Origin of the sequence: Methylobacterium sp. J-048, from assembly GCF_022829515.1 — a bacterium.
Lineage (GTDB): Bacteria > Pseudomonadota > Alphaproteobacteria > Rhizobiales > Beijerinckiaceae > Methylobacterium.
Genome location: NZ_JAKSYL010000026.1, coordinates 1 through 44422, shown reverse-complemented (window position 1 = coordinate 44422; position 44422 = coordinate 1). Strand labels below are relative to the sequence as shown.

The window sequence follows — 44422 nt, the reverse complement described above, 5'->3', positions numbered from 1 at the left end:
CACGCCGCCGGTCAGTTGCCCGACCGCTTCGAGCTTCTGCGATTGCCGCAGGTCCTGCTCCATGTGCTCGCGCTCGACCGCCTCGGCGAGGAGCCGGGCGTTCGCCTGGGCGAGTTCGACGGTGCGGGCTGCAACCTGGCTTTCGAGCAGGGCCCCGGCTTCGCGCAAGAGAGCGGCTTGAGATTCGAGCTCGGCGTGAAGCGCCACGACGCCCCGGTTGGTTTCGGAGAGTTCCCGGTTCAGGCGTTGGGTTTCCTCCTCGCGTTCGGCGAGTTCGGCCAGACTGCGCAGGAGCTCGCGGTTCTGCTCACGCAGGGCGGTGGCCGGCTCGTCCGTCCTGGCTCGGGCGACGTCATCGGCCAGAATTGTCAACCGACGCCCCGAGAAGGTCTCGGAGCCGACCGGCAGCCGCATTCCGAACGTCACCACGGTGCCCCGGCCGACCACGGACTCGATCTCGAAACGGTTCATCAAGCGGCGTGAACCGGTGATGCCGATGCCCAGGCCGGTGGTGGAGCGGTAGCGCCCCTCCAGGATCTCATCCAGATGGGGGATGCCGGGTCCCTCGTCGCGGATGCGGACCACCAGGACCTGGCGGTCATCCACTTCATCGAGGCCGTACTCGACCCGTCCGCCACCGGCGTAGCCATGAGCATTGCGCGCGATCTCGGACACCGCCGTGGCGATCCGGGTCTGGTCCTGGACACCGAAGCCGAGGCGGTCCGCCAGCCCGCGCACACGTTGGCGGACCACGATGATGTCGTCCTCGTGTTCGACCCGGCTCGCGAGCAGCGGCCACTTCATGTCACGCCCTCCCGCACGACGAGCACGGTGGCGTCGTCGCGGGCGCGGGCGAAGTCGCGGAAGATCACCCCGGCCACCAACGCGGGATGTGCCGCGGCGAGGCCCGGAAAGGCGTCGATGGACCATCCGGTGGCGATACCGTCGGAGCACAGCACGAACAGGTCCTGCGCCTGCATCGGGTACTGGAATTCCTGAATGCGCCGGGCCGCATGGCCGGCCGTCCCCGCCAGGCTGACCGTTCGCTTGATCGCCGTGCCGGAGACGACTGCCCCGGCGACGTTGCCGATGCCCGCGAGCGCGAGCGTGGCGCGATCCCTGCCGTAGCGCGCGACCGAGACGGCGGCGCCCCGGGTGTGGGACAGGCCTGCGTGGACGGCGGCTAAGATCGTGGCCGGCGGATCGTCGCGATGGCGCCGGAACACCCGAAGGGCTTCCTCGGACGCCTTGGCGGCATCCGGTCCGTGGCCGAGGCCATCCACCACGATGGCGGTCCAGCCGTCGGCCCGCTCACGCACGGCGTAGGCGTCGCCATTGGCGACCTCGCCCTTCAAGGGCACCATCACCGCTCCGTACAACGGGACGCCGTCCGATGTGGCCGGCCTGGGATTCGACAGACGCGCCAGCACCACCGTGCCGAGACCGGGCCGCGACACGATGTCGAAGGCGTCGGACAGCCGACGCACCGCGCCAAGGCCCTCGCCGGCGCTCCCGCCGGTGGAATGGCCGTCGCGCAGGGCCAAGCCGAGGTCCGGGAAGCCGTTGCCCTTGTCGAGCACGAGGATCTCGACGCCCGAACCCGTGCCGTCCTCGTAGATACCAACGAGAACCTCGCCCGGCACGCCGTACTTGACCACGTTGGTGGCGAGTTCCGTGACGACCAGGGCGACGCGTCCGGCCGCGGTCTCGTCGAAGCCGATGGTCTGCGCGATGGCCACGGCCCGCCGTCGTGCCTCGGCCACCTGGCTCGCTTCCGTGACGGTGATCCGGTGCATGCTCACTTCCACCGCGCGATGGTCACGCGCGTGCCTGCCCCGGGCGTCGATGCGATGTGGAACTCATTCGAGAGCCGCTTCGCTCCACCCAGGCCGAGACCGAGGCCTCCGCCGGAGGTGTAGTGGTCGGTCATCGCCTGCTCGATATCGGCGATGCCCGGACCCTGGTCCTCGAAGATCAAGCGCAGGCCCTTCCGCGTCCCGGCCTGGACGATCTCCGCACGGACGTCGCCGCCGCCGCCGTAATCGAGGGTGTTGCGAGCGAGCTCGCTCGCGGCGGTGACAATCTTGGTCTGGTCGACGAGTCCGAGGCCGATCTCGATGGCGAGCGCGCGTACGCGCTGCCGCACGCGAACGACGTCGTCGCCGGAGCGAATGGGGATGGTCTCAGTCTTCGAGACCGTCACGGTCGCTCCCGCGTCCCTCGCCATCCTCGGTCAGCTGCGCCCGCAGCAGGGCCATGCCGCGCTCGACGTTGAGCACGGTCCTGATGCCGGTGAGCTCCAGGCCGAGCTCCACCAGCGTGATGGCAACCGCAGGGCGCATCCCCGCCACGACCGTCTCCGCGTCGAGGACGCGCGAGACGGCTGCGATGCTCACCAGCATGCGACCGATAAAGGAATCGACGATTTCCAGGGCGGAGATCTCGATCAGGACGCCGCGTGCGCTGGTGCGCACGATCATCGCCGTCAGATCCTCTTCCAAGGCCAAAGCGAGGCGGTCGTGCATGTCGACCTGGATGGTGACGATCAGCACGCCGCCGAGTTTGAGGATCGGGATGCGGTCCATGGTCTCAGCGGCTCTCCTCGGCCGCCGCCTGCTGGCGCACCACTTTGCGCCCGGTCCGCCTGAGGGCGACCGCGAACGCGTCGGCCAAGGTCGCCTTCGAGACGACATTCAGCTCGACGCCGAGGTGGACCATGGTCTGCGCGATCTGCGGCCGTATGCCGGAGACGATGCAGTCGGCGCCCATGAGGCGCGCGGCCGCGACCGTCTTGAGCAGGTGCTGGGCCACGAGGGTATCGACGGTCGGCACGCCGGTGATGTCGATGATGGCGATCTCGGCCTCCTCGTCGACGATCGCTTGAAGCAGGTTCTCCATCACGACGCCGGTTCGGGCGCTGTCGAGGGTGCCGATGAGCGGCAGGGCCAGAATGCCGTTCCAGAGCCGGACCACCGGCGTGGAGAGTTCGGCGATCTCCTGTCCCTGACGCCCGATGATCTCCTCGCGGCTCGCGAGGAAGACCTCCATGGTCTGAAGGCCGAGACGATCCAGCACCTTGCTCGCGGCCGACATCCCCGCCGCCAGTTCCGCCGCGTCCGCCCCATGGGCATTCTTGAGCGCCGCGAAGACCGGTTCTTTGAGCGAGAACACGAAGTTGGCGGTGTCGGTCGGCGTGAACCCCTGGATCGCCCGCGAGCGCGAGATGTCGGCGAGGGTCTCGCGCAACGCGGCGAAGGCTTCCGCGTCTGCGTCGATCCCGCCTGGAGTAAGTGCCTCCCGAAGCTGACCAAACACGGCCTGCGCCTGAGTCCTGAGCTCGGCTTCGCGGATGCGACCGCTCTGCAGAGAGGTCCCCTCGCGGAGGGACGCATTCCAGGCGTCGAGAATGGCGGCCTCGTAGTCCGTGAGCGTCCTCTTGAGAACTTCGGCGCCATCACCGGTCATCAGGTCTTCCTCGTCATTATCATACAGCGTCTACATTGACATTCGGCCTTTCGATAGGCGGCATTATTGCATCGAGTTATGCAATTTTAGGTTGCGGTGAAATCTGGGCTTTCAGCCGTCCGCATTCCAACGATCTGCTGTGCGGTGGCATCGATGCATGCTGCCGCATTTTCTAAATTCGGCCGATTGCACCACCAGTGATTGCATGCATGCGTTTGTCCGGAATAGGACAGAGGGGACGCCCTGGCGATCGGTAGAGATGGTCGAGGTACGCCAAGCTTGCCTTGGGGTGGCGCTTGCGCCGGCCTGTGGGACTGCGCTGGGTCCGTAGTCGAATGTCCACGTTGCCGCTCCAGCACCTCCAAACCGGACCGGCAGCTTGCGGCCAGACCACGCCATGCCGAATAGTCAATGCGCGCAAAACCGGTCGTTCACCTTTGCGCCAAGAGCGGAACTCGGCGGTCCGCCCGGAAGCGGACATTCCGCACCCAACCCATGTCAGACGCCCGAACCGCCGTTGGCGCTTCCCCAAAGCGGCCGCTCGTCGTCAGTCCGGCAGCTTCGGCTCGGAGTCGGAGGCGGACTTCAATGACCCGTACAGAAGGTGCCGGCCGGCCTACGCGAGAGGGGGATGATGCGTAGACCGGCCGTCCATCATGCGGTCGACGACGATCGGACCGCATGATCCATTTGAGCCGTGGGGTCAGTGGGCCTCGATGGGGCCCGCCGTCCGCGGCGGCTTCTTCAGGATGGCGACCACGGCGAGGCTCAGCACGAGGCTGACGCCGACGAGGTAGAAGCCATCGGCATAGGCCATGACGTAGGCCTCGCGGCGGACCTGGGCCGCCAGCATGCCGAGGGCGGCTCCCTTAGCGGCGGCCTGGTCGGCGATGTGCCCGTGCAGGCCGGCAGCCAGGGCGGCAATCCGATCCTGGGTGCGCGTGGCGTTCACGGTGATCGCCTCGGCCAGCACCGAGAAGTGCATGTGCTCGCGCCGGTCGATCATCGTCGACAGCATCGCGATGCCAATCGAGCCGCCGAGGTTGCGCATCATGTTCGACAGGGCCGAAGCGTCGGCGGTGTCGCGTGGGCTCAGGCCGACGGTGGAGAGCTGCGAGAGCGGGATCGTGAACAGCGGCTGGCCGATGGCGCGCAGGAGCTGCGGCAGGATCAGCTGATCTGCCCCAACGTCGTGGGTCAAGCCGACGTTGATCCAGCAACTCGCGATGAAGAATAGCGTGCCCGCGACGACGAGCAGCCTCGCGTCGAGGGTCCGCATCAGCAGGGGCATCATCGGGAACAGGACGAGCTGCGGCAGGCCCGACCACATCACCACGTAGCCGATCTGCTGGGCGTTGTAGCCCTGGATCTGCGCGCAGTAGACTGGGATGATGTAGATCGATCCAAACGAGACCGCGCCAAGCACCGTCATCAGCACACAGGCCCCGCCGACCGAGCGGTTTGCCAGCACTCGCAGGTTGATGAATGGGCGCTCGGCCATCAGCTCTCGCACGATGAAGCCGGTGATGCCGGCGGCGGCCAGGAGGCTGACCTGGACGATGACGGGGGACCCGAACCAGTCCTTCCGCTGACCCTCCTCCAGCACGTAGGTCAGGGCCGGCAGGCCGGTGGCCATCAGGCCGATGCCGATCCAGTCGCCCTTCAGGAGCTCAGCCCAGCGTGCCGGGACGTTGTCGAAGGCCCCGAGCTGGATCCCGGCGGCGAGCGGACCGAAGATCAGGTTCAGGTAGAAAATGTAGTGCCAGGACAGGTTGTCGGTGAGCCAGCCGCCCACCGTCGGGCCGATAGCTGGCGCGAAGGTCGCGGTTAGCCCGAACAACGCGATGCCGATCGGCTGCTGGCTCTTCGACAGGCGGGTGCGCACGATGACGATGGCGGTCGGGATCAGCACGCCGCCGGTGAAGCCCTGGCCGGCGCGAAACAGGATCATCTGCGAGAGCGAGGTCGAGAGCGCGCAGGCGAGCGAGAAGGCGGTGAACAGCATCGTGTTCACGGACAGGTAGCGGCGCAGGCCGATCACCGACGAGAGCCAGCCGGTGAGCGGGATCACGATGATCTCGGCCATCAGGTAGGCGGTCGAGATCCAGCTGCCTTCCTCGGTCGAGGCGCCCAGCGCCCCCTGAATGTCGGCGAGCGATGCGTTGGTGATCTGAATGTCGAGGATGGCGGTGAACGCGCCGAGGATCGCGCCAAACACCGCGAGCCAGTCGCGTGCGCTCGCCTTGACCTCGGGCGTGCCCGCGGCCGGCACGACGCTCATCGGGGGAGAGCCTCGCTGACGAGGGCATGGGCGGGTCGATGACTGCGGGGCTTCACCGGCTCGACGGCGTCATGGATATGAACGGTGGCTTCGACCGAAAGACCCGGGCGCAGGCGGCCGAGCATCGGATCGGCCCCGTCGAGGGCGACCCGCACGGGCACGCGCTGCACGACCTTGGTGAAGTTGCCGGTGGCGTTCTCGGGCGGCAGCAGGGCGAACTGCGCGCCGGTGCCGGGTGAGAAACTCTCGATCCGCCCCTCGAACTCGTGGTCGCCCAGCGCGTCGACGGTGAAGGTCGCGCGCTGGCCCTCCACCATCTGCCCGGTCTGGGTCTCCTTGAAATTCGCAACGAGGTAGATGTCGCGACCCATCGGCACCACGGTGAGCAGGCCGGTACCGGCCGATACGAACTGGCCGACGCGCAGCGAGCGGTCGCCGACCGTGCCGTCGATGGGTGCGACGATGGTTGTGTAGCTGAGGTTGAGCTGGGCCTGCTCCACTTTTGCCTGCGCGGCCTCGAGGCTCGCGCGGGCACTGCCCTCCAGTGCCCTCAGGCTGTCGACCTGCTTCCTGGCCGCCTCAAGGGAGGCGACGGACTTGTCGTGCGCCGCCCGCTTCTGGCGCAGGTCGGAGTCCGCCTGCTGCTGGCGCTGTGCCGTGCCCGAGCCGGTCTGCAGCAGGTTCTGGTAGCGGGTATATTCCTTGCCGGCGAAGTCGAGCGCCGCATCGGTGTTCTCGACCTCCGCCTGGGCCGAGGCGACCTGCGCCTGCTGCTGCAGGATGGCGGCGGCGGTCCCCAGCAGCTGGGCACGGTTCTTCCCGACCTCGGCCTCGGCCTGCTTGAGCATCACCCGGTACTCGCGGTCGTCGAGGCGCGCGATCACGTCGCCGGCCTTCACGGGCTGGTTGTCACCGACCAGCACTTCGGCGACGTGGCCGGCGATGCGCGGTGCGACCGTCACCTTGTCGGCCTGTAGGTAGGCGTCCTCGGTGGTCTCCAGGAAACGGCCGACGGTCCACCAGTGCCAGCCGTAGGTCCCGCCCCCACCCAGGGCGGCCAGGAGTAGGACCGGGACGATCACGCGCGCCTTTCGACGCTTGGGCGCCGGCACGGCGGTCCGGATCCCCGGGGAGGCCGGCGCGGGACCGCCAGCGGCGATTGTGGTAGCGGTCGAGGTTCCGGGCTGGGGAAGGTCGCTGGGTCGAGCGTCCATGATGGTGGCCAACATCAATACGATACGGTAAGGTATCGATATATGACGGCATGAGGCGTGACAAGGAGCAAGACGATGGCAGCGACCGCCGAGCCCGAGTCGACGGCGAAGCGTGGTACAGGCGGTCGACCGACGCGCGAGGAGGCCGCTCGGCGCGAGGCACGCATCGTGGAGGTCGCCACCCGGCTGTTCATCGAGCGCGGCTTCGACGGCACCTCTATCGACGCGGTGGCGGAAGCCGCCGGCGTCAGCAAGCCGACTCTTTATTCCCGCTATCATGACAAGCGTGCCCTGTTCGAAGCGGTCCTGCAGGACCGGATCCGCGAATGGCTCGCTCCCCTCTCTGCGGCGGCCGAGATGCAGGCGCTTCGCGCCGCCCCGAGGGACGCCGCAACGGTTCTGGACGAGTTGAGCCGTAACCTCCTCGCCCGGTCCCACGCACCGGGGGCTGCTGCGCTGACACGCTGCATTGCCGCCCAGGCCATACAGTTCCCCAACCTCGCCAGGCTCGCGTACGAGGAGGGCTGGCTCCGCGGCGTCAGGGCTGTCGGTCGCCTCCTCGTGGTCATGGCCGAGCAGGGACAAATCGCGATCGACGACCCGGAGATCACCGCCGACCTGTTCCTGAACCTCGTTATGGGACGCAGTTCGAAACAGGCGCTGTACGGCATCGAGGTGGATGTGGAGGTCCAGGAGAAGCGCCGCCGCGCGGCCGTCGCCCTCTTCCTTGCCGGCGTCCATCCCAGTCCTGCTTGAAGAGCGCGACCGCTATCTTGTTTTAGGCGGCGGATCGCCGTCCTACCCCATCGAGCCGCCTGCAACCGGCCATTCCCGGCTTCTGCACAGGGTCGGAGCCAGACAGTACGTTCGTTACCGCACGCGCTCCGGGGCCCGATTCGGGATCGCTACGGTCCACGGTATCCTGACCAACCGCGTGTATGTCGGCGAGTGGGTGTTCAACCGGCGCTGCTCGCGGACGCTGATGGAGAAACCGAAGGCGGAGCAGATCCCGATCACTGTGCCGGCGATCATCGCCCTGTCCGAGTTCGAGGCGGTGCAGGCGACGCTGAAGGCGCACAACCCGCGCACCACACCGGCCCGGGTCGTGACTGGCCCGATCCTGCTCACCGGGTTGGCGACCTGCACGACCGGCAACGGCCCGATGACGCTCCGCACCGGCACGTCGAAGTCCGGCCAGGTCCACCGCTACGACAGCGGCTCGACCCACGGCCGGCGAGGCAAGACCGGCTGCACCGGCCGATCGATCCGGATGGACACCCTCGACACGTTGGTCACCGACCGCCTCGTGGCGGAGCTGTTGCAGCCCGACCGGCTGCGGGCGACGCTCGCCTCGCTGTGGTCGGTGAGGGCGGAGAAGGCGATCCAGGTCGACGGGCGGGTGGCGGCGCTGCGCCGCGAGGTCGCCGGGGCGGAGGAGAAGCTGAAGCGCCTGTCCCGAATGATCGAGGACGGGATGACCGATCTCGACGACATCCTGAGGGGCCGTCTTGCGGCGCTGAAACGGGAGCGGGACCGCGCCAAAGCGGCGCTCGACCGGATCCACCTCAACGCGCGTCCGCCGGTGGAAATCGCTCCGGAGCTCATCGAACGATTCGGCCGTCTGATGCGCGAGACCGTGACGACGGGAGCGATCCCGTTCCGGAAGGCGTGGCTTCAGGCGATCGTCGACCGGGTCGAGGTCGGGGCGGATGTCATCCGCATCGTTGGCGGGAAAAAAGCCCTGGAAACGGCCATCCTTGATGCCGGCTCAACCGCGCCCGGTGTTCGCAGTTCTGTACGGAAGTGGCGCGCCCGAAAGGATTCGAACCTCTGACCCCCAGATTCGTAGTCATGTAATTCCAGTGATCATGGGCGATCGTAAGCAATCGTAAGCACCTAAATCACTGGCGAGCACCAGATTTTTATTGTCAGGGGCTATCATGCGCTGGCACAAGCTGCTTACGAACGCTTACGGATTGACTCATGACTCGCCTCAATCGGGCTGTGGTGGAAACCTTTAAGGTGCCGCACGGCAAAGACTCTGTGATCGCCTGGGACAGCGCCCAGCCGGGCTTCGGCGTGCGTATCAATGCCGGGGGAACTCGAAGCTTCGTCGCGCAGTACCGCAACGCGAGCGGGGCTACGAAGCGGCTCAGCCTCGGTCGCTACGAGGCGATGTCGATAGACGACGCCCGCAGGCTCGCGCGTTCGACGCTAGCGAAGGCAACGACCGGCAGTGACCCGGCGGAGGAACAGGCGAAGGCGAAGGCCCGAGCTTCGATCACGGTCGGTAGCGTCGCCGATGCCTATCTGCGCGCGGCAGAGAGCCGCCTGAAGCCTCGCTCGCATCAGGAGGTCACTCGGCACCTGACGAAGCATTGGGAGCCGCTACGGCCCTCCCCTGTGCATCTGGTGAAGCGGGCCGACGTGGCAACCACCCTGCGCGACATTGCCGGCAGCCGCGGGGAGATCGCCGCGAACCGGGCGCGGGCTTCCCTGTCGGCCATGTTCACGTGGGGCATGGGCGAAGGAATGGTGGAGAGCAATCCGACCATCGGTACCAACAAGGCCGCAGACGAGCGCTCGCGAGACCACGTGCTCACGGATGCGGAACTGAGGTCGGTATTACGTGCATGCGGGGACGATCACCACGGTCGAATCGTCCGGCTGCTCATTCTCACCGGGCAACGCCGGGACGAAGTCGGAGGCATGGCATTATCTGAGATCAATGGCGCCCTGTGGTCCCTGCCCGGTGCGCGTACGAAAAACCGTCTTCCTCACGATGTAGCGCTCTCCCCGGTGGCGCTTGAGGTGATTCGCCTAGGGCCGCTTCGTGTCGGCCGAGATCTGATTTTTGGCACCCGAGAAAACGGCTTCTCGGGATGGTCGAAAGCGAAGTCGGAGCTGGATGCGCGGATATTATCAAACGGCGACGAAGTGCGTCCGTGGAGGCTCCACGATCTCCGGCGGACCGCAGCTACCGGCATGGCAGCGCTCGGCACCTTGCCTCACGTCGTCGAGGCGGTTCTAAACCACATTAGCGGCCATCGGGCCGGCGTAGCCGGGATTTATAATCGGCACGCCTATGCCGCCGAGAAGCGAGCAGCACTCGACGAATGGTCGAACCACGTTGCCAAGATCAGCACCGCAGCATGACGAACGCCTTCATCCCGGCTGGCACGATCTCATTCGGGGCCGCGCTCGCCCGTACAGCTGAAGCCTCGTTCTCGGGAGCATGGGCTTCTTCCAAGCCCGGCGAGCGTGCCTTCCTGATCGAGGGCGCAGGGTCTAACAGCTTCGTCGCTCATCTCGCCACCAGCGAGGGGACGCTTGCAGGATTGGCCTACGGGATGCTCAGGCCGCTTCTAGCGGATGGATCATTGCCGTCATTGCTCCGCGTGCCGACTGGCAGTCCCCAATCGATCGACCCCGCCTCTTGGCAGGCCAGCCGCGCAGATCGCCTCAACGATGTCCTTCGCGGCACAGTGGCGTTCGCGACGGTCGGTGGAGCGCCGGCCGTCGGGCACGTCTTGATACGCAATGACGACCTCGACGCCGTCCTGAGCGGAAAGCAGGCGCCAGGAGCTAATGCACTGCCGAATCCCCATCTTCCCAACCCAATCGCCCAGATCGGGCCGGCGGTGGGCAAGGGTGGCAATCGGCCGAACCCCGAAGCGGATCGGTTCTGGATTGAGATCTGCCGGATCATCAAAGAAGGCGACATCCAGGGCGGACAAGCCGGGCTCACCGTGCGCATGGCCCAGTGGGCTACCAACAATATGAGCAGGCCTTACGACGCCGAGACCGTTCGGAAGAAAGTCGGCAACTTATTTAGGTCGATTGGGTGGGAGTGAGCGGCGCGTAGCCGGCATTGATCCCATTGATCCCATTGCGTCGGGCGCTCACGACCACTCTTGCTTACCCATGATCCCAACGCCGCATGCTGCGGCTTGGGAGAGAGATGATGCAGACCAACGCCGCCGCCAAGTCGGTGATTCTTCCGCCCGACCTGAGCCGTGATCGCGTCCTCGATAGCGGACAGACCGCCGCATTGCTCGGCTTCAGCCTCCCTCATTTCCGTCGCCTCTATCGCGCCGGGCAAGTGCCACAGCCCATTCGTCTCAGCACCCGCAAGCTCGGGTGGAAGGCCGGAACCCTATCGGACTGGCTCGCCGCTAAAGAACGGGGATAGGCGCGGCTAATCACCTAGCCGCCTTGAGCTTTGATGGGGATGCAAACGAGATCGCGAGCACGGTCCGGCGCGAGATGCGTTCGATCCTCGCGCAGTACGAGTCCGCGCAAAACGGTTCACTGAACGACTGATCATGACGGATATCAGCCGTTAGCGACGGATATCCGTCGAACCATTTGTTAAACTCACGCATGGACGATCTTAGTCTCTGAAGGCTGAGATTACTCATGTGTGAAACAAGCCGGCGCGACTCGGCGCCTCCTGCTTTGTCTCCGATAAGCGCCGCCGTCCCGCCGCGGCTGCTCTCGAAAGCGCAAGCCGCTCAATACCTCGGCCTCACGCCTCGCGGTTTTGACCGCTGGCGGAAGGACGGCCGGATTCCCAACGCCCTGCCGGGCACGTCCCGATGGGACCGGACCGCGATCGACGCCTCGATCGACGCGCTCTCGCAACTCGGCGGCATGCGCGCCGCACCCATGCCCCCACAGCCCGAAGTCGACCCGCTCGAAGAGTGGAGAAAGAAACGCGATGAGCGACGCAATCGAAGGGGTTAAGCCGGTCCGGCGAAAGCTGTCCGGCGGCGAGACCCGCGTCTATTACTACCACCGGGCGACCGGCCACCGGCTGCCGGACGATCCGACGACGCCGGCATTCAAGCTCGCTCTTGAGCAGTGCAACCGGGAGGCCGAGGCCGAGGCCAAGCCGCCCGAGACCGGTAGCACGATCGGGACGCTCATTCAGAAATACCAGTCGTCCGCGGACTGGACGGGGCTTGCCGAGAAGACGCGCGAGACCGAGCAATTCAACATTAACGCGATCTTCCGCGAATGGGGGGACATGCCGCTCGCGACCGTCGAGCGGAAGGGCTCGCGGACGCTCTTCCTCGAATGGCGCGACGATCTGGCCGAGCAGCATCCCCGCGCGGCCGACGCGAAGCTCGCCCGGCTCGCCCGTATCCTGAAGTTCGCGCACGACCGGGAGATGATCGACCGGCATCCCCTGGCGACGTTCAAGCGGGTCTATAAGGTCGACCGCTCGGAAAACATTTGGCTGCCGGAGCATTTCGCCGCCCTGAACTCCACGGCGCGGGCCGAGATCAAATTGATTGCCTTCGTCGCTCTTCACACCGGCCAGCGGCGCGGGGACCTGATCGCCCTCCGATGGGCGCAGTATGACGGCGCCGCGATCAAGCTCACGCAGTCCAAGACGAAGGCGCGGGTCTACATCCCATGCACGAAGGCGCTGAAGGCCATCCTCGACGACCTGAAGGCCATTGCGGAGGCGCGAGCCGCGGGGTTCGATCGCCGCCCCGGCCACAACGGCGGGCCGCCGATCGACAAGGTCGACATTGGCGCGTTGCATATCCTCAACTCGACGGGGGCGACCGCCTGGACGATCGAGGCATTCAAACAGGCGTGGCGCTACGCCTTCCTGAAGAGCGAGATCGGCGACGACCTCCACTTTCACGACATTCGCGGGACGGCCGTCACCATGCTCGCCGAGGCGGGATGCACGGTGCCGGAGATCGCGACGATCACGGGGCACTCGCTCGCGAGCGTCAACCGGATCTTAGAACGCTACCTGAACCGGACGAAGGCACTCGCCGAGTCCGCTATCGCGAAGCTCGAATTGAGGATGGCCGGCTAATTCCCTGGCGCCAGCATGGAGCGGTGAGGCCCTTCGACAGCAAGCCTCTCACGACGGCCGAGCGCCGGGCCGTCTCGCACGCCGCCCGCAAATGCGCCTGTGGAAACGATGCCAGCTACGATCAGGAGGGCTGAGGGCTGTGCAGGGACGCGCGACAGGAAGCCGAGCGCCAGGCCGAGGGGCGTCGGTTGGCCGCCTGGAATGCCCGGCTCGTTGAAGCCGAGGCCGTCCGGCAGGCCGACCGGCCCGAACTCGATCCGATCAAGCACCGCTACAATTGAATTACGTCTCCGAAGTATCCTTGGTAAGCCTGTAAATATCGCCCAAACTGGCATATTAGCTTGCTGCGGTCTCGCGGCGCTTTTCTTCTACAATGTGGTGCAACGCTTCTAGCAGCTGAGCTTGGCTCGCTGGCTCACCACTAGACCACCCTCTTCGCGTCGGCGTTGCCTTAGACAACGCTTGTTGTAAATCGTCCTCGTCGATCAAGCTCCTCGCTGGAGAACGAGCAGCACGCCTCACCACATCATCTTCTTCGGAGCGCACCTTTTCATAATCGATATAAACGTTAGCGAAATCTTGCGCCTCTTCGAATGATAGGATCGATTTAAGCTCTTCTCTATTTTCACTTTCAAAACCCAGCCTCTGATACAGCGGAAAATTATAATCCCGCAAACTAGCAGCGCCGCGTTGCGTAGAGGCAGAAATGATGGTGAGCGAATAACCGAGTTCCGGCTTTACGGACTCGTCGAACAGATATCGAAGATCTTGAAGAAACGTCTGCACCTTTGCGGTCGCAATGCCGCTCGAAAAAACTGACTCAATCTCATCCAGACATAACAGCACGCCGCCGATGGCTTCAATGGATTGGGCCAGCGCAAAAAGCTCTGACATAACGCGGATCATTATCGGCGCGGTTGCTAGCCGGCCAGACACATCTAGTTGTCCTCGCTCAGTCGCGGTGAGGGTATTGCCAGCTAACCACCGCTTCATAACTTCGCGCAAATGCTCGTATGTAAATACTTTATTTTTGTCGCGAGGCTCGAAATCGGGAGAGGATGCCTCAAGCAGCGTAAGAAGCGACTTCCTTAAGTCATCCATACGCACATTTCTGACGTGAGACGAGTTTAGGCCAGCATTGATCAACCCATTTATGAGGTCGAATTCGCCATCCTTTGCACATCTATCGTCTGCACGACGCAGCATTTCTCGAACCAGACTCACAGACGAGCCGGTTCCAGCCTGATACTCCACTTCGACGTAGCGGCCGCAGTCCTCCTCGTCAGTATAAGACTTAAACAAGTACTGACAATGACGAAGGAAATGGGTCTTACCTGCGCCCGTGCCGCCGACTACGGCAACCGATCTCCTAGATATATCCATGGGATCAAGGATTGCATCCACGGCGTCGGCGAATTTTTTTAAAGCAGCGCTCTGGTTATACATTACCTCAGGCAAAATCGTTCGAGATGGCGGGAACGGATTGCGGGAAAGCCCGTAGCGCCGCAGAAAGCGATCACGCTCACGCGGTTCCGTTGATCGACGCGGGCCGAGCAGGTCTCTAAGAGTGTTCACTGGGTCGTCCCGCTAATCGTAAATATCGGCCGGTCACCTATAAGTATTCTGTCCATTGGAATCGGAGTGAGTTCAAAACTTTCTAAAGTACCACTCAACACCGGGTCGCTTACCACCGGCCTAGCCCCGGCGGCAGGTTGGAAAATTAAAGAAGGAAATCCCCCTTCCGAAATTATCCTTTTTAGTTGGCGCTGCGCAGCCCATGGCGATACACGGCCCCTAATGCAAAATTGTGTCAGGACATCAAGCACTGAAGCCAAGCCGTCTTTGCACGACTCGGAGAACACCTCAAGAAACATTGAAATTGCCTGGCGATCCGAAAGCCGTTGGGACCCGTCCCTGATGCTATCACCAAAGGTCCACGCCTGTCCCAAACAGCTATGATATCGCAAAACCCTGAGACTTGACTCTTTGCCAACCACCCCGAGCCGATCACTCAGAAGTGGCTCAACCTCAGTTCGAAGCATCGAGCCGCGTTCGACCAACGCGTCAAGAATGATTTCGTACGGGAGGAACCGTTTGAATATACCACTGATGCCGTCCAGGTCGCCGATGTCAAGATAATGTTTCAACCTTCTCAAAGAGGATCCCGCATAAATAAGACCTCCCTCGTACCGAATCAGCTCCGTTCTTCTCATGACCTCAAGAGCACGACGCGCAACACCATCAGTAGGTCTATCGTCCACAAGATTACGGATCACTTCTGAAACAGCGAGGGGTTTGTTTAAATCATAAACGACAGCCGACAACCGCAATATCTGCGGCACTGATGCCTGTGGTAATTGCGCAGATGAAATTGCGATTTCTTGAGGGTTTTGTGGAGCCGGCAGAACCTCTACACCTTCCCCCATATGTGGCCGTTCTAATGTTTCAGGTCGATCAATTGGCCTTGGCAAGGCCGGGACAAGATCCTGCTGTGCGAGCGGCCCTTTGGTGGCGGACAACGGCTCTAATCCGGGATCAGATGTCGGCGTCGCCTGAACGCCTTCCACTATAGGAACGGCAATGGTTTCGTTGCTCTCTTGTATGTAAAGTTTTTCTAGATGCCAATCATGGGGCATTTTATTGGGCCAGTATGCAGACGCTGTAAACTGGTGAGCACCTTCTGAAGTTACTCGGATTGTACTAAAAGCGTGCGCGAGGTCCCATATTAAGTCCGCCAGTGGCGCACCACGAAAATCTTTGACAAGAGGGTCATACCGCAAGCACGATACTTTCTGTGCATCGAGCCTCGGCGGCGGAATATATAAAGTTGGCACCCCTTCAGTACGCAGTATCCGAGCCAGCAAAATATCAGAGGTCACAACCCGCTGTGAGGCTCGAGTACGTGTCGAACGTAAGACCGCATGTATGCCCTCCACGAACAATCTATCTTCAAGAACATCTCCCTGATCGTGATCGACTGTTCCTTTGCCCGACGGCCTCATATACCTGAGCAGAGAAGGGTCTAACTCTAAAACTTGGTATTTACCTTTGTTTCTTTCGAGAAGCCCGAGAGAAGCGTTGACAAGCGCACGTGAGCGTAGCGCCTGTGCCAAGTTTGTTTCTTTTCGCTTTCCCACCATTGACTTAAGCCCAGCATCGCGTTGCTGAATTTGAGTGAGAGACATAACGAATGGAAGCAGCCACACGACCGGCCTCCTAAGCGTATCAATCAGCCAATGAATTGTACCATTATATAACGAATTCGTGTCGGCTATTAAAATTACACCGCTTTCAGAATTAAGGCTGTCTATTTCTTGATATAATTCTTCCGACAGCGTCGGAGCGATCAAGCCAACTCTTGCAAGCGACAAAGATAAGGTGTCCGAGAGGATAGAAGCATCTGCGTCTTTGGTTCCCACGGAGATGGTTCTTTGTAGGCTATAAAACGCCTCGGAATCTTCGTCTAACTGTATATTAGGTCTTTTAATATCTACAGAAAGAAGGGGCTCAAATCGCCCCGCAGCATGATGTGTACTATCATGATATTCGACAGAAAGCTCGCCGGCGGGCAGCTCTTTGTAACAACGTTTCGCTCGGAACTCTGCTGCCGATAAGTACATCCTACTCAAACCTTATCCAAATTTTTCGGCCCTTAGAAAGCGAACTGCCGTGGCTTGCTATTCCACTGCACAAAGTGCGTATCGCAAACTCTTGCTCAACCTCGATTGAGGCTTTCCAAGCTCCATTTACCCCGCTCTGACTAACGTCAACTGTAGTCCATATTGGGTGCTCGTTCGGAGCGATCGGAGCCGATATGTATTGAAGATAAACATCGAATGGATACCATGTGCCGACCTCAAGTTCGGGGAACACTCCGACAAGGGCAGCAGCAGACAGCGCACGCTCATCACTGCCGATATGCCCTCCTTGCCATAGTTCGCGAACCTCCTCGGCCTCGCTTGGCTGGGTTGGCCCCTCTACGATTCGGACTAGCATGCTGCCTGGAGTTCCTCGCCGAAGTCCGAGCTTGACGGCTTATTCTCAATATGCGTCCGCATGGTAAAGGAATGCTAACCACCAGCAAGCGCTGGTTCGAGCCCGACCATCCGTAAGACGCTCAATAAACGATTGATTCTGAGATGAAATTTCAAATTTCTTGCAAGGCGTCCGGTGCCGACGCATGCTAGCTCGAAAGGTGGTGGTATCGAAGTTGAGCACGGCGATCCAGGAGCGGCCTGCATCGCTGTCGAGCTACCGACGGAATCGCGGGATGCCCTCCTTAGCTCGGCGCTGACCCGAAACCGAGCAGGTAGGGCGGTCCTGTCTAACAACGATGGTGCGCCTGGCAATCGGCGTCCCCCAGGATTCCCTAGGTAGTCGCCTGCGGCCCACGCAGATCCCGCTACTGATAGCTGAGCCGGCGAGCCGCGCACGCATATCCCTGCTTCGCCTAGAATGCGCGAAAACGCAGAGGCTCGATTACAACCGCTTACTTTTTGTAAAATCCCGTAAGCACCGGCCGCCTGATATAGCAGCTAAGTGCTTGAAATTTTTGGCGCGCCCGAAAGGATTCGAACCTCTGACCCCCAGATTCGTAGTCTGGTGCTCTATCCAGCTGAGCTACGGGCGCCTGACACGGCGGCGGGGGCTTGGCCCGCCGGTGTGAAGGGGCTTCTAGAGGCTCGGATCGGGCTTGGCAAGACTGATTGTGCCACGCTTGAAACGGCCCGGCGCTACGGGGCCCGGGCGCTCGCCCGCACCCGCTCCTCGGCGGCGCGGATCGCGTCCGGGGTGCCGACGTGGAGCCATTGGCCGTCGAGGCGCATGCCCGACAGCCGGCCATTGGCGATCGCCCGGTCGAACAACAGGTTGAGCGAGAAGGCGCCCTCCGGCGTGTCGGCGAACAGGCTCGGCGTCAGGATCGCCACGCCCGCGTAGATGAACGGGGCGACCTCGCGCTCGCCGCGGCGCTCCAGGCGGCCGTCCGCGTCCATGACGAAATCCCCGGCGCCGTCGTAGCCGAGGCTGGTGGCGGTGGGGGCGACCAGCAGCAGGGCGTCCATGCGCTCCGGATCCCAGGCGGCGATCAGGCGGCGGAGATTGGGGGCCGGGCCTTCGAGCCAGAACGAATCCGAGTTCAGCACCACGAACGGCGCGTCGCCGAGCAGCGGCAGCGCCTTGCGGATGCCGCCGCCGGTCTCCAGCAGCGCGGCGCGCTCGTCCGAGACCTGGATGGCGGGTCCGTCCGTCCGGCGGGCGAGGTGTCCCTCGATGAGGTCGGGCAGGTAGTGGACGTTGACGATCGCGGTCTCGATCCCGGCCTCGGCAGCCCGGTCGAGGGCGTGGTCGAGGAGCGCCTTGCCGGCCACCTCCACCAGGGGTTTTGGCACCGTGGCGGTCACCGGCCGCATGCGCTTGCCCAGGCCCGCGGCCAGCACGAACGCACGGGTGACGGCGGAGGCAGGCTCGCTCATGCGGAGATCCGGATCAGGCATTGAAAGTCATGGTTTCAAAAGGTCTTCGACCTTTTGCGGGTGCAGGGCGGAGCTCTGCGGCGCTTAAGCCTCCTCCGCAGGGGCGACGAGGCCCGGCAGGTGCGCCGCGTGCCAGGCCCGCAGCTCGGCCAGCGCCGGATGGGCGAGGTTGCGGGCGAGATAGCCCTCGATCCGCGGCAGGTGGGCGAGGTAGCCGGGCTTGCCGTCGCGCCGCTCGAGCCGGGCGAAGATGCCTAAGATCTTGGTGGCGCGCTGGGCGGCCAGCAGCGCATAGGCGGTGGCGAAGGCCGTGACATCGAAGGCCGGGTCCCGGCTGCGGCGCTCGCGGGCGTAGAGGCCGAGCAGCCGCAGCTCGAACTCGGCGCTGGTATCGACCCGGGCATCCTGCAGCAGCGAGGCGACGTCGTAGGCCGGGTGGCCCATCACGGCGTCCTGGAAATCGATCAGCCCGACCCGCTCCAGCCCGTCGCGCTCGGGCAGCCAGATCAGGTTCGGCGAGTGGTAGTCGCGCAGGGTCCAGGTGGCGCGGTCGGGCACCGCGTTCTGCAGGGCCGTGCGCCACAGGGCCACGAACTCGGCCCGGGCGGCCTCGGGGAGCGCGACCTTCCGGATCGCCGGGGCGTACCATTCGGGCATCAGCTCCGCCTCGAACAGCAGCGCCGCCTCGTCGTAGGTCGGCAGGACGTGCTCGATGCCGTCGCCCACCGGCAGCACCGCGGGCAGCGGGGTCGCGTGGAGCTTGGCGAGCAGGCGCACGGCCTCGGTGTAGCGCTCGGGCCGGGGCGCGCCGCCCTCGACCACGGGCTCGCTGCCCAGATCCTCCAGGATCAGCAGGCCCTCGGCCAGGTCCTCGCCGTAGATCCTGGGCGCCGAGAAGCCGAGCGCCCGCAGGCCGCGGTCGAGGGCCACGAAGGCGTGGACGCTCTCGGCCAGGTGCACGATGGCACTGTAGGGTTTGCCGTCGCGGACCGGCGGACCGTCGGGCCGGGGCGGCGCGATCATCAGCACGGCGCTGGTGCCGTCGGGCTTGGTCAGGCGCTCGTAGGCCCGGGACGAGGCGTCGCCCTGCATCAGGGTGCGCTCGGCCAAGTCCCAGCCGCTGCGGTCGAGCAGGCGGCGCACCGCCCGGGCCCGGTCGAGCCGGGCGCGCATGCCGCCGGTGCCGTCGATCCGGGCGAGACGGGCCTCGGGGCCGAACTCGGCGCGCAGCGACAGGTCGATGGTCAGCACCGGGCCGTCGCGGGGAGGCATCCGATCGGGCCACTCGACCAGGGTGATGGCGTCCTCGGCCATCTCCTCGAAGCCGAGCTCCACCAGTTCGTCGGGGTCGCGCAGGCGGTAGAGGTCGGCGTGGACGATGGCCCGGCCGTCCCGGGCCGTGTAGGGCTGGATCAGCGTGAAGGTCGGGCTCGGCACCTCCAGGCGCGGATCGCCGGCGAGCTCGCGGATCACCGCCCGCGCCAGGGTGGTCTTGCCGCCGCCCAGCCCGCCCGAGAGCGCAACCACGTCGCCGGGGATCAGGAACTCGGACAGGAACAGGCCGAGATCCTCCGTGGCCGACTCCTCCGGCAGCACGAATTCCCAGGGGGCCGGCGGCGCCGATGCGCCCGCACGCTGTTGGTCCTGATCGTCCCCGTCCAATGCCCGCCTCCGCGACCCGAGGGCGCATGGTCCGAAAACCGGCCGCGGATGCAAGCGTTTCCGGCTCGGGGGACGCGCTTCCCGCCGGGCCGGTGCATCGAAACCACGCTTCGCGGGGTCTTCGAAGGATTAAATTTCGGTTCGCCGCGAATTGCTGTTCCCGCGAAGAATTGGCTGGCGCATCCTTTGCTACTTCGCGGTCTCCGCACGTGCCGGTCCAGCCGGGACGTGCGGGCCGCGTTCCGCGCCCGGTGCCGACCGATGCCCCCCCGTCGGCCCCGGTCCGGGTGCGCACCCCGCCCGGGGTGGGGTGAGGCCGCTCACCCCTCGCGGCCTCACCCGGACCAGCCTGACCCACCCGTACGGAGCCCAGAATGAAGCGCGCCGACCTGACCGAAAAGCTCCTCGACATCAAACGCGAGAAGGGCTGGAGCTGGGCCCATATCCACGAGCAGATCGGCGGCCTGTCGCCGTTCCTGATCACCGCGGCCTGCATGGGCCAGATGAAGTTGCCCAAGGCTCAGGCTCAGCGGGCGGCCGAGCTGTTCGGCCTGACCATCGCCGAGGAGCGCATGCTCAACGAGGCGCCCTATCGCGGCTCGATCCCGGCGATGCCGCCGACCGACCCGCTGATCTACCGGTTCTACGAGCTGGTGATGGTCTACGGCACGACCTTCAAGGAATTGATCCAGGAGGAGTTCGGCGACGGCATCATGTCGGCGATCGACTTCAACATGGAGATGGCCCGGGAGGCCAACAACAAGGGCGACCGGGTGAAGCTGACCATGTCGGGCAAGTTCCTGCCGTACAAGTATTACGGCAACGACGACGACACGCCGGAATACGGGTTCAAGGAGGGGTGAGCGGTTGAGCGAGGCTTCCCCTCCCGCCTCTGCGGGGGAGGGAGCCGCGGCGGACGCCGGGGTGCCTCACGCCGCCGCCGCTTCCGCCTCCAGGTAATCCTGCACCGGCTGCGCCGGCCCGCTCCGCAGCAGCACGTAGAGGAACGGCACCAGCAGCAGGGTCGCCGGGGTGGCGAAGGCGATGCCGCCCATCACGGCGCGGGCGAGCGCGGCGTTCTGCTCGCCGCCCTCGCCGGTGCCGAGCGCCATCGGGATCAGGCCGAAGAACATCGCCGAGGCGGTCATCAGCACCGGCCGCAGCCGGGTCTCGCCCGCGGTGATCGCCGCCTCCACGGCGCTGCAGCCGGTGGCCTCCCGGTGCTCCTTGGCGAAGGTGACGAGCAGGATCGAGTTCGCCGAGGCGATGCCCACCGACATGATCGCCCCGAAGATCGACGGGATCGAGAAGGCGGTCCCGGTGATGAACAGCGCGAAGGTGATGCCGCAGAACGCCATCGGCAGGGCCGCGATCACCACGAACGGGTCGCCCCAGCTCTGGTAGTTCACCGCCATCAGCAGGTAGACCGCGATCAGCGCGATGCCGAGCCCGATCTCCAGGCGCAAGAACGCGCTGCGCATGTTCTCGATCTGGCCGCGCACCGCGATCGTGTCGGGCGCCTCCAGGTTCTTCTGCTCGTCCTGCACGATCGCGTCGATGTCGCGGGCGACCGAGCCGAGGTCGCGGTCCTGGACCGAGGCGAAGACGTCGAAGGTCGGCTGGATGTTGACGTGGTTGATCACCGTCTGGGTCGGCACCCGGCGCAATTCGGCGAGGCTCGAGAGCAGGGTCAGCACGCCGGGGCCGGTGCCGGAGGTCGCGGCCGCGCGCACGAACATCGGCGTGTTGCGCAGGTCGGCGAGCGAGGCGTTGCGGTATTCCGGCGTCTGCACCCAGAGCTGGTAGGGGATGCCGGTCTTGGGGTCGGGCCAGAAGTTCGGCGTGACCTGATAGCTGCCCGACAGCGAGATGTTCATGTTCTGCGCCACCTGCTGCTCGGTGAGCCCCTGCTCGGAGGCCAGGCGCCGGTCGACGTCGACGTAGAATTGCGGCTCGTTGACGATCTGCTGCAGGTGGACGTCGACCAGGCCCTTGGTGTGCTTGAGCCGCTGGACGATCCGCTGGGCGACCTCCAGGTCCTTCTCCTTGTGCCGGCCGGAGACCTGCACGTCGATCGGCGTGATGACGCCGAAATTCAGGATCTGGGTGATCATGTCGGCGGGCTGGAAATAGACGATCATGTCCGGGAAGCGCTTCATCAGCACCTCGCGTAGGCGCTTCATGTAGCCGGCGACAGAACCGTGGCCCTCCTTGAGGCTGATCAGCATCTGCCCGTCGTTGTAGGAGACGAACGAGCCGTCCGAGAAGGCGAAGTTGTAGTTGATCGAGGGCAGGCCGATATTATCGAGGATCTGCTCGATCTCGCCCGGCGGGACCACCTCCCGGACCGTGTCCTCGACGTCGGCGAAGACCTGCTGGGTGGTCTCGATGCGCATGCCCGTGCGGGTGCGCAAGTGCATGGTCATCTGGCTCGACTCGATCTGCGGGAAGTAATCCTCGCCGACGAAGACGAACAGCAATCCGGTCATCGCGACGACGAATCCGACGACGCCCAGGGTGACGATCCGGTGGCCCAGCACCGCGTGGAGCAGGCCGACATAGCCCCGGTGGAACCGGGTGAAGCCGCGCTCGAACGCGCCGTGGGCACGCCCGGCGAGGCGGAACAGCGGCGCGGAGGCGAGGCCGAAGGCCCGGGCGATGCGGCCCTGGCGGGGCGGGGGGCGCGCGGCCCGGTCCTCGCCCTGCGTCTCTCCCCGTTCCTCTCCGTGGTCCTTGGCGTGCTTCTGCCGGTATTCCGGCGCCACGATCACGTCGATCATGAGCGGCACCAGGGTGCGCGACAGCAGGTAGGAGGTCAGCATCGCGAACACGACCGCGAGCGCCTGCGGGGTGAACAGGTACTTTGGCGTGTCGGTGAGCGCGAACACCGCCGTGAACGCCGCGCAGATCGACAGCGTCGAGATCAAAGCCGGCTTGGCGATGCCGGCGGCGCCGTGGACCACGCTCTCGCGGAACTCCTCGCCCTCCTCGAACAGCCGGTAGGTGTTCTCGATCGCCACCGTGGCGTCGTCCACCAGGATGCCGACCGCGAGCGCCAAGCCGCCGAGCGTCATCACGTTGATGGTCTCGCCGAGCGCGGCCAACACCGCGAGCGAGGTCATCACGCAGAGCGGGATCGAGATCAGCACGATCAGCGTCGAGCGCCACGAGCCCAGGAACAGCAGGATCGCGAGGCCCGTGAGCGCCGCCGCGATGGCGGCCTCGTGCAGCACGCCCTCGATGGCGTTCGAGACGAACACCGACTGGTCGAACAGCGGCTTGATCGCCATCCCCTCCGGGGCGGCGGCCCGGATCGTCGGCATCGCCGCCTTGACGTTGTTGACGACGTTGAGCGTCGAGGCGTTGCCGTTCTTGATCACCTGCATCAGCACGGCTTGGCCGCCTTCGGCCCGGACCACGTTGATCTGCGGCGGGCCGCCGTCCCGGACATAGGCGACGTCCCGGACCAGCACCGGCTGGCCGGCCACCACCTTGATCGGTGCGAGGTTGAGGGTCTCGATCGAGGGCGGCGTGGCGTTGAGCTGGACCGGGTATTGCTGCTCGCCGATCTTGGTGAGGCCGGACGGCACCGTGAGGTTCTGGGCCGTCATGGCGTTGGTGACGTCCAGCGGCGTCAGGCCGAGCGCCTGGAGGGCGTTGAGGTCGAGATCGACCATGATCTGCCGGGGCGCGCCGCCGAAGGGGGCCGGCAGGGTCGAGCCCGGCACCTGCGCCAGGGTCTGCCGGATCCGGTACTGGGCGTAGTCGTAGACCTGGTTCAGGCTGTCCTTGGCCGAGGTCAGCGCCAGCTGGATCACCGGGACCGAGGAGGCGGAATACCGCACGATGATCGGCGGCTGGGTGCCGGTCGGCATCACCGCGCGGATCGAGTTGGTCGAGGACACGACCTGGGCGATGGCCAGATCGATGCTGACCGTCGGGTCGAAGTAGATCCGCTGCACCGCCGTGCCCTGGAGGGTGGTCGACTCCATGCGGCGGATGTTGTTGACGTTGTTGGAGATGCCGTACTCGGCATAGGTGGTGATGCGCTGTTCCATCTCCGGCGTGGACAGGCCGGTATAGGTCCAGACCACGACGACCACCGGGATGTCGACGACCGGCAGCACGTCCTTGGGCGTGACGATCAGCGCGCCGACGCCGCCGAGCATCATCAGCACGGCGAGCACGTAAGTCGTGATCCGGAACTTGAGAGCGTAGAGGACGAGGCCCATGCGGTCTCCGCCGGCCGGCGCACGGCCAGCCTGTTCGCATCGCGTGCCGGCGCACTTGGCACTGCGCCTGTTTCGCTAACATGTCCGGACAGGCAAGGGGCGGGCCGCGACGCCGCAGGGGCCGGGACCCGATCCCAGCCCCTCAGCTCCAGGCGTGCCGCGGCGGTGCGATACCGTTCAGCGCGTGGTTGCCGACGTGGAAAGACTTCCAGCGCACGGGATCGTGCAGCGTGTGCGTGCGGGCGTTGCGCCAATGCCGGTCGAGGTTGTCGGCCGCCAGCACCGAGCGCGTGCCGGACAGTTCGTGGAGCTTGTCGGCGGCGAGCAGCGCGATCTCCGTGGTCAGCACCTTGGCCTCGGCCACCGCCACGGCGGTCTCCGTGACCGCGGCGTCGGTCGGCGCGTCCAGGATGGCGTCGATCGCGCGGCCGGCCCGGGCCAGCATGGCTTCGGCCGCCCGCAGCTTCACGGTGAGGTCGCCGACCTGGTGGATCGTCAGGACATCCTCCGTCGCCTGCGCGCGGCCGCTGTCGATCCACGGCCGGGCGCGCGTCCGGACGAAGCGGATCGTCTCGTCGCGGGCGCCGCGGGCGATCCCGAGATCGACCGCCGCCTGGATGAACTGCGAGACCGCCCCGTTCGACGACGGCGCCTCGCCGCCCCGCCAGGCCGGGATCACCGCCTCGGGGGCCACGCGCACGCCGCGCAGGGTGACGTCGCCGCTCGCCGTGGTGCGCTGGCCGAACCCGGACCAGCTGTCGGTGATCGTCAGGCCCGGCGCGTCGCGGTCCGCGATGGCGAAGTGGACCCGGCCCTCCGGGTCGACCGCGCCGATGTGGATGAAATGGGCGAACAGCGCGCCGGTGGCGTAGAACTTGTCGCCCTCGACCACGAAGTGCTCGCCGTCGCGGCGCAGGGTCGTCTCGAAGGCGCCGACATGGCGGCTGTTGCGCTCCGAGAAGGCGTTGCCCAGCCGATAGCCGCGCAGCGCCCGGCCGAACCAGAGCCGCTTCTGTTCCTCGGAGGCCGTGACCCGGATCACGTCGAGCGCCGCCAGATGGTTCTGCGGAATCTGGCCCAGCGACGGATCGGCGGCCGAGACGAGGGCGATCACCTCCCCCACCGTGACGAAGCTCGCGCCCAGGCCGCCATAGGCCGCGGGCACCGTGATGCCCCACAGGCCGGAGCCCGAGAACCGGTCGAGCTCCGGCACCGGCAGGCGCCGGTCGCGGTCCCGCTCGGCGGCGCCGGCGGCGAACTCAGTTGCCAGATCGCGCGCGATCCGCACCGCCTCGGCCTCGGAGGCGATGCGGATCGCCTGCGGATGAAGCGCGAAGGGCGGTGTCGGCGCGGCGATCGGCATGGTGGGTCCTCGGGACGGAATCCGGCTGTCGCCGGGGGCGTTCATTCCGAGGCGATCCGCGCGACGCGGTGCAAGCGAGCGGAAACGTCCGTGCAAGTCAAGAGATAGTCGGCATCCCTTGCTTCGCGTGGAAGATGTTATTTCCGAATGCCCGACAATCTGATCCCGATGCGAAGTATTTTTGTTTCGTGTCCGCGAAAATATGGAGAGTTTTATTCCAAATCCAGGGGAATAAAGCCGATTGATTATCCTGACGATTCGGAACGATCTTGAGACGTCACGATCTCCCGATGCGCAGGCGCGTCCAGCTGCAATGCGCGGCGGAGGATGCGCCGCGGCGGCGGCGGGGCTCCGCGCGTGTTGCCGTTTCCCGAACCCAACGAAGCCTCATGACCCGCCAGATCCGCTTCAACGCCTTCGACATGAACTGCGTCGGCCACCAGTCGCCGGGGCTGTGGGCGCATCCGCGCGACCGCTCCTGGCAGTACAAGGACCTCGAATACTGGCAGGACCTGGCCCGGACCCTCGAACGGGGCATCTTCGACGGGATCTTCATCGCCGACGTCGTCGGCTATTACGACGTCTACAAGGGCTCGAACTGGCACGCCCTGCATCAGGCGGCGCAGATCCCGGTCAACGATCCGCTCCAGCTCGCCGCCCCGATCGCGCTGGCGACCGAGCATCTCGGCATCGGCATCACCGCCTCGACCTCGTTCGAGCATCCCTACACCTTCGCGCGCCGGCTCTCGACGGCCGACCATCACACCAAGGGGCGGGTCGGCTGGAACATCGTCACCTCGTATCTCGAGAGCGGCGCGAAGAATGTCGGCCAGGACGGCCTGAAGCGCCACGACAACCGCTACGAGGTCGCGGCCGAATACGTCGAGGTGCTCTACAAGCTGTTCGAGGGCAGCTGGGAAGAGGGCGCGGTCCTGCGGGACCGGGAGCGGCGGATCTTCACCGACCCGGCCAAGGTCCACGAGATCGGGCATCGCGGCCGCCACTTCACCGTGCCGGGCTACCATCTCTGCGAGCCCTCGCCGCAGCGCACGCCGGTGCTCTACCAGGCCGGCGCCTCGGGGCCCGGCAAGGCGTTCGCGGGGCATCACGCCGAGTGCGTGTTCGTGGCCGCACCCCTGAAGCCGATGCTGAAGGCCTATGTCGCCGATGTGCGCGCGCAGGCCCGGGCCGCCGGGCGCTCGCCCCGCGACGTGCTGATCTACAACCTCACCACCGTGATCGTCGCCGAGACCGACGAAGCCGCGCAGAAGAAATTCGAGGACTACCGGTCCCACGCCTCGCACGACGGCGCTCTGGTGCTCCTGTCGGGCTGGAGCGGCATCGATTTCGGCCAATACGCGCCGACCGACCTCGTCAAGAAGGTCGAGACCAACGCTATCGTGTCGATGGTCGAGCATTTCTCGTCCGCGGAGAACCCCTGGTCGATCGCGGAACTGGCCCGGTGGGGCGGGATCGGCGGCCTCGGCCCGGTCTTCGTCGGCTCGCCCGCCACCGTCGCCGACATCCTGCAGGACTGGGCCGAGGAGACCGATGTCGACGGCTTCAACCTGGCCTACGCGGTAACGCCTGAGAGCTTCGAGGACGCGGTCGACCTGCTGGTACCCGAACTCCAGCGGCGCGGCGCCTATCCGAAGGCCTACCGCCCCGGGACCCTGCGCGAAAAGCTGTTCGGCCGGGGGCCGTACCTGCCGGAGACCCATCCGGCCCACGGGTTCCGCGACATTGAGGCGGTGAAGGCGCGGGAGGCGGCGCTTCGCCCCGCCGCCGCGGCCGAGTGAGGCCGGCCATGTCCGACACGATCCTCGAACTCGCCGACGTCTCGCTGGCGTTCAAGGGCATCACGGCGATCGACGGCTTGAGCTTCGCGGTCCGGCGCGGCGAGATCTGCGCGCTCATCGGTCCGAACGGGGCCGGCAAGAGCTCGCTGCTCAACATCCTCAACGGGGTCTACCGGGCGGATTCGGGAAGCGTTACCTTCGAGGGCGAGCGTTTCGGCCGCATCCGCCCCGGCTCGGCTGCCAGGCGCGGCATCGGCCGAACCTTTCAGCACGCAGCCTTGTTCGGGCCGCTCTCCGTCATCGACAACGTGCTGGCGGGCCTCGCGCGCCACAGCCGGACGACGCTGGTCGAGCACGCCTTCGGGTTGCCCCGCGACGCCGCCGAGACGCGCCGCTTTCTTCAGGCCGCCGAGGAGATCCTCGCTTTCCTCGACCTCGCCTCCTACCGCGACCGCATCGTGTCAACGCTGCCCTACGGCATCCAGAAGCGGGTCGACCTCGCTCGGGCGCTGGCGGCGCGCCCGAAGCTCCTGCTGCTGGACGAGCCGATGGCGGGCATGAACGGCGAGGAGAAGCGCGCAATGGGCAGCTTCATCGAGGCGGCCCGGGACACGTTCGGCCTCACGGTCGTGTTGATCGAGCACGACATCGGCGTGGTGATGAGCCTGTCCGACCACGTCGTGGTGCTCGATTACGGGCGCAAGGTCGGCGACGGTCCTCCGGAGGCGGTGCGCAACGACCCGGTCGTGATCGCGGCCTATCTCGGCAAGCCGCATTGAGGGCCGGCGCATGAGCTTCTTCCTGGAGACGCTCGCGGGCGGCCTGCTCGCCGGCGTGATGTACGCTCTCGTGGCGATCGGTTTCGTGCTGATCTACAAGGCCTCGGGCGTGTTCAACTACGCGCAGGGGGCAATGGTGCTCTGCGCCGCGCTGACCTTCGTCACCCTGACGGAGCGGGACCTGCCCTTCTGGCTCGCCGGCCTGGTGACGCTGGCGATCATGGTGACACTGGCGGTGGCGGTCGAGCGGGTCTTGCTGCGCCCCCTCGTCAACCGGTCGCAGATGACGCTGTTCATGGCGACGCTCGGCCTGTCCTACGTGATCGAGGGCATTGCGCAGCTCCTGATGGGCGCGAGCGTACACGAACTCGACCTCGGCATCCCCGATCTGCCCGTCGCGCTCGGCCCGATCCAGCTCAGCCGCTTCGATCTCGTCGCCGCGGCGAGCGCCGGAGCCCTGGTGATCGCCCTGTCGCTGTTCTTCGAGCGCACGCGGATCGGCGTGGCTTTGCGCGCGGTGGCGGACGATCCGCAGGCGGCCCTGTCCATCGGGATCCGGCTGCCGGTTCTCTGGGCGACGGTGTGGGCGGTGGCCGGGTTCGTGGCGCTGGTGGCGGGGCTGCTGTGGGGCGCGCGCCAGGGCGTGCAGTTCTCGCTGACCTTCGTGGTGCTGAAGGCGCTGCCGGTGCTGATCATCGGCGGCTTCACCTCGATCGCCGGCGCCATCGTCGGCGGCCTCATCGTCGGCGCCGCCGACGCCCTGGCCGAGATCTATCTCGGGCCGCTGCTCGGCGGCTCGGTCTCCACCTGGTTCGCCTATCTGCTCGCCGTCGCCTTCCTCTTGGTCCGCCCGGCCGGATTGTTCGGCGAGCGCGCCATCGAGAGGGTTTGATCCGTGACGTCCGCATCCTCCGCCGCCGATCTCGTCCCGGGCCGGCGCCTCGCATGGCCCGCGCTGCCGCTCCGGTACGCCGGGTTCGCCGTGCTGCTGGCGCTCGCCGTCGTGGGCGTCCCGCTGGTGGCAACCGACTATTGGTACAATGCAATCCTGATCCCGTTCCTGATCATGGCGCTGGCGGGCCTCGGCCTGAACCTGACCATGGGCTACGCGGGCCAGGCCTCCCTGGGCACGGGCGCCTTCATGGCGGTCGGCGCTTACGCCACCTACAACCTGCTGCTGCGCCTCCCCGGCCTGCCGCTGCCGGCCAGCCTCGCCCTGGGCGGCCTGATCGCCGGCCTCGCAGGCCTCGTGATCGGGCTGCCGAGCCTGCGCATCAAGGGATTCTACCTCATCGCGCCGACGCTCGCCGGGCAGTTCCTGATCGAGTGGACCTTCAACCAAGTCGGCTGGTTTTCGAACTACGCCTCCTCCAGTTCCATCTCCGCGCCGCGCCTTGCGATCCTCGGACGCGATCTGTCGAGTCCGGCCGGCCGCTACGCCTTGACGCTGTCGAGCGTCGCGGTCGTGACGGCGATCGCCTGGCGGCTGGTGCGCAGCCAGACGGGCCGAAACTGGCGGGCGGTGCGCGACGGGGAGACGGCGGCCGCGGTGATCGGCGTACCGGTGGCGCGGGCCAAGCTTTCGGCGTTCTTCGCCGGCGCCACGGTGTGCGGCGTCGCCGGGGCGCTCTGGGCCTTCGCCTATCTCGGCACGGTCGATGCCCGCAGCTTCGATCTCGATCGGTCCTTCCAGGCGATGTTCATCATCATCATCGGGGGGCTGGGCAGCCTGGGCGGCAGCTTCATCGGGTCGGCGTTCATCGTCCTGACCCCGATCCTGCTGACGCACCTCTCGGAAGCCGTGCTCGGGGCCGGCCTCGACGGCGGGCAGGTCTCGAACATCCAGCGGGTGATCTTCGGCGCGCTGATCATAAGCTTCCTGATCAAGGAGCCCAACGGCCTCGTCGCCCTCATCGTCCGCCTCTGGCGGCGCCTCGTCCGCTGACCGCTTTCTCTCGGAGACCCAGGATGTCACGCCTCGTCCACGCCCTGCGCGCCACCGCCCTCGCGGCGAGCCTCTGCGCCGCCTCCACCGCCATCGCAGAGCCGGCCAAGCAATACTTCCCGCTGGCGACCTTCCGGGTCGGCGCCTACGCCTCGTCGGGTATTCCGAGCTGGGCCGGCGTCATCGATTACTTCCGCTACATCAACGAGGTCGAGGGCGGCATCAACGGCGTGAAGCTGGTCTGGGACGAGTGCGAGACCGAGTGGGCGGTCGAGAAGGGCGTCGAGTGCTACGAGCGGATGAAGGGCGGCAAGGACGGTTCGCCGGTGCCGATCTTCCTGCCGCACGGCGACCCGGTTTCGAAAGCGCTCACGGAGAAATCGGTCGCCGACAAGATCCCGCTCGTGACCACCGGCTACGGCCGTACCGAAGCGATCGACGGCCGGGTCTTCCCCTACAGCTTCACGGTCCTGTTCAGCTTCTGGAGCGAGGCGTCCTCGGCGATCAACTACATCGCCGAGCAGGTTGGCGGAAAGGACAAGCTGAAGGGCCTCAAGATTGCGACCGTCTATCACGACAGCCCCTACGGTAAGGAGACCCAGACCCCGCTCGCCCTGCTCGCCAAGACCTACGGCTTCGAGGACATCCAGATCCCGGTGCCGCATCCCGGCAACGACCAGTCGGCGCAATGGGGGCGGATCCGGCAGATCAAGCCCGACTGGGTGTTCCTGCGCGGCTGGGGGGTGATGACGCCCGTCGCGATCAAGACCGCGGCCAAGACCGGCTTCCCGGTCGATCACATCATCGGCGGCATCTGGTCCGGCTCGGAGGAGGACGTACGACCGGCGGGCAGCGTCGGGAAGGGCTATCTGGCGATCACGCCGTTCCCGGCCAGTCAGGATTTCGAGATCCTCAAGAAGATCAAGGCCGCGATCGTCGACAAGGGCAAGAGCGACCTGAAGGACCTGAAGAGCTTCGGTTCGGTGTACTACAATTCCGGACTGATCGAAGCGATCATCTCGGTCGAGGCGATCCGCACGGCGCAGGCGCGCTTCGGCAACCGGCCGATTACCGGTGAGGAGGGCCAATGGGGCCTGGAGCACCTCGTTCTCGATGAGGATCGCCTGCGGGCGATCGGCGCCGAGGGCCTCGTCCAACCCCTGCGTCTCTCGATCAACGATCATGAGGGCGGCGGCGCCGGCAAGGTCCTGCAATGGGACGGCGCCAAGTGGACTATCGTCAGCAACGGCTGGGTCAAATCCGACCGCGAACTGCTCCTGCCGCTGATCTACGAGCGCGCCGCGGCCTACGCCAAGGAGAAGGGCATCACGCCCCGCTCAACGGATTCCGCCGAGGCGGTGGCCCGATGACTCGGGTCGTTGAGGCCGGCCCGGTGCGACCACCCTTCCTCGACGTGGAGGCGATCGAGGCCGTCTACGGTGCCTCGATCCTGGCCCTCCACGACGTGTCCCTGAGCGTCGCCCGGGGCGAGATCGTGGCCCTGGTCGGCCCGAACGGCGCCGGCAAGACGACGACCCTGCGGGCGATCTCGAACCTGCTGGGCGCTCAGCGCGGCGCCCTGCGCGGCGGCTCGATCCGCTGGCGGGGCGAGGAGACCCGGCGGCTCGATCCGGCCGATCTCGTGGCGCGCGGCATCGTGCAGGTGCTGGAGGGCCGGCACGTGTTCGGGCAGCTCACGGTGGAAGAGAACCTGCTCACCGGCGGGTATCTGCGCCGTCCGAGCCGGCGGCAGCTCGCCGCGGATCTCGAGCGGGTCTACGGGTGGTTCCCGCGCCTGAGAGAGCGCCGCGGCGCACGCGCCGGCCTGACCTCGGGCGGCGAGCAGCAGATGGTCGCCATCGGCCGCGCGCTGATGACCCGGCCGACCCTGCTCCTCCTCGACGAGCCCTCGATGGGCCTCGCCCCGATCGTCGTCGCCGAGATCTTCGCGATCATCGCCCGCCTCAACCGCGAGGAGGGCCTGAGCGTCCTGATCGCCGAGCAGAGCGCGAACCTCGTGCTCGACCAGGCCGACCGCGCCATCGTGCTGGAGAGCGGGCGCGTGGTCGCCGCAGGCCCCTCAGCCGAACTCGCCGCCAGCGGCCGTCTCGCCGCGCTGTATCTCGGCGCCGCCGACGCGCCGACGCGGCACTGACCCTCACCCGCGACCGGACGAGACCGACCCGATGAGCCAAACCGACGCCGCTGCCTGGCCCCCCGAGCGCTCCGCCTGGGGCTCGCCGCCGAGCCCGCATTACGAGCGCCTGGCGGCCCGGTTCCGGCCGATCTTCGCCCGGATCCGCGAGGGAGCCGTCGCGCGCGAGCGGGAGCGCCGCTTGCCCGACGAGGCCGTGGGCTGGCTGCGCGCGGCGCGGTTCGGCGCCCTGCGGGTGCCGGAGGCGGAGGGCGGCTTCGGCGCCAGCCTGCCGGACCTGTTCGGCCTCCTCGCCGAGCTGGCGCAGGCCGATTCCAACCTGCCCCAGGCCCTCCGCAACCATTTCGGCTTCGCGGAGGACACCGTCAGTAGCCCCCACGATGCGCGCCGGGCGCGCTGGATCGAGCGCCTGGCGGACGGCGACCTGTTCGGGGGCGCCTGGTCGGAGACCGGGAGCGCGGTGGTCGGCACGTTCGAGACCCGCATCCACCGGCGCGGCGACGGCTGGGGGCTGACCGGGCGAAAGTACTACACCACCGGCTCGCTGTTCGCCGACTGGATCGACGTGGTCGGCACCGGCGAGGCCGGGGAGGAGACCTCGGTCGTCGTGTCGGCGCGGGCGCCCGGCGTCGCGATCCACGACGATTGGGACGGGTTCGGCCAGCGGCTGACCGCGAGCGGCACCGCCACATTCGCGGACGTGCCCGCCATCGGCGAGCCGTTGGCCACGGAGGTCCGCTTCGCCTACGGCACAGCGTTCTTCCAGGCGGTGCATCTCGCCACGCTCACCGGGATCGCCCGGGCGGCGGCCGACGCGGTGACCCAGGCGGTGCGCACGCGGGAGCGGACCTATTCCCACGCCGCGGGCGCGCGGCCCAGCGCCGACCCGCAGGTGCTCCAGGTGGTCGGCCGGGTGCACGCGCTGGCCTACGCGGCCGGGGCGCTCAACGCCCGGGCGGCGGAGGCGGTGCAGCGCGCCTACGAGGCCCGGGTCGCGAACCTGCCCGCGGAGGCGGCGCAGGCAATTAACGTCGCCTCGGAGATCGAGCTCGCCCAGGCGCAGACCGTGCTGACCGGCCTCGTCCTGGACGCGGGCACGATCCTGTTCGACGCGCTGGGCGCCTCCGCGACGAGCAGCGGGCACGCCCTGGACCGGCACTGGCGCAACGCGCGCACGATCGCCTCGCACAACCCGCGCATCTTCAAGGACCGGATCGTCGGTGACTTCGCGGTCAACGGCACCGAGCCGCCGTTCCAGTGGAAGATCGGCCGCGTCCTGCCGACAGCCCAATGAGATCGAGGAAAGCCATGTCCGTGCGTCTCCGTCTCTGCGCCGCCGTCGCGGCCTTCGGCCTCTCGACCGCCGCCTGGGCGGGCGGCCTCCCCGGGGCACCGCCGCCGTTCGATCGCGGCGACGTCACGGTCGCCCTGGTCCGCTACCTGTCGGTCGGCGATTTCTACCAGGCCTACGAGGCCGGCGCGCGGGCGCAGGCCAAGGCGCTCGGCATCGACCTGCGGATCTTCCCCGGTAAGCAGGATGCGGCGCAGGAGCGCGAGCAGGTCGAGCAGGCCATTGCGCTCGGCGCCAAGGCGATCGTGATCGATCACGGCCTGCCTGAATCGCTCAAGGACGTCGCCCTGAAGGCGGTCGAGGCCGGCATCAAAGTCGTGGCCTTCGACGTGAATCTCGACCATCCGCGGATCCCGCAGGTCGAGCAGAGCGATCGCGCACTCGCCCAGAAGGCGCTGGATCAGGTCGTTCAGGAGAACGGGACCAGCTTCCAGGCGGCCTATATCTATGTCGCCGGCTTCGCGCCCCTCGATCGCCGCGACGCGGTCTGGACCGCCTTCAAGGCCGCCCATCCGGGGGTGATCGAGAAGGCCCGCTTCGGCACCGTCAGCGACGCGACCGCGAGCGTCGTCGCCGACCAGGCCAAGGCGGCCCTGCGCGCCAACCCGGGCATCACGGTGATCGTCGCGCCCTATGACGAGTTCGCGCGCGGCGCGAAGCTCGCCGTGAACGAACTGAACCTCGCCGACACGGTGAAGATCTATTCGGCCGACGTCTCGACCGCAGATATCGGCGAGATCACCGAGCCTGGCAGCCCCTGGGTCGCCACCGTCGCGACGAATCCGGCCGTGGTCGGCGCGGTGTCGATCCGCGCCGCGGCGCTCGCCCTCGCGGGTCAGGATCCCGGGCCTCGGATCACGGTCGAGCCGACCCTGCTGACGCAGGGGGCGCTGCGGGAAGCCGGGGTGAAGACCATCGCGGATCTGAACGCCCGGATCCCGGCCTTCGGCCGTTCGGAGGCCGCGACAGCCCCCTGGATCCCGCAGCCACGCTGATCGCGCGCCACCGTCAGCCCTGCTTCGGCGCGAGGCCGTAGGTGACGGTCAGGGCGCCGATCAGCACGGCGCCCTTGACGAAATCCTGCAGGTAGTAGGGGGCGTTCAGCATCGTCAGGCCGTTGAGCAGGACGCCCACGAACACGGCGCCCACGACCGTGCCGAGGATGTTCGGGCGGTTGGCCCCGAGCACGGCGTAGCCGATCAGCGCGGCCGCGATGGCATCCAGCATCAGCCCGTTGCCGGCCGACACGTCGCCTCGGCCGATCCGGGCGGCCATCAGGATGCCGCCGATGGACGCTACGGTCGAGGAGATGACGTAGGCCCAGACCCGATAGGCCCGCGTCGGCGCGCCGGCGAGCCGCGCCGCGAGCTCGTTGCCGCCGACCGCGTGGAACACCCGGCCGAAGCGGGTGAGATCCATCACGAACCAGAGCGCGGCGGCCACGAGTGCGAGCACCACCACCGGGACCGGCAGGATGTCCCAGAACCGGTGCCGGCCGAGGGCGAGGAACGCGTCGGTGAAGGCGCCGTCCGCCACGGACCCGTCGAGCAGGGTCATGCCCGGCGCGATCGAGCGGCCCCCGGTCGGGATCAATTGGAGGCCGGCCAGGAGGAACAGCATCCCGAGCGTGGCGAGCAGGTCGGGGATGCCGAGCCGGACGATCAGCAGCGCGTTGCCGAGGCCGACCAGCACGCCGAGCCCCAGGCAGAGCAGGATGGTGCTCCCGGTCGAGCCGTCGAGCACGATCAGGCTGTAGGCGGCGGCCATCTGCACGAAGGCGGCGAGCCCGCCGACCGAGAGATCGAACCCGCCGGCGATCATCGTGACCGTCACGCCGACCCCGAGCAGCGCCACGATGGCGACCGCCTGCAGGATGCTGAACAGGTTGTTGACGCGCAGGAAGGCGGGCTGCGCGACCGCGAAGACCGCCACCAGTCCGACGAGCAGGATCAGGAGCCCGTAATCGATCGCGAATCGGCGCACGGACAGGGACGCGTTCGGGGCGCGGGCGGGCGACGACATGACGGAGGCTCTACGAGGCGGCGGGGTGAGGCGAAGGGGCGCCTGAAGCCAGCAGCGTGCTGATCCGGGCGAGGTCGCCGGCATCCCCGACCACGGCGCGATCGGCCATGACGACGACCCGGTCGCCGACCTCCAGCGCCTCTTCGAGGTCGTTGACGAAGACGATCGTGGCGCGGTCCCGCGACTGGGCTCGGATCGCCCGGACGATGTCGTCCCGGGCGCCGATATCGACGCCCTGGAACGGCTCGTCGAGCAGCAGCAGCCGCGCCGGCTCGGCGTGCCAGCGGGCGAGGACGACCTTCTGCTGGTTGCCGCCCGACAGGACGGCGGGCCGATCGTCGGGGCCGCGCGCCTTGATCCCGAATTCGGCGATGAGCCGGGCTGCCGCGCGCGCCTCGGCGGTCGGCGAGACCAGGCCGGCCCGGCTCCGGCGGTCCAGGAAGGGAAAGCCGATCGTGCCGGCGATATGCGCGAACGGCACGGTGCCGGGGAAGAAGGTGGTGCGCCACCGGTCCTCGCCGGCCATGAACACGCCGTTGCGGATCGCCTCCCCGGCGGAGCGCGGCCGCCAGCGCTGGCCGTCGAGCTCCATGTGCCCGGCCGCGAGCGGCCAGCGCCCCAAGATGGCTCCGGCCAGCGTCGACTTTCCGGCCCCCACCGGCCCGGTCACGGCCACGACCTCGCCCGCATGCGCGGCGAGATCGAAGGTAGCAGTGGCCGGGGCGAGCCGCGCCTGCGACAGCCGCAGGACCGGCGCGCCGTCCGGCACCGGATCGCGCCGCGCCACCCGCCCGACCGCGTGGCCGACCATCGCCCGGATCGCGGCGTCGAGATCCAGCGGCCGACGGAACGCGCCCGCGACCCGGCCGTCGCGCAGCACCACGATCCGGTCGGCGATCCGGCGCAGATCGCCGGTCCTGTGCGAGATGTAGAGCAGCGCGACGCCCCGGTCCCTGAGCCGGTCGAGGACCGTGAACAGGCGTTCGGATTCGGGGGCCGAGAGGCTCGCGGTCGGCTCGTCGAGAATCAGCACCGTCGGGTCGTGCGCGACGGCGCGCGCGATGGCGACGAGCTGGCGCTCGGCGATCGAGAGCGTTCCGAGGGTGCGGGACAGGTCCAGGTCGAGGCCGATGCCGGCCGCGATCGCCTCGGCGGCGCGCAAGTTCCGCCGGCCGCCGGCCAGGAGCGGGCCGCGCCCCGTGCAGGAGCGGTCGAGCAGCAGGTTATCGGCGACCGACAGGGTCGGGACGCCGACATCGGCGATCGACTGGTGCACGGCGATGATCCCGTGCGCCCGCGCCTGCCGCGGCGCGGCGAACGCCACCGTCTTCCCGCTTATGGTGATCGACCCCGCATCGGCGCCGTGGACGCCGCACAGGATCTTCACCAGGGTCGACTTGCCGGCCCCATTGGCGCCCATCAGGGCGAGCACCTCGCCGGCCGCGAGCTCGAACGACACGTCGGTGAGCGCCCGGGTCGATCCGAAGCGCTTGGTCAGATTGTTCGCCGCGAGCACCACCGGCAAATCTGTCGCCCCGTTTGTCCCGAGCGCTGAGTCTCAGCGAGCGATCACCGTTCAAATGCATATGAAACGTTCGGCAATCACCTCATGTCAAGCGGGCCGAACACAGAACCGGAAATAAAAATCAGATCACTGCTGATCACATGCGATGATTATATCAAACAGATCAGCTATTATATTTCAGTTTTAGAGAACAAGCATCGCGGCCGCCGCGATTTCACTTGATCCTGGCTGAGGGCGCTGCCGACCTGTTTCGGCGCGATCGACGGCTTCGGCGATGTGTATCGGCCAGCCCGATCGCTCCTCAAGAGTCCGCTTTCGAGGGGATGCCGCACCGTTTGCGCGCGCGGATGGCGACGGGGCCGCCGAACCGGTCTCCCCTTCGGCGGCGAGCCTTCTACCGCGAGGCGGGGGGCGCACGGATCACCTTGAGCGCCCCCAGGACGGTGCATCGAGGATCGGCCCCCCGGCGGTTGCTTAGCGGCGGCCGCAAGCGCCCGGATCGCGGCCGGCAAGCCACGTTCCGCATTCGGCGGGGGCGTGCGAGCCAACCCGAGCGCTCGCCGGGCAATCGCGCCGACACCCGGCCGAGCCTGCGGTACGGAAGCGTTCCGACCGGTCAACCCAGGGCGGACGACACGCCCTCGGGGCGGCTCAGCGCAGCAGGGCGGACTTGTCGACGTGCAACGCCGCACCGATCTCGTCGAGCGCCTTGTGCTCGACCTCGCTGATGCCGCCGAAATCGGCCACGTCGGCGCCGATCAGAAAAACGTCCTGGCGCTGGTCGATCGGCCGCTCCGCGATGGCGCCGACGAGCCGCAGGTTCTCCAGGCGGCCGGCCCGGGTCTTGGCCCGGGCGATGGCCTCGTAGAGCTCCTGCTCGACGCGCAGCGTGTCGTAGGACTTCTCGAGGATCGGGTTGGCGCGGATGCCGCTGATCGCCGATTCGATCTCCTCCTCGGCCACGTCGCCGTCGGCCACGATGACGTTGGCCGCGGCCGAGACCGCCGACTGGAGGAAGACGGCATCGCCCGCATACGACATGATCGTGCGGCCGAACCGAAGGATGGCGTCCTGGAAAATGCTCATGCCGACCTCCCGTGCGGTCGGAGATGGCGGATATTGTGGCGGCCGAGTCAAGATCCGGCCGCGCTTGCGCCGGGGACTGACATTCTGCGCGCAATTTATGGTTTCGCGGGTCGGCCCTTACCCAGCCCCGAGGTCGCGAGCCGCTGCCCGCAGCGCGTCGTTCATCCGGGTCTGCCAGCCGGGCCCGGTCGCCTTGAACGCCTCCACGATCTCCGAATCGAGGCGCAGGCTCACGAGCTGCTTGGTCGGCGCCTTCTGGGGACCCCGAGACCGGCGCAGGGTCGCCGCCAGTTCGGGGAACACTTCGGCAAAGGGACGCGCCTGGCGTGCCTGGGCATCGGTGACCTCGGGATTGTCCGAGTCGGCCGCGATCCCGGCCTGGATGCGTGCCTCCTCGGCGTCGGTGATCGAGGGAAGATCGAGCTTAGGCATCCTCGTAGATCCTCCGTTCCTTGCGGCTCGCCGGGCGCAGGCTGACGAGAGCCAGCGCCTCGGAGCCGAGCGGCGCGAGTACGGCCGTGACGAGGCGGCCATCCAGAAGGCCGATGGCTACGAAGCGCCGGCGGCCGTCCGGTCCGGGATGGGACGGCACGACCACCGAATCCTCGAACCGGAGCCGATCACGCGCGTCTGCGAAGTCCAGGCCGTGCTTGGCGAGATTGCTCACCCGCTTCGGCTCGTCCCAGACCACGCGCATGCCCGTACCTACGATCCGAGCCCGGGCCGGTCAATCGGATCGTAGATACGATTTGCGCGATGCTGACCGGATACGGACCCGCGTCAGCAGCAGCGGAACCCCGACGTATTCCCCACCCCGAAGCGGGCGTTCTCGCGATTGCGAAAGAACTCCAGCTCGGTCATCGGCGCCTGGTCGGGATGGGTGCGGCGGATATGCGCGGCGTAGGCCGCGTAATCCCCCTGCCCCACCATCAGCCGGGCGCCGTCGCAGACGCATTTGGACAGCGTCTGGAGGCGGCGGCGCAGGCTCTGCTGTGGCTCCATGACGCGCCCTACTCGGCCGCGGCCAGGCGCGGATCGGTCTCGAGGGCGGTCCAGCGATCGGCTCGCCACGCCTTCAGGCAGGCGGCGATGCCGAAGCCCGCGATGGCGACCACGAGGCCGATGAACAGGGCTGCCAGCACGGCGTCGATCCGGTCGTTGAGGATGATCTGCGCCATCTGGTCGGCGTTCTTGGCCGGCGCCAGGAGCTTGCCCTCGGCGGCGGCCGTCGCGTAGCGCTCGGCATGGGCCAGGAAGCCGATCTTCGGGTCGGCGGACATGATCTTCTGCCAGCCGGCCGTGAGGGTGCACAGGCACAGCCACGCGGTCGGGATGATGGTCACGAACGCGTAGCGCTCGCGCTTCATCTTGAAGATCACCACCGTGCAGAGCGTCAGCGCCACCGCGGCCAGCATCTGGTTGGAGATGCCGAACAGCGGCCACAGGGTGTTGATGCCGCCGAGCGGGTCGGTCACGCCCTGGTACAGGAAGTAGCCCCAGGCGCCGACCGCGATGGCGGTGGCCGCGATGCTCGGCCCCCAGGAGGTGGTGTTCTTGAACGACGGCACCGCCAGGGCGACGAGATCCTGCACCATGAACCGGCAGGCGCGGGTGCCCGCATCCACGGCCGTGAGGATGAACAGCGCCTCGAACAGGATCGCGAAGTGGTACCAGAACGCCATCATCGCCTTGCCGCCGATGGCCGAGGAGATGATGTGGGCCATGCCCACCGCCAGGGTCGGGGCGCCGCCGGCGCGCGAGATGATCGTGCGCTCGCCGACATCCGCGGCGGTCTGGGTGATCACCTCGGGCGTGGTGGCGAAGCCGAGCTTGGTCACGGCCGCGGCAGCGGTCTCGGGCGTGGTGCCGACGAGCGCCGCGGGCGAGTTCATGGTGAAGTAGACGCCCGGGTCGATCACGCAGGCCGAGACCAGCGCCATGATCGCCACGAACGATTCCATCAGCATGCCGCCGTAGCCGATGAAGCGGGCATCGCCCTCGCTGGCGATGAGCTTCGGGGTGGTGCCCGACGCGATCAGGGCGTGGAAGCCCGAGACCGCGCCGCACGCGATGGTGATGAACAGGAACGGGAACAGGCTGCCGGCCCAGACCGGCCCGGTGCCGTCCACGAACTTGGTCGTCGCGGGCATCTGCAGGTGCGGCGCGACGACCGCGATGCCGAGCGCCAGCCCGACGATGGTGCCGATCTTGAGGAAGGTCGAGAGGTAGTCCCGCGGCGCCAGCAGCAGCCAGACCGGCAGGATCGAGGCCACGAAGCCGTAGCCGATCAGCATCCAGCACAGCTGCGGGCCCGTGAAGGTGAAGGCCGGGCCCCAGACCGGGCTCGCGGCCACCGAGCCGCCGCCGAGGATCGCCAGGATCAAGAGGACGAAACCGAGGATCGAGACCTCGCCGATCCGGCCCGGGCGGATATAGCGCGTGTAGACGCCCATCAGCATCGCGATCGGGATCGTCGACATCACCGTGAAGGTGCCCCACGGGCTCTCGGCCAGGGCCTTGACCACGATCAGCGCCAGCACGGCCAGCAGGATCACCATGATCAGGAAGGTGCCGAACAGCGCGATGATGCCCGGCACGGTGCCGAGCTCGGCCCGGATCAGCTCGCCGAGCGACCGGCCGTCCCGGCGCATGGACACGAACAGGACCATGAAGTCCTGCACCGCCCCGGCCAGCACCACGCCGGCCAGGATCCACAGCATGCCGGGCAGGTAGCCCATCTGCGCGGCGAGCACCGGGCCGACCAGCGGGCCCGCGCCTGCGATCGCTGCGAAATGGTGGCCGAACAGGACGCTGCGGTTGGTGGGCACGTAGTCGAGCCCGTCATTGTGGCGGACCGCCGGGGTCACGCGCTTCGGGTCGAGGCGCATCACCTTCTCGGCGATGAATTTCGAATAGTAGCGGTAGGCGATCAGGTAGACGCAGACCGCCGCGACCACGATCCAGAGAGCGTTGATCGTCTCGCCGCGCTGGGTGGCCACGATCGCCAGAGCCGCGGCGCCGAGCGCTCCCACGAGGGCCCAGGGCCCATGGTCGCGCACTTGCCTGCCGATCGCCGTACCCATCGTCCCGCTCCCTACAGACCGCCTCACGCTCGGGGGCCTGGGGCCTTCCGGCTGGGACTCGCTGGTCCCGGGCGACAACTCCGATTTATCCTATCGCCTTGCCGTTGACGCAAGCGGCTCGACCTGTGATGCAACGCGCCGAGCTGCGCCACGACCGATCTGTAACACCGGATCGTCGGCCAAGACCTGTTCTCGTTCACGGGCCGGACCATGGAAACCCGACGCCGCTCGCCGCTGATGTGGCTCCTGCTGCTGCCCTTCCTCGGGCTCCTGTGGGTGCCGTTCTACAACCAGCACGATCCGGTCCTGTTCGGCTTCCCGTTCTTCTACTGGTATCAGCTGGCCTGGGTGCCGCTCACCTCCCTGATCCTCTACCTCGTCTACCGGGGCGTGCGCGATGACCGCTGATCTCGACGTCCCGGCGCTGTCGGTCTTCGTCTTCTTCTTCCTGCTGGTGACCGTGATGGGCTTCGTGGCCGCCCGCTGGCGCCGGCCCGAGACGCTGGCCCATCTCGACGAGTGGGGCCTGGGCGGGCGCAAGTTCGGCACCTGGATCACGTGGTTCCTGATAGGCGGCGACTTCTACACCGCCTACACGGTCATCGCGGTGCCGGCTCTGGTCTACGCGGTCGGCGCCTACGGGTTCTTCGCGCTGCCCTACACGATCATCGTCTACCCGTTCGTGTTCGCGGTGATGCCGGTGCTGTGGCAGGCGGCCAAGGACAAGGGCTACGTCACGGCCGGCGATGTCGTGTACGGCACCTACGGCTCGCGGGCGCTCGAACTCGCGGTGGCCGTCACAGGCGTGGTCGCCACCATGCCCTACATCGCGCTCCAGCTCATCGGCATGGAGGTGGCGATCAAGGCGCTGGGGCTGCGCGGCGAGTTCCCGCTGATCGCCGCCTTCCTGGTGCTGGCCTTCTACACCTACTCGTCCGGCCTGCGGGCGCCGGCGCTGATCGCCTTCGTCAAGGACATCATGATCTACATCGTGGTGCTGGTGGCGGTGGCGATCGTGCCGTCGAAGCTCGGCGGCTACGGCGCGGTGTTCGACGCGGCCGACGCCGCGTTCAAGGCCAAGGGCTCGGGCGGCACGCTGCTGAGCCCGGCGCAGATCCTGCCCTACGCGTCCCTGGCGCTGGGCTCGGCGCTGGCCGCGTTCATGTACCCGCACACGCTCACCGGCATCTTCGCCTCCTCGGGGGGCAACACCATCCGCAAGAACGCGGTGCTGCTGCCGGCCTACACGCTGCTGCTCGGGCTGCTGGCGATGCTCGGCTACATGGGCCACGCCGCCGGCCTCAAGGTGACGAGCAACAACGACGTGGTCCCGGCCCTGTTCAAGACCCTGTTCCCGGGCTGGTTCGCGGGCTTCGCCTTCGCGGCCATCGCGATCGGCGCCCTGGTGCCGGCCGCGGTGATGTCGATCGGCGCCGCCAACCTGTTCTCGCGCAACGTCTGGAAGGCCTATGTCAACCCGAACGTGACCTCCGCCGGGGAGGCGCAGGTCGCCAAGATCACCTCGATGCTGGTCAAGATCGGCGCGCTGGTGGCGATCCTGGTCCTGCCGACGCAGTTCGCCCTCGACCTGCAATTGCTCGGCGGCCTGTGGATCCTGCAGACCCTGCCGGCTCTGATCTTCGGGCTCTACGTCTCGTGGTTCCGGGCGCCGGCGCTGTTGGCGGGCTGGGCGGTGGGCTTCGTCGCCGGCAGCCTGATCGCCTGGTCGGACGGGCTGAAGCCCCTGCACACCCTGACCTTCGGCGACGCCAAGCTCACGCTCTATACCGGGCTCCTGGCGCTCGCCGTGAACATCGTCGTGGCGGTGGTCGTGAACGCCGCGCTGACCCTCGGCGGCCGGAATCCGGCCGTCGCGGCCGGCCGCTGAGCCACCGTTCGGGATCGCGCCGGCGTGAACCGGCGCTCATGAGGAGAAGACGATGGCGAAGGTCGCATTCCTGGGTCTGGGCGTGATGGGCGGCCCGATGGCCGGACACCTCGCCAAGAAGGGCCACGACGTCACCGTCTACAACCGGACCACGCCCAAGGCCGAGGCCTGGGTGAAGGCCCATGGCGGCGCCTTCGCGGCCACGCCCCGGGAGGCCGTCGCGGGGGCCGAGATCGTGTTCGCCTGCGTGGGCAACGACGACGACCTGCGCAGCGTCGTGCTGGGCGAGGACGGCGCGCTCGCCGGCATGGCGTCCGGTGCGGTGTTCGTCGACCACACCACCGCGTCGGCCGAGGTCGCCCGGGAACTCGCCGCGGCGGCCGAGGCCAAGGGGCTCGGCTTCATCGACGCGCCGGTCTCCGGCGGCCAGGCCGGCGCCGAGAACGGCGTGCTCACCGTGATGTGCGGCGGCGCGCCGGAGACCTACGCCAAGGTCGAGGCGGCGATCGGCGCCTTCGCCCGCGCCTGCCGGCTGATGGGCCCGGTGGGCTCCGGCCAGCTCACCAAGATGGTCAACCAGATCTGCATCGCCGGCCTGGTCCAGGGCCTGTCCGAGGGCGTCCACTTCGCCAAGCGCGCCGGCCTCGACGTGGAGGCGGTGCTCGACGTGATCTCCAAGGGGGCCGCCGGCTCCTGGCAGATGGAGAATCGCGGCAAGACCATGAACGCGGGCCAGTTCGAGTTCGGCTTCGCGGTCGACTGGATGCGCAAGGATCTCGGCATCCTGCTGGACGAGGCCCGCCGCAACGGCGCCAAGCTCCCGGTCTCGGCGCTCGTCGACCAGTTCTACGCCGAGGTGCAGGCCATGGGCGGCAACCGCTGGGACACGTCGAGCCTGGTGGCCCGGCTGGAGCGCTGAGGGCGCGGGGCGGATCCACGCCTCGGGTTCCCGATCATCGGACGCTCAAGTGGAATCCGGTTCGGAGACGACACGCGCCTTCCCTCCCCCCCTCTGCGGGCTACGATATTCACACAACCCTGGCCGAGACGCGCCCTCCTCCACCTTTCGGGGAGGAGTTGGAGGTGGGGGTGGTGCAGCATCGAGCGCAGCGGTGTCTTCTTGCCCACCCACACCCCTGACCCCTCCCCGCAAGGGGGGGGGGCAACGCGCCTTTCTTTCAGCGATCAGAAAGGCGGCGTGTAGGTATAGATTGTGCCTCTATGTGTATACTTCAGTGTTCTCTGTTGAATTTCTAAAA

General features: G+C 67.0%; 38 protein-coding genes and 1 tRNA gene. 18 read left to right on the top strand and 21 right to left on the bottom strand.

The features are described 5' to 3' along the window. The 7 genes from MKL09_RS00870 to MKL09_RS00840 form a co-directional block, all read right to left on the bottom strand. A partial coding sequence (locus tag MKL09_RS00870; protein WP_244017097.1) for an anti-sigma regulatory factor occupies positions 1 to 804 on the bottom strand: 804 nt, incomplete at its 3' end. Then, positions 801 to 1796, bottom strand: a complete 996-nt coding sequence (locus tag MKL09_RS00865; RefSeq protein ID WP_244017095.1) for an ATP-binding SpoIIE family protein phosphatase — start codon at positions 1794 to 1796, stop codon at positions 801 to 803. The genes MKL09_RS00865 and MKL09_RS00870, both read right to left, overlap by 4 nt. Positions 1797 to 1798: 2 nt before the next feature. Continuing rightward, positions 1799 to 2203 (bottom strand): anti-sigma regulatory factor, encoded by a 405-nt coding sequence (locus MKL09_RS00860; protein ID WP_244017093.1) that lies wholly within the window; start codon positions 2201 to 2203, stop codon positions 1799 to 1801. Continuing rightward, entirely contained in the window at positions 2184 to 2585 is a 402-nt protein-coding gene (locus tag MKL09_RS00855) for an STAS domain-containing protein (RefSeq protein ID WP_244017091.1), read from the bottom strand. The genes MKL09_RS00860 and MKL09_RS00855 overlap by 20 nt, the downstream gene beginning before the upstream one ends. 4 nt (positions 2586 to 2589) lie before the next feature. Further along, positions 2590 to 3465, bottom strand: a complete 876-nt coding sequence (locus MKL09_RS00850) for an STAS domain-containing protein (protein ID WP_244017089.1) — start codon at positions 3463 to 3465, stop codon at positions 2590 to 2592. 703 nt (positions 3466 to 4168) lie between these two features. After that, positions 4169 to 5746: an MDR family MFS transporter gene (locus MKL09_RS00845; RefSeq protein WP_244017087.1), complete on the bottom strand. Its 1578-nt coding sequence runs from the start codon at positions 5744 to 5746 to the stop codon at positions 4169 to 4171. Then, on the bottom strand, positions 5743 to 6828 hold the full coding sequence (locus MKL09_RS00840; protein WP_244017085.1) for an HlyD family secretion protein: 1086 nt from the start codon (positions 6826 to 6828) through the stop codon (positions 5743 to 5745). Before MKL09_RS00840 ends, MKL09_RS00845 begins: the two co-directional genes overlap by 4 nt. A 207-nt stretch (positions 6829 to 7035) precedes the next feature. Here MKL09_RS00840 and MKL09_RS00835 point away from each other — a divergent pair, with 207 nt between their 5' ends. From MKL09_RS00835 to MKL09_RS00810, 6 genes are all read left to right on the top strand, one after another. Then, a complete protein-coding gene (locus MKL09_RS00835) occupies positions 7036 to 7716 on the top strand; it encodes a TetR/AcrR family transcriptional regulator (protein ID WP_244017083.1) in 681 nt (226 codons plus the stop codon). After that, positions 7640 to 8794, top strand: coding sequence for a recombinase family protein (locus MKL09_RS00830; RefSeq protein WP_244017081.1), 1155 nt, complete (start codon positions 7640 to 7642; stop codon positions 8792 to 8794). Before MKL09_RS00835 ends, MKL09_RS00830 begins: the two co-directional genes overlap by 77 nt. Before the next feature lie 149 nt (positions 8795 to 8943). Next, positions 8944 to 10116: a tyrosine-type recombinase/integrase gene (locus MKL09_RS00825; protein ID WP_244017079.1), complete on the top strand. Its 1173-nt coding sequence runs from the start codon at positions 8944 to 8946 to the stop codon at positions 10114 to 10116. Then, a complete protein-coding gene (locus MKL09_RS00820; protein WP_244017077.1) occupies positions 10113 to 10814 on the top strand; it encodes a hypothetical protein in 702 nt (233 codons plus the stop codon). Before MKL09_RS00825 ends, MKL09_RS00820 begins: the two co-directional genes overlap by 4 nt. 107 nt (positions 10815 to 10921) lie before the next feature. Then, positions 10922 to 11152 carry a helix-turn-helix transcriptional regulator gene (locus tag MKL09_RS00815; protein WP_244017076.1) on the top strand — a complete coding sequence of 77 codons (231 nt, stop codon included), beginning with the start codon at positions 10922 to 10924 and terminating at the stop codon, positions 11150 to 11152. A 528-nt stretch (positions 11153 to 11680) separates the two neighbouring features. Further along, positions 11681 to 12799, top strand: a complete 1119-nt coding sequence (locus tag MKL09_RS00810) for a tyrosine-type recombinase/integrase (protein ID WP_244017074.1) — start codon at positions 11681 to 11683, stop codon at positions 12797 to 12799. 336 nt (positions 12800 to 13135) lie between these two features. On the opposite strand, the gene MKL09_RS00805 is transcribed toward MKL09_RS00810, so the two are convergent. From MKL09_RS00805 to tsaE, 5 genes are all read right to left on the bottom strand, one after another. Then, positions 13136 to 14374: a hypothetical protein gene (locus MKL09_RS00805; protein ID WP_244017072.1), complete on the bottom strand. Its 1239-nt coding sequence runs from the start codon at positions 14372 to 14374 to the stop codon at positions 13136 to 13138. Continuing rightward, the gene (locus MKL09_RS00800) at positions 14371 to 16419 is read right to left on the bottom strand and encodes a hypothetical protein (RefSeq protein WP_244017070.1); all 2049 of its coding nucleotides are present in this window, start codon (positions 16417 to 16419) and stop codon (positions 14371 to 14373) included. The genes MKL09_RS00805 and MKL09_RS00800 overlap by 4 nt, the downstream gene beginning before the upstream one ends. Before the next feature lie 933 nt (positions 16420 to 17352). Beyond that, positions 17353 to 17429 (bottom strand) — tRNA-Arg (locus MKL09_RS00795). Positions 17430 to 17532: 103 nt separating this feature from the next. Further along, entirely contained in the window at positions 17533 to 18273 is a 741-nt protein-coding gene (locus MKL09_RS00790; protein ID WP_244017068.1) for a nucleotidyltransferase family protein, read from the bottom strand. Between the two features lie 84 nt (positions 18274 to 18357). Further along, positions 18358 to 19935, bottom strand: a complete 1578-nt coding sequence (gene tsaE, locus MKL09_RS00785; RefSeq protein ID WP_244017065.1) for a tRNA (adenosine(37)-N6)-threonylcarbamoyltransferase complex ATPase subunit type 1 TsaE — start codon at positions 19933 to 19935, stop codon at positions 18358 to 18360. Between the two features lie 374 nt (positions 19936 to 20309). Between tsaE and cynS the strand changes: the two genes are divergently transcribed. Continuing rightward, positions 20310 to 20798: a cyanase gene (cynS, locus tag MKL09_RS00780; RefSeq protein ID WP_244017062.1), complete on the top strand. Its 489-nt coding sequence runs from the start codon at positions 20310 to 20312 to the stop codon at positions 20796 to 20798. 66 nt (positions 20799 to 20864) lie between these two features. Here the strand turns inward: cynS and MKL09_RS00775 are convergent, their stop codons facing one another. Together MKL09_RS00775 and MKL09_RS00770 are read right to left on the bottom strand one after the other, a co-directional pair. After that, positions 20865 to 24167, bottom strand: coding sequence for an efflux RND transporter permease subunit (locus MKL09_RS00775; RefSeq protein ID WP_244017060.1), 3303 nt, complete (start codon positions 24165 to 24167; stop codon positions 20865 to 20867). Between the two features lie 142 nt (positions 24168 to 24309). Next, positions 24310 to 25575: an SfnB family sulfur acquisition oxidoreductase gene (locus MKL09_RS00770; RefSeq protein ID WP_409566883.1), complete on the bottom strand. Its 1266-nt coding sequence runs from the start codon at positions 25573 to 25575 to the stop codon at positions 24310 to 24312. 344 nt (positions 25576 to 25919) lie between these two features. On the opposite strand from MKL09_RS00770, the gene MKL09_RS00765 reads away from it, so the two are divergent. From MKL09_RS00765 to MKL09_RS00730, 8 genes are read left to right on the top strand one after another with little or no spacing between them, the layout of a single operon-like run. Beyond that, positions 25920 to 27329, top strand: a complete 1410-nt coding sequence (locus MKL09_RS00765; protein ID WP_244017056.1) for an LLM class flavin-dependent oxidoreductase — start codon at positions 25920 to 25922, stop codon at positions 27327 to 27329. A gap of 8 nt (positions 27330 to 27337) precedes the next feature. After that, positions 27338 to 28108 (top strand): ABC transporter ATP-binding protein, encoded by a 771-nt coding sequence (locus MKL09_RS00760; RefSeq protein ID WP_244017054.1) that lies wholly within the window; start codon positions 27338 to 27340, stop codon positions 28106 to 28108. Positions 28109 to 28118: 10 nt separating this feature from the next. Then, a complete protein-coding gene (locus tag MKL09_RS00755; RefSeq protein WP_244017052.1) occupies positions 28119 to 29000 on the top strand; it encodes a branched-chain amino acid ABC transporter permease in 882 nt (293 codons plus the stop codon). 3 nt (positions 29001 to 29003) lie between these two features. Beyond that, positions 29004 to 30053 carry a branched-chain amino acid ABC transporter permease gene (locus MKL09_RS00750; RefSeq protein ID WP_244017050.1) on the top strand — a complete coding sequence of 350 codons (1050 nt, stop codon included), beginning with the start codon at positions 29004 to 29006 and terminating at the stop codon, positions 30051 to 30053. Between the two features lie 23 nt (positions 30054 to 30076). Continuing rightward, positions 30077 to 31423, top strand: coding sequence for an ABC transporter substrate-binding protein (locus MKL09_RS00745; RefSeq protein ID WP_244017048.1), 1347 nt, complete (start codon positions 30077 to 30079; stop codon positions 31421 to 31423). 23 nt (positions 31424 to 31446) lie between these two features. Further along, positions 31447 to 32208 carry an ABC transporter ATP-binding protein gene (locus MKL09_RS00740; RefSeq protein ID WP_244017099.1) on the top strand — a complete coding sequence of 254 codons (762 nt, stop codon included), beginning with the start codon at positions 31447 to 31449 and terminating at the stop codon, positions 32206 to 32208. A 31-nt stretch (positions 32209 to 32239) separates the two neighbouring features. After that, positions 32240 to 33502, top strand: a complete 1263-nt coding sequence (locus MKL09_RS00735) for a monooxygenase (protein WP_244017047.1) — start codon at positions 32240 to 32242, stop codon at positions 33500 to 33502. A gap of 14 nt (positions 33503 to 33516) precedes the next feature. Then, positions 33517 to 34554, top strand: coding sequence for a substrate-binding domain-containing protein (locus tag MKL09_RS00730; protein WP_409566882.1), 1038 nt, complete (start codon positions 33517 to 33519; stop codon positions 34552 to 34554). Positions 34555 to 34567: 13 nt separating this feature from the next. Here the strand turns inward: MKL09_RS00730 and MKL09_RS00725 are convergent, their stop codons facing one another. The 7 genes from MKL09_RS00725 to MKL09_RS00695 form a co-directional block, all read right to left on the bottom strand. Continuing rightward, on the bottom strand, positions 34568 to 35581 hold the full coding sequence (locus MKL09_RS00725; protein WP_244017043.1) for an ABC transporter permease: 1014 nt from the start codon (positions 35579 to 35581) through the stop codon (positions 34568 to 34570). A gap of 10 nt (positions 35582 to 35591) precedes the next feature. After that, on the bottom strand, positions 35592 to 37100 hold the full coding sequence (locus tag MKL09_RS00720; RefSeq protein ID WP_244017041.1) for a sugar ABC transporter ATP-binding protein: 1509 nt from the start codon (positions 37098 to 37100) through the stop codon (positions 35592 to 35594). Positions 37101 to 37757: 657 nt separating this feature from the next. Next, positions 37758 to 38192 (bottom strand): tellurite resistance TerB family protein, encoded by a 435-nt coding sequence (locus MKL09_RS00715; RefSeq protein ID WP_244017039.1) that lies wholly within the window; start codon positions 38190 to 38192, stop codon positions 37758 to 37760. 117 nt (positions 38193 to 38309) lie between these two features. Further along, positions 38310 to 38624, bottom strand: a complete 315-nt coding sequence (locus MKL09_RS00710) for a BrnA antitoxin family protein (protein WP_244017037.1) — start codon at positions 38622 to 38624, stop codon at positions 38310 to 38312. Then, positions 38617 to 38889 carry a BrnT family toxin gene (locus MKL09_RS00705; protein ID WP_244017035.1) on the bottom strand — a complete coding sequence of 91 codons (273 nt, stop codon included), beginning with the start codon at positions 38887 to 38889 and terminating at the stop codon, positions 38617 to 38619. The genes MKL09_RS00710 and MKL09_RS00705 overlap by 8 nt, the downstream gene beginning before the upstream one ends. An 83-nt stretch (positions 38890 to 38972) precedes the next feature. Next, positions 38973 to 39194, bottom strand: coding sequence for a YbdD/YjiX family protein (locus MKL09_RS00700; protein WP_244017032.1), 222 nt, complete (start codon positions 39192 to 39194; stop codon positions 38973 to 38975). A gap of 8 nt (positions 39195 to 39202) precedes the next feature. Further along, positions 39203 to 41275, bottom strand: a complete 2073-nt coding sequence (locus tag MKL09_RS00695; protein WP_244017031.1) for a carbon starvation CstA family protein — start codon at positions 41273 to 41275, stop codon at positions 39203 to 39205. Positions 41276 to 41485: 210 nt separating this feature from the next. On the opposite strand from MKL09_RS00695, the gene MKL09_RS00690 reads away from it, so the two are divergent. Genes MKL09_RS00690 through MKL09_RS00680 form a run of 3 tightly spaced genes read left to right on the top strand, consistent with a single transcriptional unit; the run spans position 41486 to position 44082 of the window. Continuing rightward, positions 41486 to 41683 carry a DUF3311 domain-containing protein gene (locus MKL09_RS00690; protein ID WP_244017029.1) on the top strand — a complete coding sequence of 66 codons (198 nt, stop codon included), beginning with the start codon at positions 41486 to 41488 and terminating at the stop codon, positions 41681 to 41683. After that, positions 41673 to 43163, top strand: coding sequence for a monocarboxylate uptake permease MctP (gene mctP / locus MKL09_RS00685; RefSeq protein ID WP_244017027.1), 1491 nt, complete (start codon positions 41673 to 41675; stop codon positions 43161 to 43163). The genes MKL09_RS00690 and mctP overlap by 11 nt, the downstream gene beginning before the upstream one ends. A gap of 52 nt (positions 43164 to 43215) precedes the next feature. Then, a complete protein-coding gene (locus MKL09_RS00680) occupies positions 43216 to 44082 on the top strand; it encodes an NAD(P)-dependent oxidoreductase (protein WP_244017025.1) in 867 nt (288 codons plus the stop codon). Positions 44083 to 44422: the final 340 nt, after the last annotated feature.

What these genes read in the sequence shown, in the direction of transcription:
- MKL09_RS00815 (WP_244017076.1), top strand. Translation starts at nt 10,922, where the DNA reads ATGATGCAGACCAACGCCGCCGCCAAGTCGGTGATTCTTCCGCCCGAC.
- MKL09_RS00745 (WP_244017048.1), top strand. Translation starts at nt 30,077, where the DNA reads ATGTCACGCCTCGTCCACGCCCTGCGCGCCACCGCCCTCGCGGCGAGC.
- MKL09_RS00800 (WP_244017070.1), bottom strand. Translation starts at nt 16,419, where the DNA reads ATGTACTTATCGGCAGCAGAGTTCCGAGCGAAACGTTGTTACAAAGAG.
- MKL09_RS00865 (WP_244017095.1), bottom strand. Translation starts at nt 1,796, where the DNA reads ATGCACCGGATCACCGTCACGGAAGCGAGCCAGGTGGCCGAGGCACGA.
- MKL09_RS00695 (WP_244017031.1), bottom strand. Translation starts at nt 41,275, where the DNA reads ATGGGTACGGCGATCGGCAGGCAAGTGCGCGACCATGGGCCCTGGGCC.
- MKL09_RS00705 (WP_244017035.1), bottom strand. Translation starts at nt 38,889, where the DNA reads ATGCGCGTGGTCTGGGACGAGCCGAAGCGGGTGAGCAATCTCGCCAAG.
- MKL09_RS00855 (WP_244017091.1), bottom strand. Translation starts at nt 2,585, where the DNA reads ATGGACCGCATCCCGATCCTCAAACTCGGCGGCGTGCTGATCGTCACC.
- MKL09_RS00725 (WP_244017043.1), bottom strand. Translation starts at nt 35,581, where the DNA reads ATGTCGTCGCCCGCCCGCGCCCCGAACGCGTCCCTGTCCGTGCGCCGA.
- cynS (WP_244017062.1), top strand. Translation starts at nt 20,310, where the DNA reads ATGAAGCGCGCCGACCTGACCGAAAAGCTCCTCGACATCAAACGCGAG.
- MKL09_RS00810 (WP_244017074.1), top strand. Translation starts at nt 11,681, where the DNA reads ATGAGCGACGCAATCGAAGGGGTTAAGCCGGTCCGGCGAAAGCTGTCC.
- MKL09_RS00825 (WP_244017079.1), top strand. Translation starts at nt 8,944, where the DNA reads ATGACTCGCCTCAATCGGGCTGTGGTGGAAACCTTTAAGGTGCCGCAC.
- MKL09_RS00850 (WP_244017089.1), bottom strand. Translation starts at nt 3,465, where the DNA reads ATGACCGGTGATGGCGCCGAAGTTCTCAAGAGGACGCTCACGGACTAC.
- MKL09_RS00690 (WP_244017029.1), top strand. Translation starts at nt 41,486, where the DNA reads ATGGAAACCCGACGCCGCTCGCCGCTGATGTGGCTCCTGCTGCTGCCC.
- MKL09_RS00835 (WP_244017083.1), top strand. Translation starts at nt 7,036, where the DNA reads ATGGCAGCGACCGCCGAGCCCGAGTCGACGGCGAAGCGTGGTACAGGC.
- MKL09_RS00730 (WP_409566882.1), top strand. Translation starts at nt 33,517, where the DNA reads ATGTCCGTGCGTCTCCGTCTCTGCGCCGCCGTCGCGGCCTTCGGCCTC.
- MKL09_RS00830 (WP_244017081.1), top strand. Translation starts at nt 7,640, where the DNA reads ATGTGGAGGTCCAGGAGAAGCGCCGCCGCGCGGCCGTCGCCCTCTTCC.
- MKL09_RS00755 (WP_244017052.1), top strand. Translation starts at nt 28,119, where the DNA reads ATGAGCTTCTTCCTGGAGACGCTCGCGGGCGGCCTGCTCGCCGGCGTG.
- MKL09_RS00820 (WP_244017077.1), top strand. Translation starts at nt 10,113, where the DNA reads ATGACGAACGCCTTCATCCCGGCTGGCACGATCTCATTCGGGGCCGCG.
- MKL09_RS00715 (WP_244017039.1), bottom strand. Translation starts at nt 38,192, where the DNA reads ATGAGCATTTTCCAGGACGCCATCCTTCGGTTCGGCCGCACGATCATG.
- MKL09_RS00680 (WP_244017025.1), top strand. Translation starts at nt 43,216, where the DNA reads ATGGCGAAGGTCGCATTCCTGGGTCTGGGCGTGATGGGCGGCCCGATG.
- MKL09_RS00735 (WP_244017047.1), top strand. Translation starts at nt 32,240, where the DNA reads ATGAGCCAAACCGACGCCGCTGCCTGGCCCCCCGAGCGCTCCGCCTGG.
- mctP (WP_244017027.1), top strand. Translation starts at nt 41,673, where the DNA reads ATGACCGCTGATCTCGACGTCCCGGCGCTGTCGGTCTTCGTCTTCTTC.
- MKL09_RS00790 (WP_244017068.1), bottom strand. Translation starts at nt 18,273, where the DNA reads ATGAGCGAGCCTGCCTCCGCCGTCACCCGTGCGTTCGTGCTGGCCGCG.
- MKL09_RS00845 (WP_244017087.1), bottom strand. Translation starts at nt 5,746, where the DNA reads ATGAGCGTCGTGCCGGCCGCGGGCACGCCCGAGGTCAAGGCGAGCGCA.
- MKL09_RS00710 (WP_244017037.1), bottom strand. Translation starts at nt 38,624, where the DNA reads ATGCCTAAGCTCGATCTTCCCTCGATCACCGACGCCGAGGAGGCACGC.
- MKL09_RS00770 (WP_409566883.1), bottom strand. Translation starts at nt 25,575, where the DNA reads ATGAACGCCCCCGGCGACAGCCGGATTCCGTCCCGAGGACCCACCATG.
- MKL09_RS00775 (WP_244017060.1), bottom strand. Translation starts at nt 24,167, where the DNA reads ATGGGCCTCGTCCTCTACGCTCTCAAGTTCCGGATCACGACTTACGTG.
- MKL09_RS00760 (WP_244017054.1), top strand. Translation starts at nt 27,338, where the DNA reads ATGTCCGACACGATCCTCGAACTCGCCGACGTCTCGCTGGCGTTCAAG.
- MKL09_RS00700 (WP_244017032.1), bottom strand. Translation starts at nt 39,194, where the DNA reads ATGGAGCCACAGCAGAGCCTGCGCCGCCGCCTCCAGACGCTGTCCAAA.
- MKL09_RS00765 (WP_244017056.1), top strand. Translation starts at nt 25,920, where the DNA reads ATGACCCGCCAGATCCGCTTCAACGCCTTCGACATGAACTGCGTCGGC.